At 40.2% G+C, this 57,671-nt stretch carries 54 protein-coding genes and 2 pseudogenes (2 of these 56 only partly in view); 27 read left to right on the top strand and 29 right to left on the bottom strand.

The features are described 5' to 3' along the window. Both EHS13_RS25080 and EHS13_RS25075 read right to left on the bottom strand, forming a co-directional pair. A protein-coding gene (locus EHS13_RS25080) for a discoidin domain-containing protein (RefSeq protein ID WP_155703012.1) crosses the window boundary here: on the bottom strand, positions 1–1,320 show its 5' portion. Its footprint begins 1,023 nt before the window's first position; only the first 1,320 of its 2,343 coding nucleotides appear in the window; it begins with the start codon at positions 1,318–1,320; its stop codon lies off the left edge, out of view. Between the two features lie 41 nt (positions 1,321–1,361). Next, positions 1,362–1,664 (bottom strand): helix-turn-helix domain-containing protein, encoded by a 303-nt coding sequence (locus EHS13_RS25075; RefSeq protein WP_155703011.1) that lies wholly within the window; start codon positions 1,662–1,664, stop codon positions 1,362–1,364. Positions 1,665–1,864: 200 nt separating this feature from the next. Here EHS13_RS25075 and EHS13_RS25070 point away from each other — a divergent pair, with 200 nt between their 5' ends. Together EHS13_RS25070 and EHS13_RS25065 are read left to right on the top strand one after the other, a co-directional pair. Further along, complete coding sequence (locus EHS13_RS25070; RefSeq protein WP_155703010.1) at positions 1,865–3,037, top strand: sensor histidine kinase; 1,173 nt, start codon at positions 1,865–1,867, stop codon at positions 3,035–3,037. Next, complete coding sequence (locus EHS13_RS25065; RefSeq protein WP_162463246.1) at positions 3,030–3,719, top strand: response regulator transcription factor; 690 nt, start codon at positions 3,030–3,032, stop codon at positions 3,717–3,719. Before EHS13_RS25070 ends, EHS13_RS25065 begins: the two co-directional genes overlap by 8 nt. Before the next feature lie 83 nt (positions 3,720–3,802). Here the strand turns inward: EHS13_RS25065 and EHS13_RS25060 are convergent, their stop codons facing one another. After that, positions 3,803–4,372, bottom strand: coding sequence for a chitobiase/beta-hexosaminidase C-terminal domain-containing protein (locus tag EHS13_RS25060; protein ID WP_155703008.1), 570 nt, complete (start codon positions 4,370–4,372; stop codon positions 3,803–3,805). Positions 4,373–4,431: 59 nt separating this feature from the next. Beyond that, positions 4,432–4,812, bottom strand: coding sequence for an Ig-like domain-containing protein (locus EHS13_RS25055; protein WP_155703007.1), 381 nt, complete (start codon positions 4,810–4,812; stop codon positions 4,432–4,434). Between the two features lie 27 nt (positions 4,813–4,839). Here EHS13_RS25055 and EHS13_RS25050 point away from each other — a divergent pair, with 27 nt between their 5' ends. Then, entirely contained in the window at positions 4,840–5,475 is a 636-nt protein-coding gene (locus EHS13_RS25050; RefSeq protein ID WP_162463245.1) for a prepilin peptidase, read from the top strand. Here the strand turns inward: EHS13_RS25050 and EHS13_RS25045 are convergent. Together EHS13_RS25045 and EHS13_RS25040 are read right to left on the bottom strand one after the other, a co-directional pair. Continuing rightward, on the bottom strand, positions 5,468–5,770 hold the full coding sequence (locus EHS13_RS25045; RefSeq protein WP_155703005.1) for a DUF5658 family protein: 303 nt from the start codon (positions 5,768–5,770) through the stop codon (positions 5,468–5,470). The genes EHS13_RS25050 and EHS13_RS25045 overlap by 8 nt on opposite strands. A gap of 143 nt (positions 5,771–5,913) precedes the next feature. Next, positions 5,914–6,318, bottom strand: a complete 405-nt coding sequence (locus EHS13_RS25040; protein ID WP_155703004.1) for a hypothetical protein — start codon at positions 6,316–6,318, stop codon at positions 5,914–5,916. Positions 6,319–6,584: 266 nt separating this feature from the next. Between EHS13_RS25040 and EHS13_RS25035 the strand changes: the two genes are divergently transcribed. From EHS13_RS25035 to EHS13_RS24990, 10 genes are all read left to right on the top strand, one after another. Beyond that, a complete protein-coding gene (locus EHS13_RS25035; protein WP_155703003.1) occupies positions 6,585–7,172 on the top strand; it encodes a hypothetical protein in 588 nt (195 codons plus the stop codon). Between the two features lie 78 nt (positions 7,173–7,250). Continuing rightward, positions 7,251–7,451, top strand: coding sequence for a YgiT-type zinc finger protein (locus EHS13_RS25030; protein WP_155703002.1), 201 nt, complete (start codon positions 7,251–7,253; stop codon positions 7,449–7,451). A 187-nt stretch (positions 7,452–7,638) separates the two neighbouring features. Continuing rightward, complete coding sequence (locus tag EHS13_RS25025) at positions 7,639–9,510, top strand: LTA synthase family protein (protein WP_155703001.1); 1,872 nt, start codon at positions 7,639–7,641, stop codon at positions 9,508–9,510. Between the two features lie 72 nt (positions 9,511–9,582). Next, positions 9,583–11,298 carry an EAL domain-containing protein gene (locus EHS13_RS25020; RefSeq protein WP_155703000.1) on the top strand — a complete coding sequence of 572 codons (1,716 nt, stop codon included), beginning with the start codon at positions 9,583–9,585 and terminating at the stop codon, positions 11,296–11,298. A gap of 146 nt (positions 11,299–11,444) precedes the next feature. Continuing rightward, a complete protein-coding gene (locus EHS13_RS25015) occupies positions 11,445–12,200 on the top strand; it encodes a class I SAM-dependent methyltransferase (RefSeq protein ID WP_155702999.1) in 756 nt (251 codons plus the stop codon). Next, a complete protein-coding gene (locus tag EHS13_RS25010) occupies positions 12,187–13,179 on the top strand; it encodes an MBL fold metallo-hydrolase (protein WP_227013517.1) in 993 nt (330 codons plus the stop codon). The genes EHS13_RS25015 and EHS13_RS25010 overlap by 14 nt, the downstream gene beginning before the upstream one ends. A 1-nt stretch (position 13,180) precedes the next feature. Beyond that, a complete protein-coding gene (locus EHS13_RS25005; protein WP_155702997.1) occupies positions 13,181–13,861 on the top strand; it encodes an AlkZ-related protein in 681 nt (226 codons plus the stop codon). 179 nt (positions 13,862–14,040) lie between these two features. Beyond that, on the top strand, positions 14,041–15,153 hold the full coding sequence (locus EHS13_RS25000) for a GerMN domain-containing protein (protein WP_193571442.1): 1,113 nt from the start codon (positions 14,041–14,043) through the stop codon (positions 15,151–15,153). Positions 15,154–15,273: 120 nt separating this feature from the next. Continuing rightward, a complete protein-coding gene (gene rph / locus EHS13_RS24995) occupies positions 15,274–16,032 on the top strand; it encodes a ribonuclease PH (protein WP_155702996.1) in 759 nt (252 codons plus the stop codon). After that, positions 16,019–16,669 carry an XTP/dITP diphosphatase gene (locus EHS13_RS24990; protein ID WP_155702995.1) on the top strand — a complete coding sequence of 217 codons (651 nt, stop codon included), beginning with the start codon at positions 16,019–16,021 and terminating at the stop codon, positions 16,667–16,669. Before rph ends, EHS13_RS24990 begins: the two co-directional genes overlap by 14 nt. Before the next feature lie 67 nt (positions 16,670–16,736). On the opposite strand, the gene EHS13_RS24985 is transcribed toward EHS13_RS24990, so the two are convergent. The 3 genes from EHS13_RS24985 to asnB form a co-directional block, all read right to left on the bottom strand. Further along, complete coding sequence (locus tag EHS13_RS24985; protein ID WP_162463244.1) at positions 16,737–18,227, bottom strand: L,D-transpeptidase family protein; 1,491 nt, start codon at positions 18,225–18,227, stop codon at positions 16,737–16,739. Positions 18,228–18,381: 154 nt separating this feature from the next. Beyond that, positions 18,382–20,130, bottom strand: a complete 1,749-nt coding sequence (locus tag EHS13_RS24980) for a copper amine oxidase N-terminal domain-containing protein (protein ID WP_155702993.1) — start codon at positions 20,128–20,130, stop codon at positions 18,382–18,384. A gap of 118 nt (positions 20,131–20,248) precedes the next feature. Next, on the bottom strand, positions 20,249–22,093 hold the full coding sequence (gene asnB, locus EHS13_RS24975) for an asparagine synthase (glutamine-hydrolyzing) (protein WP_155702992.1): 1,845 nt from the start codon (positions 22,091–22,093) through the stop codon (positions 20,249–20,251). A gap of 215 nt (positions 22,094–22,308) precedes the next feature. On the opposite strand from asnB, the gene EHS13_RS24970 reads away from it, so the two are divergent. Continuing rightward, positions 22,309–23,550 (top strand): S-layer homology domain-containing protein, encoded by a 1,242-nt coding sequence (locus EHS13_RS24970; protein WP_155702991.1) that lies wholly within the window; start codon positions 22,309–22,311, stop codon positions 23,548–23,550. Between the two features lie 71 nt (positions 23,551–23,621). Here EHS13_RS24970 and EHS13_RS24965 read toward each other — a convergent pair whose 3' ends face one another. The 11 genes from EHS13_RS24965 to EHS13_RS24915 form a co-directional block, all read right to left on the bottom strand. Next, complete coding sequence (locus EHS13_RS24965; protein WP_155702990.1) at positions 23,622–24,722, bottom strand: GerAB/ArcD/ProY family transporter; 1,101 nt, start codon at positions 24,720–24,722, stop codon at positions 23,622–23,624. 165 nt (positions 24,723–24,887) lie between these two features. Next, positions 24,888–26,045 (bottom strand): Ger(x)C family spore germination protein, encoded by a 1,158-nt coding sequence (locus EHS13_RS24960; protein ID WP_155702989.1) that lies wholly within the window; start codon positions 26,043–26,045, stop codon positions 24,888–24,890. Beyond that, positions 26,032–27,540 (bottom strand): spore germination protein, encoded by a 1,509-nt coding sequence (locus EHS13_RS24955; RefSeq protein WP_155702988.1) that lies wholly within the window; start codon positions 27,538–27,540, stop codon positions 26,032–26,034. The genes EHS13_RS24960 and EHS13_RS24955 overlap by 14 nt, the downstream gene beginning before the upstream one ends. After that, positions 27,540–28,649, bottom strand: a complete 1,110-nt coding sequence (locus EHS13_RS24950) for a GerAB/ArcD/ProY family transporter (protein ID WP_155702987.1) — start codon at positions 28,647–28,649, stop codon at positions 27,540–27,542. Before EHS13_RS24950 ends, EHS13_RS24955 begins: the two co-directional genes overlap by 1 nt. Then, positions 28,649–28,843, bottom strand: a complete 195-nt coding sequence (locus EHS13_RS24945) for a hypothetical protein (protein WP_155702986.1) — start codon at positions 28,841–28,843, stop codon at positions 28,649–28,651. The genes EHS13_RS24950 and EHS13_RS24945 overlap by 1 nt, the downstream gene beginning before the upstream one ends. A gap of 23 nt (positions 28,844–28,866) precedes the next feature. Beyond that, positions 28,867–30,075 carry a Ger(x)C family spore germination protein gene (locus EHS13_RS24940; protein ID WP_155702985.1) on the bottom strand — a complete coding sequence of 403 codons (1,209 nt, stop codon included), beginning with the start codon at positions 30,073–30,075 and terminating at the stop codon, positions 28,867–28,869. After that, positions 30,075–31,625 carry a spore germination protein gene (locus EHS13_RS24935; RefSeq protein ID WP_155702984.1) on the bottom strand — a complete coding sequence of 517 codons (1,551 nt, stop codon included), beginning with the start codon at positions 31,623–31,625 and terminating at the stop codon, positions 30,075–30,077. The genes EHS13_RS24940 and EHS13_RS24935 overlap by 1 nt, the downstream gene beginning before the upstream one ends. 195 nt (positions 31,626–31,820) lie before the next feature. Further along, complete coding sequence (locus EHS13_RS24930; RefSeq protein WP_155702983.1) at positions 31,821–32,210, bottom strand: retropepsin-like aspartic protease; 390 nt, start codon at positions 32,208–32,210, stop codon at positions 31,821–31,823. Beyond that, a complete protein-coding gene (locus EHS13_RS24925; RefSeq protein ID WP_155702982.1) occupies positions 32,200–32,457 on the bottom strand; it encodes a hypothetical protein in 258 nt (85 codons plus the stop codon). Before EHS13_RS24925 ends, EHS13_RS24930 begins: the two co-directional genes overlap by 11 nt. 176 nt (positions 32,458–32,633) lie before the next feature. After that, positions 32,634–34,025 (bottom strand): SpoVR family protein, encoded by a 1,392-nt coding sequence (locus tag EHS13_RS24920; RefSeq protein WP_405083519.1) that lies wholly within the window; start codon positions 34,023–34,025, stop codon positions 32,634–32,636. 107 nt (positions 34,026–34,132) lie between these two features. Next, complete coding sequence (locus EHS13_RS24915) at positions 34,133–35,635, bottom strand: DUF3889 domain-containing protein (RefSeq protein WP_155702981.1); 1,503 nt, start codon at positions 35,633–35,635, stop codon at positions 34,133–34,135. Positions 35,636–35,802: 167 nt separating this feature from the next. On the opposite strand from EHS13_RS24915, the gene EHS13_RS24910 reads away from it, so the two are divergent. After that, positions 35,803–37,542, top strand: coding sequence for an ABC transporter ATP-binding protein (locus EHS13_RS24910; protein ID WP_155702980.1), 1,740 nt, complete (start codon positions 35,803–35,805; stop codon positions 37,540–37,542). Positions 37,543–37,545: 3 nt separating this feature from the next. On the opposite strand, the gene EHS13_RS24905 is transcribed toward EHS13_RS24910, so the two are convergent. From EHS13_RS24905 to EHS13_RS24895, 3 genes are all read right to left on the bottom strand, one after another. Then, positions 37,546–38,337, bottom strand: coding sequence for a TPM domain-containing protein (locus EHS13_RS24905; protein WP_155702979.1), 792 nt, complete (start codon positions 38,335–38,337; stop codon positions 37,546–37,548). A 1-nt stretch (position 38,338) separates the two neighbouring features. Continuing rightward, entirely contained in the window at positions 38,339–38,902 is a 564-nt protein-coding gene (locus tag EHS13_RS24900) for a LemA family protein (RefSeq protein WP_155702978.1), read from the bottom strand. Positions 38,903–38,995: 93 nt separating this feature from the next. Beyond that, positions 38,996–39,241, bottom strand: coding sequence for a GlsB/YeaQ/YmgE family stress response membrane protein (locus tag EHS13_RS24895; RefSeq protein ID WP_155702977.1), 246 nt, complete (start codon positions 39,239–39,241; stop codon positions 38,996–38,998). Between the two features lie 169 nt (positions 39,242–39,410). Between EHS13_RS24895 and EHS13_RS24890 the strand changes: the two genes are divergently transcribed. From EHS13_RS24890 to EHS13_RS24860, 7 genes are all read left to right on the top strand, one after another. Beyond that, positions 39,411–39,614: a hypothetical protein gene (locus EHS13_RS24890; protein ID WP_155702976.1), complete on the top strand. Its 204-nt coding sequence runs from the start codon at positions 39,411–39,413 to the stop codon at positions 39,612–39,614. Positions 39,615–39,647: 33 nt separating this feature from the next. Beyond that, positions 39,648–40,376 carry a hypothetical protein gene (locus EHS13_RS24885; protein WP_155702975.1) on the top strand — a complete coding sequence of 243 codons (729 nt, stop codon included), beginning with the start codon at positions 39,648–39,650 and terminating at the stop codon, positions 40,374–40,376. A gap of 3 nt (positions 40,377–40,379) precedes the next feature. Next, entirely contained in the window at positions 40,380–41,582 is a 1,203-nt protein-coding gene (locus tag EHS13_RS24880; protein ID WP_155702974.1) for a glutathionylspermidine synthase family protein, read from the top strand. Next, complete coding sequence (locus tag EHS13_RS24875) at positions 41,572–42,216, top strand: hypothetical protein (RefSeq protein WP_227013516.1); 645 nt, start codon at positions 41,572–41,574, stop codon at positions 42,214–42,216. Before EHS13_RS24880 ends, EHS13_RS24875 begins: the two co-directional genes overlap by 11 nt. Beyond that, positions 42,213–42,602, top strand: a complete 390-nt coding sequence (locus EHS13_RS24870) for a DUF350 domain-containing protein (protein ID WP_155702972.1) — start codon at positions 42,213–42,215, stop codon at positions 42,600–42,602. Before EHS13_RS24875 ends, EHS13_RS24870 begins: the two co-directional genes overlap by 4 nt. A 91-nt stretch (positions 42,603–42,693) precedes the next feature. Next, positions 42,694–44,127, top strand: coding sequence for an FAD-binding oxidoreductase (locus EHS13_RS24865; protein WP_155702971.1), 1,434 nt, complete (start codon positions 42,694–42,696; stop codon positions 44,125–44,127). Between the two features lie 4 nt (positions 44,128–44,131). Beyond that, positions 44,132–44,719, top strand: a complete 588-nt coding sequence (locus tag EHS13_RS24860) for an MFS transporter (protein WP_155702970.1) — start codon at positions 44,132–44,134, stop codon at positions 44,717–44,719. Positions 44,720–44,727: 8 nt separating this feature from the next. Here the strand turns inward: EHS13_RS24860 and EHS13_RS24855 are convergent, their stop codons facing one another. The 3 genes from EHS13_RS24855 to EHS13_RS24845 all read right to left on the bottom strand — a co-directional run bounded on the left by EHS13_RS24855 (position 44,728) and on the right by EHS13_RS24845 (position 47,886). Continuing rightward, positions 44,728–46,041, bottom strand: a complete 1,314-nt coding sequence (locus EHS13_RS24855; RefSeq protein ID WP_155702969.1) for an ABC transporter substrate-binding protein — start codon at positions 46,039–46,041, stop codon at positions 44,728–44,730. A 130-nt stretch (positions 46,042–46,171) separates the two neighbouring features. Further along, complete coding sequence (locus EHS13_RS24850; protein WP_155702968.1) at positions 46,172–47,008, bottom strand: carbohydrate ABC transporter permease; 837 nt, start codon at positions 47,006–47,008, stop codon at positions 46,172–46,174. After that, positions 47,008–47,886 (bottom strand): carbohydrate ABC transporter permease, encoded by an 879-nt coding sequence (locus EHS13_RS24845; RefSeq protein ID WP_155702967.1) that lies wholly within the window; start codon positions 47,884–47,886, stop codon positions 47,008–47,010. Before EHS13_RS24845 ends, EHS13_RS24850 begins: the two co-directional genes overlap by 1 nt. 147 nt (positions 47,887–48,033) lie before the next feature. Here EHS13_RS24845 and EHS13_RS24840 point away from each other — a divergent pair, with 147 nt between their 5' ends. Continuing rightward, positions 48,034–49,848: a sensor histidine kinase gene (locus EHS13_RS24840; RefSeq protein WP_155702966.1), complete on the top strand. Its 1,815-nt coding sequence runs from the start codon at positions 48,034–48,036 to the stop codon at positions 49,846–49,848. Beyond that, entirely contained in the window at positions 49,829–51,436 is a 1,608-nt protein-coding gene (locus tag EHS13_RS24835) for a response regulator (protein WP_155702965.1), read from the top strand. Before EHS13_RS24840 ends, EHS13_RS24835 begins: the two co-directional genes overlap by 20 nt. Positions 51,437–51,451: 15 nt before the next feature. On the opposite strand, the gene EHS13_RS24830 is transcribed toward EHS13_RS24835, so the two are convergent. Continuing rightward, positions 51,452–51,829: an MmcQ/YjbR family DNA-binding protein gene (locus EHS13_RS24830; protein WP_155702964.1), complete on the bottom strand. Its 378-nt coding sequence runs from the start codon at positions 51,827–51,829 to the stop codon at positions 51,452–51,454. A 181-nt stretch (positions 51,830–52,010) separates the two neighbouring features. On the opposite strand from EHS13_RS24830, the gene EHS13_RS24825 reads away from it, so the two are divergent. Beyond that, on the top strand, positions 52,011–53,582 hold the full coding sequence (locus tag EHS13_RS24825) for an FAD-dependent oxidoreductase (RefSeq protein WP_155702963.1): 1,572 nt from the start codon (positions 52,011–52,013) through the stop codon (positions 53,580–53,582). Positions 53,583–53,714: 132 nt separating this feature from the next. On the opposite strand, the gene yhbH is transcribed toward EHS13_RS24825, so the two are convergent. Beyond that, the gene (yhbH, locus tag EHS13_RS24820; protein ID WP_155702962.1) at positions 53,715–54,863 is read right to left on the bottom strand and encodes a sporulation protein YhbH; all 1,149 of its coding nucleotides are present in this window, start codon (positions 54,861–54,863) and stop codon (positions 53,715–53,717) included. 220 nt (positions 54,864–55,083) lie between these two features. On the opposite strand from yhbH, the gene EHS13_RS24815 reads away from it, so the two are divergent. Next, the gene (locus EHS13_RS24815; RefSeq protein WP_155702961.1) at positions 55,084–57,024 is read left to right on the top strand and encodes a stalk domain-containing protein; all 1,941 of its coding nucleotides are present in this window, start codon (positions 55,084–55,086) and stop codon (positions 57,022–57,024) included. Positions 57,025–57,068: 44 nt separating this feature from the next. After that, a pseudogene (locus EHS13_RS37725) lies at positions 57,069–57,316 on the top strand (Fic family protein); the annotation flags it as partial. A 139-nt stretch (positions 57,317–57,455) separates the two neighbouring features. On the opposite strand, the pseudogene EHS13_RS24810 reads toward EHS13_RS37725, so the two are convergent. After that, positions 57,456–57,671: pseudogene (locus tag EHS13_RS24810) on the bottom strand (DUF444 family protein); its annotated part runs 410 nt beyond the window's last position; the annotation flags it as partial.

The raw sequence follows: 57,671 nt of genomic DNA, 5'->3' as shown, positions 1-57,671 counted from the left end.
ATCGAAGTGATTTGTAAAATTTGTAAAATAATTTTGATTGTCCAGACCTGTCCAATGTTCATCATTCAAGCTCGGGATATTAAGTGTGAAATTTTCTACATGAAACTGTTTTAATGGCTCATGTGCTGCATTATATACTATGAAGTTGACCGTTACGTTCTTACTCCCACCTTCTTGTACAGTTCCTGTAATACTGGAGTATGTACTGGAGGGTATTTTATCGTACGAATCTATAAACGGCACTACAGCTCCATTTGGATTAAATCCTGAACTATTATTTGCATAAGCAATTAATTTAAGGGCACCCGGTGGAATCTCTAGATCCGAAATGGAAAACGTCACATTTGTAGGGGATGCTACAGCGTTAGTAGTAGCAATTGCTGATCTATTAGGCAATTTTGCACCCGTATTATCCGCCCAAAAAAGAGAATAGTTTGTAATATAAGTTCTATTTAGGGGCTGAACTAGGGTAACAGTTCCACTGATTGTACCTTGAGCTTGATTGAAATCGCTAAATGCAAGGCTAACAGGGGGATCAGAAGGCGGCTGCAACCAAGCAATGGCTGCTTCTAATTCTATAAATTTACTTATATTGGTTACCAAATTTTTCTGGGACATTGAGAGATTATTATAAGCAGAACGTACCACTTCCACGGCCGATTTAAAGCTTAGTGTAATCGACCCTGCTGCTGGAAGATCCTCAATTGCTAATATAATGCTGTTTGCAGCATTATGATCTGCCTGGTCATATAAAAAGACTTCAAGCTCTACAACTCCACTGCGAGAATTACTTCTACTTGTAAAGATTACTTTTATTTGAGGCGATGTGACCGTATCGAAATTAACTGTATTTAAAATACCGGCAGGATTTGAAGTCGAATATAAAGCAGCAGTAGGTACAACAGGTGTTTTCAATTGGTTTACTGCATCTCTCCATATACTGCCGTCCCAATATTGGATGGTATAGCTTGCTGGAGTCTGTACTCCTCCGCCATCATTATAAATATATAATTTTACTTGGTTAAAAGATTTAGCCGAACCAAAATCAACAGTGATAGAATCTATTCTATCTGAAGTAGTAGAATTATATGAGGTCCATCTGTTAGATAAGTAACTACCATCAACTGCATTCCAAACATTATCACATGAACATGTGAAAGATGCAGAAGCACTTGGATAACCTGATCTACTTGTATTTAAAGCTAGATTGGGTTCGTCCTGTGCATGAGCTCTGCTTGGAGTCGAAAACATGGATAGAATAATTGAAACCGTTAATAGGGTAGCTATCATAGATCTTTTAAATGTGGATTTGATTGACATATGAATTCCCTCCAATGAATAATGTTAAGTACGAGAAAATGCTAATTAGTCGCAGGTCTCGTTTCATTGAAGCTTACAATATGTTTGAATAGCAGTGAAAGCAGCATGCGAGTTGATCGAATGTCAAGCTTTCTCATGACATTAGCAACATGGTTTTTAACCGTTTTTTCAGCGATTACGCAATGTTCAGCAATTTCACGATTAGTAAGTCCAAATATAGCAATCAAAGTAAGAATTTCCGATTCTCGCTGAGTAAACTGATAACGGTATGAAAAACTTTGAATGACAGGGGACATTTTTTGAATCTCAACATCATTTAGGGGCATTAGGTCGATGACATACATTTAATGATTATCTCCGTTCTGTAAATGGTTTCACTATCTTTATTATAAATATATTCAGTGACCAAACCTAGATGAAGAAGTTCACTAGTAGTGGAGTACTTTGGTCATTTTTTCGACATTATTTTTTTGTTAATATGACTAAAGTCATGTTTGTGGTAAACTAAAACCAGCAAATCTTTCATTCCCTGTGGGGGCATAATATGGATATACACTTAAATAAAAGAATAACATTAATTTTAACCATAATAGTGATAGGAGCAACTGCTGTCCTTTTGCTCCACACAACTAAGTTTTCCATAGAATTATGCTTGCTTTCATGTGCATTTATTGCAGTCGTCCTGATTCGAGATTACATATTAAAGATTAATCTCTCCCAAATGACAGGCAATCTGTTTATATTCTTTCAACTGGGATTGGCTTTTGTTATATCAGTGCTGTCAGAGGACTTTTTTGCACAAATTTATATTTTAATTCTTATCGGGGAATTTAGCTTTTACCATCCCAAAAAAAATGCGATTATCTTTACTATTGTGAGTTATGCTTCCTGTGTACTGAGCCTGTGGATTTATCGCGGTTTTCCTCCTTTTAGTCAGATATACTATATCGTTCCTCGAGTTATAGAGTACTTTGCAATCTTTGGAATAAGTCATTTTGCAAAAATTGCTTTTCAACAGAAAAATCAATTGGCTAGAGACAATGAACAACTGCGAATCGCCTCAATTGAGCTGGAGCGAAAGGCGAAATTACAAGAACGGACTCGAATATCCCGTGAGATACATGACTCTGTTGGCCATACGCTAACATCGGCGATAACAGGTTTACAAACAGCGACACATGCAATTGGAAAAAGCCATTATTCTCTTGCTATAGAAATGATTGATAGAACTAAAGATAGTATTCTCCGTGGCTTGGATGATGTAAGAACATCTGTACATTTATTACGTGAAAACATTCCAGGTGACCACTTTATTCCTGAGCTTACAGCACTGTTGGATGAAACTAGAAAGCAAACTAATGTGCAAATTGATTATGAAATAGATACAACGATGCCTGAACTGACACCGATGATCGAACTTACCATTTATCGAGCTTTACAAGAGGGGCTAACAAATGGAATTCGGCACGGCTCCAGCACCTTTTTTCAATTCTCACTAACCTATCGTGCTGAACATATTCAATTTATCTTATCCGATAATGGGGAGACATCATCGCCAATTGCTCACGGCTTTGGGCTGAATGCTATGAAGGAAAGAGTGGAGGAAGTTGGAGGGAAGATGTCGATTTCAAACAAACATACCACTAATGGAGTAAAACTGGAGATCACTATACCTTTTCAGATGAAAACGATTGGATGGAGTGAGCAAATTGTCTAAAACAACTGTTATTATAGCAGACGACCAACCCTTAATTCGCGATGGTTTAGCTGCCATTCTAACTATGGAGGAAAAATATACCATAGTGGCTAAAACGGGAGATGGCTTGGCAACGATTATGCAAGTGCAATTGCATCAACCTCAGCTTGTTTTAATGGACATCCATATGCCTAAGCTGGATGGATTGGAAGCAACCAAGCAGATTAAAGCAGAATTCCCTGATACCAAGATAATAATTTTGACAACCTTTGAGGATGAGGAATATATATGGGAAGCCATTCGTTATGGAGCTAGCGGCTTTTTGATTAAGGGTATTGAGACTGAAAAATTACTTTCGACCATTCAGGATTGTTTAGATGGCAGAATAAATTATCCCAATAGTATTCAATTACGACTTGCTCAGACGCTTCATTCCTTAGAGAATGATGAAGAGCGGGTCTCTAAGGAAAACATCGAGCCCTCTAATCTGAATCAACAGCGTGATGGAAAGTTGGATGGTTTATCCATACAGGAACGAAACATCGTAAGGAATCTGAAACTAGGGAAATCAAATCAAGCTATCGCTACTGAATTATTCTTAACAACGGGCACTGTGAAAAATTATCTGAGTGTAATATACAAAAAGTTGAATGTTTCCAGCCGCTCTGAAACAGTGGCTTATTTACATGAGAATGAACTTTAACTTTTATTAAGAAAAAATTAGAAAACAACCTTAATTCGGATGAACCGAATTAAGGTTGTTTCATTTTGTTTGGGAAAAGCTGACTATTTGATTGTGTAGGTGATAGTGAAGACTGTGCTGTTGGCCATTCCGGATTTGACTGCGATGGCTTTGATAGTTAGGGTTGAGTTTTTAGGACCAGTCACCCAGTAGGGTAAATTATAGCGAGAACTGCTTGTAGTTGGCTCGGATCCATTTGTTGTGTAATAAATTGTTGCTCCTGGTGTTGAGGCGAGTAATTTAATTAAGCTGTATCTTGTTATTTTACCATCAGTAACTGTTGCTTGAGCTGATGGTGCTATTACTTGAGCTCTGATTGTGTAAGTAAATGTCGATACTGAGCTGTTGTTCATTCCAGCTTTGACTGTTATTGCTTTCACCGTCACTACTGTACCCGGAGATCCCGATGGAAGTGTCACATCAGTTCCACTAGTACTGCTAGCTGTTGGAGTTGATCCATTAGTAGTGTAATAAATCGTTGCTCCAGAAGTTGTTGTACTTAGTTTAATCTTACCGCCACTAGCCACGATTGTACCACTTACTGGGTTTGCTTTTGGCGCTACTGTTTGAGCTTTAATGGAGTAACTAAAGGTCACTTTTGCACTAGAGGTCAACCCAGACTTAACTGCGAAAGCTCGAACGTTAACTGTTGCACCCGCTGGTCCAATGATGTTTATAGTTGCTGAGCTTGATCCAATAGTGCCGCGTGAACTGTATGTCGTTGGTGTAGATCCGTTAGTTGTATATAGTAGATCGTTGCACCAGGTGTTAAGGAACTGAGTATAATCGTGCTGTTATTGGCAACGATCGATCCGCTAACTAGATTTGTTGTCGGTACTGCAACGGTTGCTGATACTGTAATGCTTACTTTAGCCGCAGCTGACGTTAAACTGCCATCACTTACTTTAAAGGTAAAGCTGTCAGTTCCACTGTAATTTGATGCTGGTGTGTAAGTGAAAGCACCAGTGGTTGTGTTGACTGTGACTGTACCGTGTGATGGGTTAGATGCTTTAGCGAAAGTTAATGTGTTGCCTTCTGGATAAGTGCCGCTCAAAGTACCGTTATGGAGTATTTGTGCTGGTTGAACCGGTTCCTGCGTTTTGCGGTTGGTGCATCATTTATAGTTGAAACTGTGATAGTGATTGTTGCTGCAGCTGCTGAATCTACAGTTCCATCATTTACTTTAGCGACTGGCATCAGCTTTGCTGCTGCAACATATTTCGTGGCGGATTCACGCGAGCTATGGCTGATTTATCCGCTAATCTCTATTTTGGTTATTTTATCGGTTAGTGATTTGAAGTACAGGCTGTTGCCTAACAAGATTATTCTTCCTGCGATGGGGTTATATTTGGCAGTCCGTTTATGGATCCATGAGCTGCCTATTTGGGAATATTTATTGGGATTTCTAGTAGGTGGAGGTGTGTTATTCCTCGTCTCTTATGCTAGTGTGCGATTAGGTAAATCTGCAATGGGAGGCGGTGATATCAAGCTAATGGCGTTGCTCGGGTTAGTTATGGGGGTAAAGCTAATTCTACTAACATTAGCATTTTCCTCGTTTATTGGCTGTCTAATTGGCTTGCTGATGATAGGAGTAGGCAGGCTTAAACGAGAGTCGTTTATCCCGTTCGGACCCTTTATTGCACTCGGTGCAATGATCGCATTGCTTTTTGGGAATCACTTGCTTGTGTGGTACTGGAATCTGTTCGCAATTATATAGTTGTAAACTGCTCAAGCAGCCAAACTCCATGAAGCGATAGAATGCATAAGTAGATTGCACTTGTGAGATATAGTAGATTCTGCAGAACTTTAGAAAGTAGCTTAGGTATAACCAGCAATAACAGTAGTGGCAGAGATAGCTTCAAGAGGAAAAACGCAATCGCATTCCATTGATAAAGCCAAAGCATTAGCGGATTTGCTTCACCGATACTTCCTAAGCGTAAGCCGAAATCGGTCAGAATGGCATCTGTAAAACTAGCTGCTGCAATAAAAAGAATCAATCCTAAACGCTGCAAATCTTTCATCCCCTTACCTAAACTCTTTCAGAAGTCAGTATAGACAGATTTGCATTATTATATGATTGTAATGTGAAAAGTATGCGTTTATTCCCAAAAATAAACAAAAAAAGGCACTCATGTAAATGAGTGCCAGTAATGTGTTATGTCATAAATGGTAATATCTTGTTCAAAAATTTAGTTTGTTGAGCTTTGTTATTGGCTTGTGAGATATTATTGGCAATATATTTAATTGAAGCGCTAACTGCGTTGATTTTAATTTCTTCATTGAAATATAAGGTGTTGTTGTTAGTATCATAAGCTCTAATTTGATTCATATTAGCCATGAGACCACTATTGACGAATCTGAAATATTCTAGCTTCTCCATTATTTCAAAAATATCAAAGGATGGAAAAACGCATTTTGTCGATGATTCAAATGTTCGAACTATGAAAAATTTGTTGCCTTCTTCAATATATAGAATTTCAGGAGCTTTGAACATGACTATTTGATTCTTATCATTAAAAGCAAATATCATTTCTTCGTTTCCGCTTTCTTTATTGTCCATATTTAATGCCTCCAAACTTTGGGTTAATTTCCATTTAACTATAGAAATTAATATATCAATTTAGTTAGGATTCGACACAATCCAACAAACCCCTTCTTTTGGTAATTAATTTCTAATTAAATAATTCCCATAACAGATAGACAGTTAAAACACAGCGTAGTAATATGGACTCATAAGGCAGTAAGGAGTGGGGAAATATATACCTTCATGATTTTTTTGGATATCTATTATTTTCCGGGTTTGAGTATTGTGGACTGCTTCTATTAATGCTTTCACTCTTTAATTGTAAAATTCTTCATTTCAAAAAAGAGTTTCTTTATTCGGTTATCATTATTACTGTAGTTACTTATTTTATTACGGTTTGGAATTCAACGTTTGTTATAGTGGTTATGCCGCCTTTATTAATCTTCTTTCTAGTATTCTTCTTTAAAGAGAGTATCATAAAATCTATTATTGTGGTATTAAGCGGTTTGGTTGTATATGCTTCCATGCAATTTGGAATTTCAACTTTAGCCATGCATTATGGATATTTAGAAATGTCAGACCTGGATAACTCATTTGGCATAAAAACATATGTGATGCAGACGTTATCAGGAACGATCGCTATTACAATAGCTATATATTTGCGAATATTTAATGGAGGCTTTGGTTTCTCGCTTAAATCTAAGAAAAAGCCCTACAAAATTTTTCTATCAGCAACTTTGGTCTCATTCGTGTTATGCTCAGTAAGTTTCATAGCATTTAATACTTCATCTAGAAACTCTTTATTTAATATTAGTGGTGTTTTGTTTGTGTTTGCTGCTGTTCTTGTTCTTTACTTGTCGTACAAGAGGGATACAGCGGAGTATTCATAAGCTTTCTCATTTCTATGAAGAGTGGAATTATGAAGAAGGTTTAGACATTATAGTCCAATAAAGAGGTGTGAAAAGACAATGACAATTAAATTATCACAGTGTGTAGTTTGTGGCCATAAAGCGTTGAGTAATAGTATGGAATCCATGGAAATTGAAGAGAATGGCAAGAAATTTACTATTGAAAAAATACCTGCTCAGAAATGTAGTTGTGGTGAAGTATATATTGATGCAGCAGCTTCTAAATATATTGATAAACAATTAGAGAATTTCAGAAAATAACTCCATTTATATTTGATAATGCGTCATAAGGCTGTCTTTTGCTGAATAGTTTGTAAGCATACAAACTAAGTCACAAGAGATGGTCTATTTTGTCATGGTGTTGGAATAGAGATGAAGTTGAATTAATAGAATGCATTTAATATAATAGACATGCTAGATTGGACTTTGATTGAAAGGATGGTGCGGCATGATTTTAGCCAAGCTGAAACAAATGTTAAGTACGAGGGCGTTGGTATTATTTCCACTACTTATGCTGTTAAAAAGCTATTTGGCGTGGTTCATTATATTTGAAGATGGTCCCTCATGGACAACGCTGCTGAAGGAAGTTCCATTTGTGCTTGTTGTATTCTGTTTAATAGAATGGTTCGCGTCGAAGCGTAAGCTGAAAATTTACGTATTTGTCAATTTGTTAATTACCGGTATTTATTTTGCAGTGATAATGTATTACAAATATTATGGTGTAGTAGTAACCTACCATGCACTTAAGCAAGTAAACCAAGTAACAGCTGTAAGTAATAGTGTGTTTTCATTGATGGACCCGTATTTTTTATTTATTTTTACGGATGTGGTTGTGCTTATTTATATTCTACTTCGGCGTAAACAGCTGTTGCAGTGGAAAAAGGCTTTTGAGCGCAAGGAAAAACGTCGGGTTATTGCGATTTTATTCGGTTTGTCGGCTCTTATATGTTTTTTTAATGTTCTACCAAATCGGGCTAGTATGAATGATGTAGTTAAGGCAGAGCAGATGGGAATAATGAATTATGAGATCTACACTTTATTAGATAGAGAAAAAACAGAATTGATCCCATTTGATCAAATAACCCAAGCTTCAATAGATGCACTTAAAGGTGTTACTAAGCCATCCACATCGATTATGACGGGTGCGGCTAAAGGCAAGAATGTGATCATTATTCAACTGGAATCCTTTCAAAACTTTCTAATTAATCTAAAGATAGATGGCCATGAAATAACGCCAGTAATGAATAGCTTGGTGAAAGAGAATTTTTACTTTCCGCATTTCTATCAGCAAGTAGGGCAAGGGAATACTTCAGACGCTGAGTTTGTGGTCAATACTTCATTCTATATTCCACCGCAAGGCGCAGCTACGCAAATGTATGCAGATAAGCAGCTGCCGAGCTTGCCTAAGTTAGTCAAGGAGCAAGGCTACGATACCGCAACCTTTCATACTAATGTAGTGGAATTCTGGAATCGCGGCGAGCTTTATAAAGGTTTGGGATTTGATCGTTACTACGATAAATCTTTCTTCGGCGAAGACGATAAGGTGTTTTTTGGTTCCTCGGATGAAGTTTTGTACGCGAAGACGGCTGCGGAGCTTGAGAAGATGGATCACAAGGATAATCCGTTCTATGCACAAGTCATTTCCATGACTGCCCATCATCCATTCACTATTCCTGAGGATAAATATAAGATGACTTTGCCGGAGCGTTATGAAGGCAATTTTGTAGGTGATTATGTTCGCGCACAAAATTATGCCGATTACGCATTAGGCTTATTCATTGCAGATTTGAAGCAACGTGGAGTCTGGGATAATAGCTTAATTTTCATCTATGGTGATCATGTCGGCTTGCCGGTTACATCTCTGAACCGCGATGAAAAAGCATTGATGCAAGAAATTTATGGACGTGAATATGACTATAATGAAATGGTCAATATTCCATTAATCATGGCATCACCGGGAATTACCTATCCGGCTCGATTCGAACAGCTGGGCGGACAGGTGGATATCGTGCCAACTATTGCGAATATGCTGGGTATATCCATGGAAAATCACTTGCATTTCGGTCAAGATATTCTAAATCAAGTAGACAGCAATTTGCTGCCCGAACAATATTATTTACCAAAAGGATCTTTTGTAAACAGCAGTGAGCTCTTTACTTCTGGAAGTGGATTTGGCGACGGTAAGCATTATCCGATTTATGGAGATGGATCCAAGCCAATAGAAGCTACGGAAAGTGAGTTCGAACGGGCATTAAAACTGCTTCATTATTCGGATAGCTATGTTAGCCAGCTTCCTGACAGGGATAGTCAATCCGATTGAGAAAAAAAACTATATGAGCGGAGATTTTTTGTTTATACTGATAACACAATACTTAATTTAGGTGGAATATAGATGAATACGATCAATAAGCTGCGTACCGCTAAGGATTTTGCGGAAAGTCATGAAGAATATCGCAGCTTGGTTGAGAATGCCCATGATGCTATATTTAGAGTGAATAGCAATGGAGAAGTCCAATTCGCAAATTCTACATTTTGCAGCCAGGCAGGAATTGCGAAAGACGCCGTAATTGGACGGTTGTTTTGCTCTTTCTTGGAATTGGAAACATCGATTCAACGTTGGAAGCATTCACTTCAACAGCTGCAGATAACCAAATCTACTGAGGTTTTTATTATCGCGATGCAGCTGTCTAATGGGACTTTGAGCAGATTTGAGTGCTGTTTAACACCCATTATAAACAAATCAGGAATCATAAAAAGCATTATTGGAATTCTACACGATGTCTCGGTTTTTATCGAAATGGAAAAGGCGATCGAAGAATTATCCTTTTATGATACCCTAACTAAATTGCCAAATCAGCGATTCTTTTTTCGTAAATTAGAGCAAATGTGTAAAGCTAATTCGAATGAGGCTGCTAGGACAGCGGTCTTGTTTTTTGATCTCGATAATTTTAAGAAAATCAATGATTCTTTAGGGCATACTTTAGGTGATGCTGTATTGAAAGAGTTCGTTGCTCGAATTCAAGGATTTATGCCAAAAGATGGCTTTGCAGCAAGGCTAAGTGGGAATCGGTTTGCGATGTATTTAGCACTTACAGATTCCGATTTAGGGCTAGAATCAAATATAAAGAATATCCAAAAGGCAGCCGCTCAGTTGATAATTAATCAAGAGATGAATGTATCGGTAACCGTCAGCATTGGCATAGCCATCTATCCAGATCATGGTGTGACAGCAGATACCATGGTTAAACATACCGACATTGCTTTGAATCAAGCTAAAGCAGCAGGGAGAAATACGTATTGCGTATATGAACCGCAAATGAGTGAAATGGCGGCATTGCGTGTTGAATTAGAGCAGTCCTTCAAAAGAGCACTCGCAGAAAATGAATTTGAATTGTATTATCAGCCCCAGCAGGATTTCGAAACTAATGGCATTCGTGGTGTCGAAGCATTGCTGCGTTGGAAGCATCCTTCTCATGGCTATATCAGCCCTGCAGATTTTATCCCGATTGCGGAGCAAACTGGTTTTATTGTCGAGCTGGGTGAATGGGTTTTACGTAAAGCCTGTCAATTTATCGTACGTATGAGCGAGAATGGGTTTATTCCATTTAAGGTATGTGTGAATATTTCGGCGATGCAGCTTACTAGATTTGATTTTGTGGATATGGTTTTTAGATGCCTTGCGGAAGAAGGGGCAAGACCGGATATGTTAGAGCTGGAAATTACTGAAACTATGCTGATTGGGTCATTGGATTCAAGCATAGAGCCGCTGCTGCTCCTGAAGGAAAGAGGTATACATATTGCTTTAGATGATTTTGGGACTGGGTATTCTTCTTTAAACTATTTGCGTAAGCTGCCTATTAATCATCTGAAAATCGATAAATCTTTCGTACAAGACATCGTTGGTAATCCGGGAGAGCAGGAAATTTTTAATTCAATCGTAGATCTTGTGCATAAGTTAAAGCTTACCGTAACTGCCGAAGGTGTTGAAACCGAAGAGCAATATGCTTTTGTGAAGCAAGGGGGCTGTAATTATTTGCAAGGTTATTACTTCTGCAAGCCTATTACAGAAGAAGCTGTTGTTTTATTCCTTAAATCTAAGAAAGTATAAATTTCATATTATACAGATCTTATATTTCTAGGCAAACGCACTGGCTTCATTCGGAAGCAGGCGTATTCGTTTACCCTCGGAGCAGAAAAGGTTACAATAGAGAGAAAATTAGATATATAGGGATGGGTATAGAAGGAGTAGAGTGTATGACTGCTTGGTATGAACAAAGCTTTGGGCAAGACTATTTAGTGGTCTATAAACACAGAGATATGCAAGGCGCTAAAAATGAGGTTCAGAAGATGGTGAATTGGCTGCACCTACAGTCGGGAGCGGAGATCTTCGATTTATGCTGCGGCATGGGAAGACATTCATTGACTTTAGCCGATTATGGATACAATGTAACGGGCATGGATCTCTCCGAGGTTTTGCTTAATGAAGCTATTCGTTTAGATACGGAAGGCAAAGTAAACTGGCTGCGTGGGGATATGCGTCAAATTCCACTGGAGAAGAGCTTTGATGCAGTTGTTAATTTATTTACTTCGTTTGGTTATTTCACAGATGAAATAGAGAATGAGAAAGTGATTCATGAAATTAGTCGGTTGCTTAAAGCGGATGGAAGGTTCATTATTGATTTTCTTAATCCTGCTTATGTTGGAGCGCATTTAGTGCCTCATTCGCAAAGAGTGGAGGCTGCACTTGATATTGAAGAGAATCGTTCTATCGAAGATGGTTATGTGCGTAAACGGATTACTATTCGCGAGGAGGGGCATGGAGATCGCCATTACTTAGAGCAGGTGAGGCTCTATCGCTTGGAGGATTTTAAACGGATGTTAGCTACCTGTGACTTAGTAATTGATGAGGTGTATGGTCATTATGATGGTACTCATTATGTTGAGCTAGAATCGCCAAGGCTGATCATTCTAGGAAGCAAAAAAGGAATAGATGACCATGGAAATCAATAATGGAATAGAAACACCAACGATTATTCAGGTCAAAATACCGCTGCCTTTCCCGTTACGGTGGGTAAATAGTTATATTATTCGAGGTCAAGCCGGATTGACAGTGATCGATCCTGGTTTACATACAGAGGAAGCAGAACGCGTTTGGCAAGCAACATTGGACGAATATGGGTTTCAATTCTCGGATTTTGAACAGATTGTCTTAACTCATCATCATCCAGATCATTATGGAATGGCGGGTTGGTTTCAGGAGCGTTGCGGTGGCATACCCGTTTGGATATCAGAGGTGGGCTATGAGCAGGTTCAGCGCTTATGGGGTGAAGATCAGCCATTGACCGCAGAAATTGCCACATTGTTTATTCGACATGGCATGGATAAAGCTTTGGTGGAAGATCAGCTCATACCTCATATGATGAAGTTTGTCGAATGGGTAACGCCAGCCCCGCAGGTATCATTTATTGCTTTGGATCAATTGTTTCGTATGGGAGATCGTATGTATAAACCCTTTGTTACACCAGGCCATGCTGCGGGACATATCTGTTTTTATGAGGAATCAAGCAAGGAAATATTCTGTGGAGATCATGTTTTACCGCAAATAACGCCTAATGTCAGCTATATTCCAGGAGTGGACGAGAATCCTTTGTTGTCCTTTCTTGTGAGCTTGGAACAGATTAATCAGTTTGAAGTGAATAGGGCTTACCCTGGACATCGAGAGCCGTTTAACAGCTTCAATCAAAGAGTGGAAGAGCTGATCATGCATCATGAGGATAGGCTGGACAAGCTGATGATTTTATTAGATCAGCCGAAGCATGTTTATCAGCTTTGTGTAGACTTTTTTGGACAAAACTTATCGATTCATCAAATGAGATTCGCCATGGCGGAAACGTTGGCACATGTGATATATTTACAAGAAAAGAGTCGAATTGTCGAAAGTATACACGAAGGTATCTGTTATTATTCTATTCTGGAGAGCAGGTTATGAGATGTCAGATGAAATCGTTCAAACATTTGAAGCTGCAGGCTTTGTAATTCAAGAGCAAGGTATTTTACCATTATCCAGCTTCATTCCGGAGCATCCATCTTTAGCATCCATTACGGACTACAGCAGCTGGCATACTGGCACGGTAACAGATCCGTGGCTTTGGAGAGACCGCTTTGCAGGAGAAGGTATTGCCGCGTACGGGCGATTTTTTGCTAAAAAACCAATGTTTATAGCCGATAGTTTATTCCCTTTGGTTAAATGCGCATTAGGAGCAGAAGATTCCATTGAACGGAGATATCGAGACGGTTTGATATCCCATAATACGGTGAAGCTATATAGAGCGATTGAAGAGCAGGATGGCATAGATGTAAGAGCGCTTCGTAAAATAACCGGCTTGCAGCACAAAGATGACAAAAATGAGTTCGATAGAGCGCTAATTGAACTGCAAAGCTCATTTCATGTTGTTATTCTCGGAGTTTCAGAAAGATTAAACGCTGCGGGACTCAAAAGCGGCTGGAATAGCACATGTTACATACTTGCTGAGAGATGGATGGAGTTATTTGAATTACCTATATTTGATGGCACTAAGGATGAGGCGAAGCAGGTGCTGAATACTTTTCTCCATAGCCAATGGAATGCTGCTGCCTATCAATATATGCTTAAAATTATAGCTAAATATTAATTACATATGTTCTTCTAAGCATGGTCCAGCAGCTTTTGTGGACTTAATGCTTATTTTTTTTGTGTCTGGTGAAGTGAAAATCACTTATTTTTAGCGAAGTATTGAAAAATAGTGGTTATAAATTGAGGGAAGGCTCGTATACATGATAATAAATTCAAACGTTAGAAGGAGGAATTGGGATGGATCAAGAATACAGACAAGTTCGCTGGTTTGGTAGGGTAATGGTAATAGGATTGATAGTTGTACTGGCATCGGGTTGCTCACTTTTGAAATCAAGGGGTGAAAGCCAATCGATTGACCCTCCCCCTGTTAATGCCAATTTGGCTGCTGAGGATGGGACAGGGACAACTACGGTTGAGGACTCTAATGCAACAATTACGGACACAACGATTGATTCAACTGCTACCGGAACAGCAGGAACAGCTCAAATTACCTTATATTTTAAAGATGCAAATGGTTATGTGGCTCCGATTTCGATGAATCTGCCGAGTAAAGAACAAATCGCCAAACAATCCTTAGAGTACCTGGTCGATGGTGGGCCGGCTCAAGCGAGTTTACCTGCTGGATTTACTGCATTGCTGCCCAAAGGAACAGAGGTAAAGGGCATCAACATTGTTCCTGATCAGAAGCTGGCGATTGTGGATTTCTCAGAAGCATTTGCAAGCTATAATGCAAAGGATGAACGTAAAATTTTGGAGGCTGTGGTGTGGACATTAACTGGCTTCCCTACTATTGATCAGGTCCAATTCCGTTTAGAAGGTAAAACGATGAGTGAAATGCCAGTGGACAGCACACCACTTGCTGAGCCGCTTAGCAGAGCGATGGGGATTAATTTGGAGGTTGCACCGGGTGTTAATGTAGGCCAAGCCACGCCAGTGACCTTATATTTCCATAATGAAACAACAGAGCAATTTGAATATTTTGTTCCGGTAACGCGAATGATCAATCGCACGGATCAACGCAATGCAGCCGTAATGGAGCAGCTTGTTGAAGGTCCACTGGATACGAATGGACTCACAGCAACATTAACGGCCGTTACCAAGGTCTCGACGATACAGCAATCAGCGGATAATCAATTGGTTACTGTTGATTTAGCGAATAATTCAACAGATTCGGATGAAGCTATTTCTCCAGAAGCATTAGAGGCAATTGTACTTTCGCTTACCGAAAGCTCTGGTGCATCCATGGTCCAATTTACCGTAAACGGAGAAAAGAAAGCATTATCCCAAGAGAGTCAAAATTATAGCCAACCCGTAGGTCGCCCTGCACATGTGAATCCTTTGAAGCTATAATCAATGTTAATTTAGGGGCAACTTTGTTGTCCCTTTTGCTATAGGGATGCTTTTCAGCTTAAGCTTTGGTACAATGGGGTATACGATTGTGAAGGCAGCATACTTAGGAGGCTTACAGGCATGAGGGTAGATGGAAGACAGAACGACCAATTGCGACCGATTAGAATAACAACAAATTACATTAAACATGCAGAAGGCTCTGTATATATTGAAGTGGGTGAAACTAAAGTCATTTGCACAGCCTCGATTGAAGAGCGGGTACCGCCATTTATGAAGGGTCAGGGCAAAGGCTGGGTTACCGCAGAATATGCAATGCTGCCACGCGCTACCCAGGTTCGCAATCAACGAGAAGCGGCCAAAGGTAAGCTAGGCGGGCGTACCATGGAAATTCAACGATTGATCGGACGTGCGTTGCGTTCTGTAATTAAACCGGAATGGCTCGGCGAACGAACAATTACTTTGGATTGTGATGTGATTCAAGCTGACGGGGGCACGCGGACGACTTCCATTACAGGAGCTTTTGTTGCTATGACTATGGCAATTAATAAGCTTCATGAGAATAAAATGATAACTAAATTCCCGATTACGGATTTTCTTGCATCCGTTAGTGTAGGTGTTGTACAGGAACAAACCATGCTTGATCTTTGCTATATTGAAGATTCCAAAGCTAAGGTAGACATGAATGTGGTCATGACTGGCCAAGGTAAGTTCGTTGAGGTTCAAGGAACGGGAGAGGAATCACCTTTCTCCAGAGAAGAATTGAATGGGCTGCTAATGTCAGCTGAATTAGGTATTCGTGAAATGATTGCCATCCAGAAAGAAGCTTTAGGTGCAATAAGTGAGAAAATTGGGATGAGTGTTCAAGTTGCCAAATCTTAATGTTATTGTGATCGCTACCCGAAATGCGGGGAAGGTCAGGGAGTTTGCAGCTCTGTTTGCAGGTAAGCAGCTTGTGATCCGTAGCTTGCTGGATTATGCCGAAATTCCTTCTGTAGAAGAAGACGGGTTGACATTTGGAGCGAATGCGCTAAAGAAAGCTAAAGCTCTTGCATTGGAATTAGGCGTACCTGTATTGGCCGATGACTCCGGATTATGTGTCGATGCACTCAATGGTGCGCCTGGCGTATGGTCGGCGAGATTTGCTGGAGAGCATGCTACTGATGCCGATAATAATGCTAAACTGTTACTGGCGTTGCAGAATGATGAACAAAGCGCTAGCGAAAAGCTGTCTGCAGATTCTTCGCCTTTACTGCTAAGTAAAGCTCAATATGTCTGTGCATTAGCTATGTACAATCCGTTGACTGATGAGGTTATACAGGTTGAACAAACCTGCGAAGGCTTTATCATTCAGGAGACAAGAGGCTCTCGTGGCTTCGGTTATGATCCTTTGTTTTATTTGCCTGAGTTTGGACTTACCATGGCCGAGCTCCCCCATGATCAGAAGAACCAAATCAGTCACCGTGCCAAGGCTCTGCAATTATTACTGCAGCGGATGGACGGACTTGAGCTAAAGTAGGCGCTTATAAGTTAAGCTACTCCTCACAGTAAAATGTGGTAAGGAGTAGCTTTTTTATATGAGCCACTCACCCCAACCAATTAAAAACGATATCGGGAGGACTTTCATTAATTATTGGTTTCTTTGAGGGAACTAGTTTTTTGGTGTCAATTGGGAGGCTTGTAAGGAGTGCAGCAGGGAAATTCTCAGAGATTAACACTTCTGCCCCTTTAGGGACAAACGGAAAGAGCGCAAGGATATCTGAATTGGCGATGCGAATACAGCCTAAGGACTTATTGGCTAGAATGGATGTTTGATCGAAGGTCCCATGAATGGCATATTGCCCCATGGAAAGACCAGCCTTACCATAAACATTGGGATGCTTGCCAAGTGGATTCAAAACTCGATCTTGAATGGTGAATGAGCCTTCTGGCGTTTTGTTATCTTTACCTACTCCAATTGGATCGTTAGCAAGCACTACAGACCCAGCTACAACTAACAAGGTATGTTCTTTTCTGGAAATGAGGAGTTTTACGGGGGAGAATGGGGGTTGTAAAGCGGTTGACTCATCCACGATATTGGGATAAAACATGCTTGCAAGCCCACTAGCGTGAGGATGGTAAACCCATCCTCCGCTACCATCGAATTGATCGACAACTTGATTGCTTCCGGAGCTTATTTCATTAGGGATAAAGCTTAGATAATTGCTAGGGTAATCTCTAATCAAGCTTTCTATCTGGGCTGGAGGCGTTTTGTTATCGTGTAAATAGGCTTGCAAAGCGGATCGGACAAGGTTTGAAGCTACGGTAGTTAGTTCAGGTATTTTAGTTTCTGCAAATTTGATTATAACGGCTCGATCAAGAGATGCATTATACTGTGCAATTACAAATGAAGTAAGCTTAGCTTGTTCACTGGTTAATGGAGCTATAATTCCTTGGAGTGCTGCATCTGCTGTTTTAATGCCATAAAGCTGAATATTATGGTCGGGGTTCCTTTTACCCATCTCAAATGCTTTAGTGTACAATAAGGTCTCGATCCTATCCTTGGGTTCATTACTGGCAATATAATAGATGTAAGGGGTATCAACTATCTCGGACACAACCTCCAACCCGGCTTTGCCGTGCATGGCCGTAGAAACGATTGCGCGGAGCGGCTCTAAATTTAACAGTAAGAAAAAGAGGACAAGGTTACAGACCATTAGAATAAATAACGGAGATTTTCTAAAAGAGTATCTGGGAATTTCGGGAGCTGCTGGTTTGAGTGGAAAGCTTGCTGGGATAGGCCGTTGAAATCGTCTCAAGCGATCCTTAGCTTTAGCATAAAAGCTAGATTTATTGTCCTTCATAGCTTCTTGATAATGTAACAAGGCTTTTGCAGATTTGCCTTCATTTTCATATTTCAGTGCTAGCATGTAATGGGCTTCAGGAGATTTAGGATCCGCGTAACGCAAAACCTTCTCGAAAAATAGTGGATCTGTCCGATTTAAATATAAATTTTTATGGAGATGAATGAGATTTGTCTTCAAGTGATTGTCGAATCTGGCTTCAGGCAGGGATCCTTCTTCATTCTCATTTTGCAAAGTAGTCACCTCCATATAGTTACATAATGTATCATAAATCTAGTTTACGATACGTAAAGTATCATGTCAAGCGAGAATGAGTATAAAAAGATCGTATCCTGCTGTCTGTAAGTAAGACAAGCTGGAATACGATCTTGAGGAAAATAATCTGAAACTAATCTAATGGATAAAAAATTAAATCGATTGGAAAAGCTGAGCCTGCTGGCGGTGTGAATACAAGATCAAAGCTTTCCTCGGTACCGGTTGTACGAGCGAGAATCTGTATGCTTTGAAATGCACTGATAACTCCAGAGGCAGGTGCCATCATGAATTGGCCATTAATTACAAATGGTCCCTTGAAAGGTCCGCCTTTGGCTATTAGCATGACTGCCATTTTGCGAGGTTTGTCAGAATGTATGGTATAGATTGTCCCATAATTGCCCATATCATCGACTTCCATTTGGCGTTGAACATCATAGCCTCTAACATAAGCATCTTCCTTACCATCACCAATGGATAGGCGAGAAGGCTCTCTAAATGTGCTTAAATCAACATCCCAACGTTTATCTGCACTTGGAAAGGTTCCACGTAGATGCCCATCAAACTCTAGGTATTTGGTGGTATCGAATGGACTGACAGGCAATGAGCTAGCTAAGCTAGCTACAAAAGCAACCTGCAGCTGTCCATCTGTTTCCACATCATAGAATAGATTGATACCTTGACCGGGATACAAGTCTGGCATTTGTGAGTAGACAGCTGTTTGACCCGGTGCGATAACTAAAGGCGCAACCGTAGGCGTATTATGCATCAAGAAATCCACAGAAGCGACATGACCGATCAAATTAGCGTATACGGATGGAGTTACTTCACCTTTATTAGTTGTTCTTAGTGTAACTGGCTGATCCGTTAAATTTCTCACTTGGATGTTGAAGCGAATTTTATCCTTAGTGCCATTCATATGATCTGCGTATAGTCTCGCTTTTCCGTTAATGTTATCTTGATAGAGAATCCCGGTCTCTTTAAATGTTTCGGGGCTGTCGCTAAGCAGTAGAGTGCGAGAAGGATCTATGGTTACCTCTTTGCTAAGGTAAGGAAGATTCGTAAAATGGTTCCAAACCCAATCCCAATTAGTTTTAAATGCCGTTCCGACTGGCTGATTATATACGGGATATTGTTCTTCTGTTAGCAAAAGAGTGTCCTCAATAATCAAGTTTTTAGTGAAAAGGGCGCTCACATTTCCTTTCTGATCATAGACTCTAAGTGAGATTGGATAGGTGCCTGGTTTGAAAAAAACTTCCTGCTTGCCAATCCATTCGTAGCGTAATCCCTCTGCATCTGGATCGTAGCTTAAATCTACATATTGAATGGTTTCACCAAGACGAAAGCTCGTTTTCCCAAAAGTAAATTTAGCAATAGGTGGAACATTTTTCAATGTATCTACAACAATTACCGGTGTCTTAATCAGATCAAGCGTGAATAGCTTATTCACTGGATTATAAGTCTGGGTGGTTCCCGTTTGCTCGGCAAACCATGCGAGCTCGACCATAAGTCTATCTTTAGAGAGGAAAGCTTTATCTTTAAAAGGGACCATTACGCCATTAATCCCGATTGTTTTTTTATCCAAATAAAATTGCAGCTGTGAATGGGCTGTCTTTAAATCGACACTTTTCAGCTTCGCATTCCAGAATAAAGTTGTTCCCAGATAGCTGGCGATATTCTTGGCAGGAATGAATACTTTGCCGTTTATTAATACAGCGGGTGTGTCTAAGATCTGTGTGTGCTTATTGACCATAACATAGGGACTATCGATCTTGGCTGCGATCTGTGTGGATACATTGGAATCAGCCTTGGTACTGGTTGAAAGCGGTAAGGATAGTAATAATGTGAGGATAAGCAGAATGCAAAATCTTTGTTTCGTGTTCATTTCTTAGATGCTCCTTATTCATGCGTTTTTTTCTATCTGTCTCTTAGACTCCCAATCTATTAAAAAGGTTTCTCAAGAATCGAAAAAAGAAAAAACTGCCGAAGCAGCTTTTCATTTTTTAGAATTTTACGGAAACCTTATAATGCTTTAACCAAGTATGAATTTGGATTAAATAGGCTAAAGCCTGTGGACCAGCCATCAGCTGTCCGAACCAAGGGATAGATTGTTCTTCTGTAGATTCTGCTAGCTGGCGAATATATTTTTGATCAATAAGCGGCAGAAGTGGTGAGGTGGAGTCATCTAAAATTTGCAGCATGCCTTTTTTGACGGAGGCCAAATAATTGGGATTGAAGGTTTTGGGATATGGACTTTTCTTACGGGTGATAATTTCTTCGGGTAGAATGCCCTTTAGTGCTTTTCTTAGAATACCTTTTTCACGATTGCCCGCGTTTTTTATTTCCCAAGGAATATTCCACACATATTCGACCAAACGGTGGTCACAGAATGGAACGCGTACTTCTAAACCAGCAGCCATACTCATTCGGTCCTTGCGGTCAAGCAGTGTAGGCATGAAACGACTGATGTTTAAATAGGACATTTCACGCATTTTGCGCTGCTGCTGATTTTCACCTGCCAAATGAGGCACTTCGGTTAAGGCTTGCCGATATCGTTCCTCTACATATGTCTCTGGTTTAACAAGATCGCGCAGCTCGGGAGAAAGCCATTTCGCACGCTCAGAGGTTGCCTTAGCCCAAGGGAAGGTATCTGCATTCAGTAGATCTTCACGATGGAACCACGGGTAGCCCCCGAAGATTTCATCTGCAGCCTCACCAGAAACAGCGACAGTAGCTGCTTTTTTGATCTCACGGCAGAATAAAAAAAGCGAGCCGTCTACATCGGCCATTCCAGGTAAATCTCTTGCAAAAACTGCGGCTTCAAGTGCTTCGAATAGCTCAGGTGTATCAAATTGGATATCATGATGATCGGTTCCAAGGAATTGCGACATCTTCTGAATCCAAGGGGCGTCAGCATTGGGTTGAAAAGCATTGGATTTAAAATATTTATCATTATCGACATAGTCTACAGAATACGTAGTGAGTTTTCCTTGTCCTTGTTGTTGATAATATGCCGTGGCGAAAGCAGATAGGGCACTTGAATCTAGCCCTCCAGACAATAAGGTACAGACAGGTACATCGGAAACGAGCTGTCGCTCGACAGTATCCTTAAGTAAATCATGTACTTGGGTTGCAGTCGCTTCTTCATCCTCGAGATGGGGCTGACTGACTAAGCTCCAATAGGAATGGGTCCGAACTCCATTGGGGTCTACGATCATCCAATGTCCAGGCTTAAGCTCCGACATATTGCGATAAACACCTACTCCAGGAGTACGAGCGGGACCAACTGCGAAAATTTCGGCTAGGCCAACGGCATCAATTTCTGCTTGAAAGGTGGGATGAGTCAGAATAGCCTTTGGTTCGGAGCCGAATAAAAAGCAGCTATTCTGATTGGAATAGAACAATGGCTTTACTCCGAGGCGATCTCTTGCAAGAAATAAAGACTGCTCGCGGCTATTCCAAGCAGCAAACGCAAAAATGCCGTTGAATCGCTCCACGCAGGAAGGTCCCCACTCGATAAAAGCATTCAAAAGGACTTCCGTATCACAATGGGAAAGAAAGTTATACCCTCTTTGTTGCAGCTCGTTTCGCAGCTCGGGAGCATTATACAATTCCCCGTTATATACAAGCACATAGGAATCATCTCCTTGCTTGCGAATCATGGGCTGAGCGCCATTATCCGGATCAATCACACTTAGGCGGCGGTGTCCTAGTGCACAATGGCTGGAAATCCAATTTCCTGACGCATCGGGTCCACGAGCGGCCATGGTTTCTGTCATATTTTCAAGAATGGAAGGGTGAAGTGTTAAATCTCGTTCCCAATCAATCCATCCCGTAATTCCACACATAGAAAAACATCCTTTCTATAAGAAGTCTTTAATTTTACAAGGTATGCGTTAGCCCGTTATATAATGTCTGTCCGAGGTCAAGTGGTTGTTTGTGGGCATTACTTTTTTGCCTACCCCCCAAAAAGAAAGCCATAGCCCGAAACTTGTGTTATTACGAAAACCTTCGCGAGGTATTCAAGAAACTCAAACTAAAGTGTTGAAGGAGAGATTTGAAAATGAATAAGACAAATATGATGAAGAAATTTATGATAACAGGATTAACTTTTGCAATGGTACTTGGAGGTTCAACAGCAGCATTCGCACATGGTAACGATAAGGATAAGGACAAGGGGAATGAAAAAGCTTCCAAAGAAAAATCCTCACATGAAGATTCAGCTAAAAAAGTTACTGTTAAGGGTAAAGGTAATTTCAAGTTCAGCTTTGATGATATCAAAGGAGCAGATGTGGCTTGGTCAGCTAAGAATATTGCCAGCCTTGCTTCCAAGGAAGTATTCGAGGGTGATGGGTACGGAAATTTCCGCCCAAGGGATAATGTCAAGCGTATTGAAGCCATTACAGCTGCAGTGAGATTACTTGGCCTTAAGGATAAAGCAGAATCTGCTGCAGAGATGGCTACAGTCCTAAACTTTAAAGATGCAGACAAAATTGTTAAAGAATATGCATGGGCCGTTGGTTATGTAGCGGTTGCGGCTGAGAATGATCTTTTTGCAGAAACAGATGCGTCGGTACAGCCTGAAAAAGCTGCTTCACGTTTGTGGGCAACTACGCTTTTAGTTAAAGCACTTAAATTAGATGCAGAAGCAAAAGCGAAAATCAATACAAAGTTAACCTTTAAGGATGCCAAGGAAATCCCAGCAGGATCTGTTGGTTATGTAGCAGTTGCTTTAGAAAAAGGCTTGATCACAGGCTTTGAGGACAATACATTCCGTCCAGATACTTCTGTAACACGTGCTCAATTAGCAGCATTATTGGATCGCACGAATGATCAAATCGTAGGGAACGACGCAGTAAAAGGTGCAGTAACTGCAGTGGTTACCAACAATACGCTTACAATTAAGAATGGTAATGTTGCACAAACTATAGCTTTAGATCCTAATGTGTTTGTTTTCAAAGGCGGGGTTAAAGTAGCAGCTTCAGCTATCGTGGTTGGCGATGAAGTGAAAATTCATTTGTATAACGGAGTAGCTGTTTTTGTAGAAGTTGTAAAAGTTGCACCCGTTGCACCAGTAGACCAAAGCTTCACAGTAAACGGTCTTTACTCGACACATACTTGGAATGCAGATGGAAAGATTAACACGATTACTGTGACCCAGAATATTAATGGTGTTACACAAACTTCAATCTATGCTGTTGCTGCCAATGCAATTATAGAGGGAGATCAAACTAAGCTTGTCTTGAGCCATGAGCTCGAGCTAAAAGGAAACATTGCAACCGTCAATAAAATTAAGATTAAGTAGTTGAGAATTTACAATGCTAACGAGCATTAAAGATAAACTACAATAGGAAGCCTTGCATGCTGTGATGACAGCTAGCGGGGCTTTCTTTCTGTTCGCGGCTTCTTAATAAAAGTAATTAATGCTAGCATGGCAGGCAAGATCAAGGAAACGAATATCGTTAATAACGGTAAAACATTATCATTATACATCGCTAAATCCGTCATATCGGGTTGGCTTTTAAGTCCCATTAACAAGAATAACAGACCAATAGGTAGAATAAACAATTTCATTTGTTTGATCCCAAAAACATTCCCCATGACCAAAGTAAAGACGTGCTGCAATACAATAGTTTCGAATAATGTGAAAACTGTCCATAGTCCAATCATAATAATTTCAATTCTTTCGAGATACTCGCCGAATTTGACTAATTGAATAACTGTGAAAAAAGGAAATGTTGCGGATTGTGTTAAATTTATGCCTAACGATCCAAAAGTTAAATAAATGGAGAGTAATAAATAAAGTAATGTGAAAGACAAGGCAGTAACAGCTGTAATGAATATTTTTTGGGGATTGTCAACTCGATGAAAGATAAAGCCAAAAGCAACACACTTCCCGAAAGGCAAGCCAAAGGCGATCATTCCTCCATAGAGAATGGATGAGAAGGAGCTCTGGAATTGGGGAAGAAAGGGATTGTGCTCGATTTGAGGAAGGATAAAAAAACTTAGCACGGTTATGGCAAAGACAAATAAGGGAAGGACGACTTGAACACTTCGCGCAATAGCAGCCAGTCCAACATACACGGCATAGCTAGTAGTTAGGATAATCAGTAGAATTAAGAGCGAGGTAGGGGTGTTGGGCAAGATGGCTATCGAATAAAAGGAGGATAATGCTCGAAGCGTTAAGCCACCTAATACAAGGAAATAATATAAAAAGATCAGAAGAACTAGTTTGGCCAACCATTTGCCTAGCAACTTTTCACAGGCTTTCATCATGGTTAACCCCGGATACCAGCGCTGAATGTAACATAAAAGCCAGAACATCACAATTGACGCCGTAACAGCAAGTACCTCTGACATCCAAACATCCTGTTTGACTACTTTGGCCTCGAGAAGAAACAAGGTGGCAAATCCAAACAAATAAGTGAAAATTAAATAGCCAAGCTGTCCAGTCGTTATATTCTCTAATTTAGCCATCGAAGCTCCTCACAATCAAACGAAATTTAAAGGTAATTTAATGCGCCTACTATTGACCAACATAGCAGCAGCATAATAATAGCTTCATACTTAAATTGTTTTTTCCATAAATAATAAGAACAGAAAGCCCCATAAAAGAAGGCAGTGATTGAAATGAACAACATGTTACTTAGCTCCTAGGGTTTGGATCATACCCAATTTATCGATTTTTACATTAACATGAAGCTGAATAGGAATTGTAGCGAAAATATTATCCCAATTATCCTTCATCTTATTCCAACCAGATGGATGATACTGAATGAAATAATCGGATATTCCCAAAACATCTATTTTTAAATCCTTTTGAAAATAAGTGATACTTTTTGAAAGAACCATCTCAATGTGCCTAGCAGCCGAATTCTCTAATTGTTGGATGGCTTTCGGGTCGTTGATTTGGAGAGTATGTTCCATTTCAACTAAGTTTACTTTTAAATTTAAATTTATTGTGACTTTAGGGCTTCCCTCTGAATAACTGCTGTATGTTTTTTGTTTGGAAACGTGATACAACAAAGATACCTTTGAGGAGTCAAAATTCATTGTATTGCTAAACTCCAGTTTTTCCCATTGATGATCCTCTGACAGAAGCCGAACGCTTAGAATATCCGCTTTATTTAACCAACCTATAAAACGGCCTTTATTGAAAATCGCTCCTCCGTCCAGACTAAGTGTTTTTCGAGTATGATTGGATGGATCTGTGTTGCTTATTTTACCTGAAACTAGGCCTCGATAAGGATTAGGGTACCAATTCGTAAAGTCCTTAAGCAATAAGTTGATGCTTTTGCCGCGAAACTGTTCATTCCGAATAACTCCCATCAGTTCATTCGTCAGCGAATCGTCTGTTTCCGGCTTCAGCTTTAGTTTATCTGCTGCTTTTCCCTCACTGATCATCATGTAGCTGGTAAGTCGAATTTGACGGATTCTGTCCAAATAATCTAATATTTCATAAAGCGAGTGGCGTGCCGCATCCTCCCCAATGATTAAGAATTTATTATGCTGCCATATCAAGGTTTTACCAGCACGACCGCGCAAATTCTGTGCAGCTTCCATAATAGAATCGCCTGTGGAACTTTCGACCCATTTAGTTAGCTTTCCTGAAGCTTCCAGGCTTGTCGATGAGGGCAGCACACAAAATCCAGTGAAAATATAGGTGTGCTTTTTTATATCATAATCAATCGCTGTAGCCATAACTAACGCAATATCACTAATTTCCGTAATATCAGGAGAACAGCCAGATATCAAAGAAGAAAGTGAGCAAATAATTAACAGCTTTTTAATGTTTATCATACTCCTCCACGTCAATATCCAGATGATAGTTTCCTTGGTTTAATGATTTAATTGTTTTTTTATGATTCGACATGCTTCTTAGCTGAACCGGCAGGAGAATGAACTTTTTGACAGTATTTCTAAAGCTAGTCGAATTAATCGGTTCAAAGAAAGGTACTCCGCAGAACTGTAAGGAGCTTAGATGTAATAGAATGAGGATAAAGCCCAGTGAAATACCGAAGACGCCTGTTGAAGCTGCAAGAAACATCAGAGGGAATCTAAGAATACGGAAAGCAATACCTGTGCTAAAAGAAGGAATGCTGAATGAGGCAATCCCCGTCATAGCCACTACAATAACCATGGGTCGAGAGACAATTCCAGATTGTACAGCAGCTTCTCCAATTATTAATGCCCCAACAATGCTAACAGATTGACCGACGGTGCGTGGAAGTCGAAGACTGGCTTCTCGTAATACTTCAAATGATACCTCCATGAGTAGAGCCTCAACAAAAGTAGGAAAAGGAATTCCAGCTTTGGTGGAAAGAAATGCCAGCATTAACGGGGTAGGAATCATCTCCAGATGAAAAGTAGTCAAGGCGATATATAAGGATGGACCGAACAAAGATACAAACATTGTGATCAAGCGCATTACACGCAAAAAATTGGCAAAATAAAATCGTTCATATAGATCTTCACTTGGATGCATCATTTCGAAAAAGGTAGATGGAGCGACTAAAGCAATCGGTGTTCCATCGATCAGAATGGTTATTTTACCTCTATTCAGTGCTGTAATAATTCGATCCGGTCTTTCGGTATTTAGGATTTGGGGAAAAGGCGAGAAGGTGTTATCTTGAATCCATTCCTCTACCTGAGCACTATCCACTAAAACATCTAAGTCTATTTTCTCAATTCTTTCTTTAACCTCAGTTAATACATCTGGATTAACCTTATTATCCAGATAAAGCAGGATAACTTTAGTTTGACTTTGCCGACCGATTACGTAGGATTTAGCTTTTAAATTCGCTGACTTCATTCTCCGATAAACCATGCCTAAATTTTTCTGTAAATCTTCTGTAAATCCTTCTCGCGGACCCCGTACGTTAAGTTCAAGCATAGGCTCGTCTACTGGACGTGTAACGAACCCTGGCAATGGGATGCCGTATGCTTTCGAATGACCTTCCACAAAAATTAGGATGCCGGCATCAGAAATCAAATTAATTGCAGGCTCCATTAATGGAATAACATGCACAGCTCCCATAGAATAAATCGAATCGATAACAGTAACATCCAACGGGCCTGTATTCTTATCGAGATCTTCGCTTATTTTGCGAATGATTTGCTGATTTAGTCTTTTTTCATCGATGAGGACATTTATGTAAACGAACGCAGCTATAGGGATTTCTTCATTATTACCGAGGTAACGGATCACTAAAAGCTCGTTATCCGAAAAACGGAGCTTAAGTTTCTCAAGATTTGTGACTATTGAGGGGCTAATCGGCACAAACTGATCTTCCATTAAGCAACCTCCTTAGGCTTAATTTTTAACTTGCGAATTTTGGCCACTACCAATAAAACCCCAGGGATGAAAAATCCATGAAACATAGCATAGAGTGGATAAGCACCCGTGATAAACCAAAAGGCCTCGGCTGGATTGTGAAAAACTATCGTGGATAAGGCAATAACGATTAACCCGTAAGGCAGAATAGTGATCCGATAGCTTTTTAAATTAAAAACATAAGCAGTAGCCAGATTAGCTGCATAAAAGCAAAGGCATAGCTTTACAAAAATAGTTATAATCCAGATTCCGCCGACCAGAACCTCTACACGATTAAAAAAGCTGCCAACCTTGATTTCTTTAGCTAAATCAAATACCGAAAACGTGCTTCTTTCTGTGAGGTCTACACCAAGAACTGTTATTGAAACAAGGACAAGCAGAGCAGCAAAAACGGCGGAGCCAATAAAAAAAAGCAAAAAATATTTTTTGATTTTTCCAGGCTGCTTCACAAATGGAGTAAGCATTAAAAATAAAATCATTTCACATTTAGGAAATCCAATAAGAGGATACAAGCCTTTTATAGGCATTTGTATTCCATTTGGGAGGATAGGTAATAATTTTGAGAAATCGATATCTTTTAACAGCAGAATTGTCATTACTAAGAAAAAAAGAACAACCCATGGAAGTAAAATCTCGCTTGCCCGCCCAATCACCTCAAGACCTAAATAAGCTCCATACATAATCGGAATCATAAATATAATATGTACAAATTGTTGAGGGGTCTGAACTAATAAACTGGTTGAGATAAAGTCGCCAAGATTCCTTAACACTAATGCACTGAGGTAAAGGAAATAGGAGATGTAAATGAGACCAATCATTTTCCCGAACCATTTCCCTAGAATTCGCTCACTGTACTGGATGATGGTTTCATTAGGGAATCGCTTCGCTAGAGCAGTCCAAAAAGTAACAATTCCAAAATCCAAACCGATGGCTATGACAAAAGTAATCCAAGCATCTTGTTTGGCAACTGCAACTATAATGGAAGGTATCAGAATAACGGCACTTCCGATTGCAAACATAAACATCATAATACCAAATTGCAAAATTGAAATCTTCCCATTTTCAACCATTAAGAGTCTCCTTTTAACCAAAGAGCAATTGGTTTAACGATGGGTTCCAATAGATTTCCGATGTAAAGGGTTGGAGAGGGAATGGGAATGTTAAGAGCCATACAGAGGAAAAGGATGACGGCTAACAGCATAGTTGAACTAAAAATCATGGTTTCTTTTTTATTAGATTTCATCTTTTTCCATATTGTACGCATGCTTCCACACTCCTCTTACCTGCTCATGAATTTTTTTGATAATAAGATTTGCCCCTGATTCCTTCTCTTCTAATATTTGTTTCCACTTCAACTGTAACCGGGACTTTAGCAAAGATGCCATCCCATTGGTGCTGATTTTTTTTCCAATAAGCTGGATTTTTTTTATTAACAAGATCTGCAAAACCGAAAATGTCCGTCTCCATTTCCTGCACCTTGGTTACAGTGTTCATAATCTGTTTTTTAATTTTCTCATTGAATTGTTTTTGGAGGATCTCAAATGTTTTTTTATCCGAAATATCGAGATCGCTGCATATTATTTCACCTATATTGGCTTCTTGGCGCACATGAATGGAGAAGGAAGGCTGATTATCTTGAAGCTTCACTTTCAATTTAGTGGATGAGTGCATGATTTCGATAGCTATGGTACCTTCTTTCTCGCAGGGTATATGTATAACTGTATTTTTAATTCTATTGTTGATCCATGACAGACCTTTGGATTCACCTGGGGTCATAAATCCCTCCAATTTTTCATGTTTGAAGACGGCCATTCCATTTAGCTTTAAGAGAGTGGTAGGGTTGATTTCTTCAATGTTCTGTTTACTGCCTCCTTGCTTCTTATCACCGACAATTTCGACGCTTCCGGCTACAATTTCTTGCTTGCCAGAATTGATTTGCTGGATTATATCTTTCATAGAAACTTTGTAGGAGGTACCTATCTTTTTTTCAACATTATCTATAGAATCATGTATCTTGGTACCAGGAATCATTTCTACCGGAGTCGTAATTTTTAGAACATCAGCGGCTTTTGCACCTTTGGCTATAACAATATAGAAATCAGTTCGAATAGCGGGATCCCTTTCTATAAAATCAAATAATTGCCGTACTCCTTCCTTCGCTAAGTCCTCTCCGATGACAAGGACTTGGTTGTGTGAGAAATAGAGCGCTCTGGATGTTTTACTGGTCATTTTACGAATAGCCTCTAAAAACGTCGGTCCTGTTTCACTATATGTGGTCACAGCACTGTTACCGCCACCACCGCTTTTACTTGAGCCCAATGAAACCGTTGTTGGATTCACGACTTGAACGGTAACTTTAAGGTTAGCCGAGTCACTTGTATCTAAACCAATTGCAAATACAATCGCAAGCTCATCCAAATAGCGGATATCCCAGCAACCACCCGAAGTGATAGAGAGCATGATAATAATAACGCCTACTGCTATTCTTTTGCCCATTAGGATTCACCACCATTTCTTGGCTTATCACCGGGTGGTTTTTTTGGCTTCTGCTTCTTACCTAATCGGGTCGAATCTTGACTAACAAATTGCGGGCGTTTATTCATAGCCCAGATAGGTGAGCGCAATATGGCATCCTTTTGTTCATTGGCCATAAATGGTGCGAAGGGCTTTAAATAAGGTATGCCAAACGATCTTAAGCTGCATAAATGCAGGACTAGACATATTAAGGCAACTGCAATCCCATACATGCCTAAAGTTCCAGCAAGAATCAAGAAACCAAAACGCAACAAACGTACGGCAATTGCAAGACTAAAAGCAGGGATAACAAAGTTCGTAATAGCAGTAAAAGAAACAATGATGACCATGGCGGGAGAAACAATCCCTGCTTCCACTGCGGATTGACCGATAACTAAGGCACCTACAATGGAAATGGTTTTCCCCACAGCACTTGGCATCCGTATTCCTGCTTCACGAAGAACCTCGAAGACAATTTCCATTAAAAAAGCTTCGACGATTGGGGGAAAAGGAACACCTTCGCGTTGAGCGGCTAAATGCAGTAGTAAGGAGGTTGGAATGATTTCTTGGTGGAATGTAGCGATGGCAACATAAAGTGAAGGCAAGAGTAAAGCAATGAAAAAAGACCCAAAGCGCAGGAGCCGTAGAAAAGTCCCGATATCATAACGTTGATAATAGTCCTCTGCGGATTGCAGGAAGCTGACAAATTCTACAGGGACAAGCAGTACAAAAGGGGTTCCATCCGTAAGTATGGCTATTCTGCCTTCAAGCAATCCTGCAGCTATAGTATCAGGTCTTTCGCTATTGAAAACAGTCGGAAATGGAGTCCATACTTCATCCTGAATCAAGTCCTCAATATATCCAGACTCGAGAATGCCATCAATTTTAATCCGATCCAACCGATCTCTGACTTCTTGAACGATTTTCTCATTGGCAATCCCTTTAATAAACATAATGTCGACCTCGGTTTGGGTAACATCACCGATCACTCTTTGTTCAAGCCAGAGCTTTGGGCTTTTTATTTTCCTGCGGATTAAGGCAGTGTTGGTACGGATAGATTCTGAGAATGCCTCTTTGGGGCCACGAACAACTGATTGTGTGCTGGTTTCAGTGACCCCGCGAGTTTCCCCTCCTTTGGTTGCGGCGGAAATTGCACGATCACAATTGTTAAATAACAGAATGGAACAACCAGATAAAAGATAGATAAATAGTTGATCCCAATCCGAGACTTCCTTGATCTCACCAAAGGTTAATAATTGTTCTGTAACCATTTGGATAATTTGATTGGAGCCGTTATCCATGGCGGTTTGGATTAAAGCTTCATCCTGAAGATTCAATAAGCTTCTCATTAAAGAATTGGAGATAATGTTTTGATCAGACAATCCATCTGTGAAAATAATAGCAGCATCTAGTTTACCACCTAGCTGAAATTCTCGAATGATGACATCCTGGCTATTTCCCAGCTCAGATTTGATCTTGTCTAAATTCATTACTAATTCAGGAGAAAAAGATTTATCCTGACTGGGGGTCATGGTGTATCCTCCAATTTTTTCAGCGTTTTGATTATTTTCCCAACATCAGTGCTTTTTTATTCTGCACATGGAAAAAAGCCTCGAGGATAGGAGGAAAGAGTTTTTGGATTCGAATTATAAGGGAAACTAGCTGATGTATTAGGAGGATCGTGCATTAGGGGAAGTTTGGTATGTATCGAGTCATTTAATTGATTATTAATTGATTATTGCTGGGTAAATGGCTAATTTATTAAGATCAATTATCATATTTGCTGCTATTAATAGATCTAATCCAATAAGTCCATGAATGTCTAAATGTTCATGAAGAGCGCCGATATCTAATTTAAAATTTAGGATCTCAAAATCTCCAAGTTGAACTCTTTGAAACATTTTTCTGTAACTGCTTTCTTCTCCACCGATACCGTACGAATTAACAATTTCATCTGAATTTTCAAAAAATACATCGATTAGAGAAACAATATCTGCTGACAGTAGACTATGTGAAGCCCCAGTATCAATTACTAGCTTATCTATTACGATTGATTTACCTTTATATGTTATCGTAATAGATGTTTGTAATAAACCGTTAATATAATCAATTTTCATGCTGAATGACTCCTCGCAGTCCACGAAGGGATCTTAAATGGATTTTCAAATCCTCATTCGCAGTATGTGAGACAATCAACCCATTTTTGGATTGTAAAAGCTCTTGGGTTGCTTCTTTTGGGTCTTGAATTGCACGTATGAGTGCAACATCGTCAACAAACTTAATATTGTCTTCTGTGTGGAACGATAAAATTTGCATTTGTACATATTGATCTGGATAAATTTTGCGGACTTCTTCCCATTGCATGATTATCACCTCTTCAGAATTACTATTAATTTAATTATATCATAAAGTCATAGACACTCTAAAAATTTAACTCAACAATGTAAATTCTAAATATTTACGAAATCATAAGTCGATATTGAATAAAGAGCAGCAAAAAGAGGTTCAAGCTTGATTGCTTGAGCCTCAAATTTTTCTTGTCACAAAAACCGCCGATTAGCTTTCTTACCATCATGACTAAACAATACAGCTTTATCCTCGATAGTTGTCTGCAAATGCACAGGTTTACCCCAAAGCTGCACCACATAAGGTAAGGTTCTTTCAATGTATTTTAAATCTAATTCATTGCCTTCAAAAGCATGCCTCAGATACAACTCACCGTTGTCTAAATAACTTCCATCCTCAACATAGAGGTAGGGGAAGCCGCCATTGACTCGAGAATAAACGAGCTGATCACGAGTGGTTTCCCAGGTTTTATCGGTAATTTTCCACTCTGCGCCCTTTTTCTCGAAAATGTATAAATCCAAGTCTTCGACTAATTCCTTAGTGAGATAGCTGCGTATGAAGGAGGTATCGGAATCGAACTCGCGGACCTCAAACATTTTCTCACGCCCCAAGCCAGCTTTATAACCAAATCGCCGTTTATCTTCATCTGTTGGCTTATCCCATCTACGCTCGATATCCTCAAAAATCTTCAAGCCTAAATAATAAGGGTTCAAGCTGGTTTGAGATGGCTGCACAACAGCCGAATTGAGCTTAGCGAATTCTAATGTTTCTTCGGAGGTTAGGTCCAATTCGCGAAGAATGCGGATATGCCAGTACGAAGCCCAGCCTTCGTTCATGATTTTAGTTTCCATTTGTGGCCAGAAGTATAACATTTCGTCGCGCAGCATGGTGAGAATATCCCGCTGCCAGCCTTCTAGATGAAGAGAGTGGGTTTCAATAAAGCTAAGGATATCTTTTTCAGGCTGAACTGGAAAGCGTTTATTTGAATTTTCATCAACGATATCTGATCGCTCCAAGCTCCAAAGATCGTTATATTCAGACTGAAAGCTATTGTCTTCATCCGCTTTTTCGTTATCGTCGTTTTCACTGCGCTTCTTCTTATAAAAGCTTGGATCGACATGCTCCTGAATGGCAAGCACAGCATCCAGAAAAGTTTCTACAGCTTCGGTACCATATTTCATTTCATACTGGCTGATTCGTTGGGATGCTGCAGACATGCTTTCAACCATGTTTCGATTTGTGTGGGAAAAACGCGCATTGTTTTTGAAAAAATCGCAATGAGCCAGCACGTGGGCAACAATTAGTTTGTTCTGAATGAGCGAATTGCCATCTAAAAGAAAGGCATAACAAGGATTGGAATTAATCACAAGCTCATAGATTTTGCTTAAGCCCAAATCATATTGGGTCTTCATCCTATGGAAGCTTTTTCCAAAGCTCCAGTGACTGAATCGACTTGGCATTCCATAGGCGCCAAAGGTATAGATAATCTCGGCTGGACATATCTCATATCGCATCGGGTAATAATCCAACCCAAAGCCATTGGCTATTTCCATGATTTCTTTAATCGAGTACTCCAATAATTTCATTTCATCAGCGTGCAAATAGGTCACCTCTCTCCTAGTAAAGGGTTCGTATCTACACTATATTCAGAAAATTTGATTTTATGTGCTAGCTTATGAACTAAATGTAATACCTAACCTTCTTGAATAGAAATAGATTGTACTTTTTCAGTTGAGGACTCAAACCGAATTTGTACGAATACACCAAACTCACGGGATCCGCTTCGTAACCAGAATTTAAAATCCTCCTCAGCGATTTTTGGCGAGATTTCTTTGCGGCCTAAATGCTTATAATCCACAATGTCAGCCTGATATTTGTTCTTAACCTGGCTCATTGCAAGCTTTCCCCACTTGGCATAAGAGGGCTCACCTGTTAATACAGCTATCGTTTTCTTATCGTCCGGCTCATACCAATCAATCACAGAGTTCGCAAATATTTTCCCGTAGTAGCTCATTCCCAGGTCAACGTTATGAATCAGCTCTCTTGCTTTTGATACATCGAGGTTTGCTGTCCATAAATTGCTAAGTTTTTCATCCGAGTGAAACCAAGTAAGCTTTTGACTATTAATCAGCGAAAAGGGGCTGAAATCCCCCGAATTTTTAGGTGGGTAAGTAAGCTGTTTCTGTTGGTTATTAGCAAGCTGAACTTTAAATAGAGCAGGTAAATTTTTAGGCACTGCATTATATGCTCCTAGATTTTCTTTGGCACGCGATAAAGTAATTGCCTGATCATTGATCCATGTAAAGCCTTGATCTACATAGCCCTTAGCCCCTAATGAACTTTCCTTAAAGGAAGGGAGATCAATCACCTTAAGCCGCTTATTGCGGTCGATTTGTCTATCCTCACCTTGAATATATGCAATTGAGCTGCGAGTTGGTGCCCATTGAAACCAATCCTCATAATGTAGCATTTTTGCTACTGTTTTGAATGTTTTGGCATCCGCAGACAGTAAACATAATGTACTCTGGTCGCTTGCTAACGAGGCGGTGGGCTCTGCAACAAAAGCGATCCATTTACCATCTGCAGACCATTTAAAAGAGCTTGTTGAAACTGCAAAAAAATCCTTGGATTCGGGGGGCAGCGTATATAATGGCTTTGCTTTAGCAGGGTCCGCATGAGCATCGAGTGGAACTAGAAACAAACCAATTTGCGTCCAGCCTGTTGGAAGTAAGCTAGCGGATGATGAAACCAGAAAGCCTTTCCCATCTGGGAGCCAGGAGTAATTGCCAACCCCGAATGATACATTCTCAAAATGGCTGGTTGGCTCATCGTGAACATTTGTGGTATTCAATAAGCTTTGAATTTGGAAAGCTAAAATATTACTAGTGGGAGCCCATTCATAGTGAGAGCCGCCTTTTGCGACTGAATAGCTTTTATTTGTTTTAAATGAGTAAACTGAGATGGAGTCGGCATCTTTACCACTTGAATAGGCAATAAATGCTCCGTTATAGGACCATTTTGGATCAAACACAGGATTCTCATGCGTGAGCTGTAACTCTTTATCAGCTTGCTTCACCCAGAGCTCACCACCACGTATAAAAGCAACCTTTAGTGCTTCATCCTTATGTGCATAAACATGCGTTGAAAGTAGAAGTGTTGGCAAGAAGCAGCAAATCAGAACGATTAATTTAAACATTTAAACACCTCATTTTATAGTTGTAGCTCTATTTTCCTCTATTGAACCGAAATTTATGTATTCTTTATTAAGAGCTCATTAAGCTAGGTTAAATTAATAACCATGTAGTATAATTCATTCAGTCCCGAATTAATTAGGATTGAAACAGGAAAACAGAGGTGGCAGCTATGTCTAGCTTTAAAAAATATCTAGTGTTCGTCAGACCGTATAAAGGCCTTGTTATCCTCACAATCATTATTGGCATGATTAAATTTACAATCCCCTTAACCTTTCCGTTGATCATGAAATATATCGTAGACGACCTAATAAATGGCACTCTATCCCCGGCAGAAAAAACGGAAAAGTTACTCTATGTAATGGGAGCAGCTTTTGTATTGTTCGTGATTCTGAGGGCACCGATCGAATATTTACGCCAATATTTTGCCCAATTAACGACTAGCCGGATTCTATTTGACTTGCGTAATCACCTCTATGATCACATTCAGAAGCTCAGCCTGCGATTCTACCAGAATAATAAAACCGGTGAGATTATCTCAAGGATGATGAATGACGCAGAACAAACCAAGAATATCGTTGAAACAGGTATGATGAATGTTTGGTTGGATTTGTTTTCCTTAACCATTGCGATTGCACTGATGTTTCATATGGATTTTTGGCTTACGATTGTATCCATTGCCATATTTCCTTTTTATGCTCTTGCTGTGAAGAAGCTCTATAAACGAATGCGGGATTTAACTAAATCGAGATCGCAAGCACTAGCTGAAATTCAAGGCTACCTCCATGAACGAGTGAATGGAATTCCAGTCATTAAAAGCTTTACTCTGGAGGAGCATCAACAAGAAAGATTCGCTGATAAAAACCGAAATTTTCTCGAGCGAGCGATAGCTTTAACCAAATGGAATGCTGTTACTAATGCTATCATTAATACTTTAACTGATATTGCACCTTTGCTGGTTCTTACATATGGAGCCTATGTAGTGATACAGGGGAATTTAACATTAGGCGAGTTTGTTGCTTTTTTCGCTTATTTGGATCGTTTATATAATCCGCTGCGTCGCTTGGTCAATTCTTCAACGGAATTAACACAGGCCAGTGCTTCTTTAGATCGAGTTATGGAGCTCTTGGACGAGCCTTATGATGTAGTAGATTCCCCTCAAGCCAAACCGATTCAAACCATTAAAGGTCGTATTCAATTTGAGAATATCTCCTTTCGCTATGATTCTTCCACGGACTGGGTGTTGAAGAATATTGATTTAACAATTGAGCCAGGTCAAACCATAGCATTTGTTGGAATGAGTGGGGGAGGGAAATCCTCGTTAATCAGCCTGCTTCCACGTTTCTATGATATACAAGAAGGCAGAATCCGAATTGACCAAATGGACATCATGAATATCACAACAAAAAGCCTGCGCAGCCAAATTGGGATGGTTTTGCAGGATAATATTCTGTTCAGTGGAAGTGTACGGGAAAATATTCTATTCGGCAATCCTAAAGCGACAAATGAAGTCATAATGGATGCAGCAAAAGCAGCAAATGCTCATGATTTTATAATGAATCTAGTAAATGGCTATGATACTGAAATTGGTGAAAGAGGAGTCAAGCTGTCAGGTGGACAAAAGCAGAGGATTGCGATAGCTCGAGTATTCCTCAAAAACCCACGCATTCTCGTATTGGATGAAGCAACATCAGCACTTGATTTAGAATCGGAGCACCTTATCCAAGAATCGTTGGAGAAGCTGGCTAAGGACAGAACGACATTAGTAGTCGCACATCGCTTGTCTACAATTACTCATGCAGACCAAATTGTTCTTATTGAAAATGGCGAAATTAAAGAGAAGGGAACTCATGATCAGCTAATTCAGCAATCAGGTGCCTATGCTCGATTGTACAATGTACAGAATTTATAAACATTATCTGCTTGCGCCGCCTCCACCAGAAGAGCCGCCACCACCGCGACCTCCCCAACCACCTCCGCTATTGCCGCCACCGGAGGATCTTCCGCCTCGAAACATGGAGAGTAAAGTAAAGGTAACCATGCCGCCAGTGAATTTAAAATCAAGTATAATCAGAATAACCAAAGCAATTCCAATGATAAGCTTGAGGTAACCAGGGATACTGTCAAAAAAACCAGATGATTCCGGAGCATCGAGAGAAGGTAGTGTTCCGTCTGAAATCTGGGAAATGTCTACATTATATTCTGCTGCTACTTCACGGATTAATGCCAATTGAGTTTCAGCAAATGCTGCTGCTACCTCGCCAGCTTTTAAATGTGGAATGAAGTACTGATCGAGAATTGCCCCTGCCTTGCCATCCGTAATTCGCCCCTCCAAGCCGTATCCCACTTCGATCCGCACATGATCTTCCTGAGCGGTATATAACAGCAGCACTCCGTTGTTTCCTGCTTTGCTGCCTAATCCCATTTCACGAAAGCGTGCTACAGCAAGTGTTTCGAGTGTTTGATTGCCTAAAGTAGGCACGGTTAGAATACCAATTTGCGCTCCTTTAGCATTTTTCTGCAGCCATACAGCTTTTTGATAAAGAAGTAACTGATCTTGCTGAGTCAGCAGATCGGCTTCATCTTGGACATAAACACCGAAGTGATTATCTATTTGAGCGGCTGCTTTTTGTGTAACTGAACTTGGAGAAAGGATTACAAGCAGCAGTAGCAATGATGCAAGTGGTTTCCAGCTTAAATTCCACATATCAAAACTTCACTTCTGGCACTTGATCCGTTCCAGGTGCATTGTTGAAAAATGGCTTTTTCTCAAAGCCAAACAAAGAAGCTGAGATAGAAGCAGGGAAGGAGCGAATTTTAATATTGTAGGTGGAAACGGCATCGTTATAATCTTTACGTGAAACGGCAATCCGGTTTTCAGTTCCTTCTAATTGATCCATCAATTGTTTGAATTGAACATCTGCTTTTAGGTTGGGATAATTTTCAACGATGACAAGCAATCTGGATAAGGCACCAGTTAATTGAGTATCTGCTTGTGCTTTCTCATCTGGAGTTTGAGCTCCGATCAAGCTGGTACGTGCTTTAGCAATATTATCTAATACTTCTTTTTCATGTGCAGCATAGCCCTTCACCGTACTTACTAAATTAGGAATTAAATTAGCACGTCTTTCTAAATCTACATCAATTTGTGAGAATTTATTTTCAACTGCAGTTTCAGAAGTTACAAGCCCGTTATAAGAGCCTATTGCAGAGAAAATAATTATAAGTAGAACAGCACCAAGTGCAATCCAAATAATCATTGAACGTTTCATCTATATACCTACCCTCATTTTGTTGTTAATTAGAATACCCTTTTTTCCATAAAAGAACCCATCCCTACAATTTAATGTAGAGATGGGCTTTTGTTATCTTCTGCCGCGACTAATGAGTCCAAATAAGAAAATCACGATAATCGCACCGATGATAGCTGGGATAATAGCAAATCCTGCAATCACTGGGCCAAAAGTGCCAAATATAAAACTGCCTAACCAAGCTCCTACGAATCCGGCAACCATGGAGCCAATGATACCTCCTGGCATACTGTTTTTAACAAAGATGTCAGCAATATAACCAATAATAATCGCCATTACGATACTAATTACTAAACCCATTTAATACACTCCCTGTTTCATTAATTTTAATTGTTGTCGATTATTGTATATAAACTCCTTCCAAATGATTGAAACATTGTGCTGCAAATGATAAGGTAAGAATATTGAAACGATGTTGAGATTTAAACGTTATACTAATATGAATTATATTCGGAGGAGGATACTATATATGAATGGAAATGTAATAATAATTGAAAAAATGGAAAATGGCGATTTGGTACAGATTGATGAGCGTGATTGGAATACTTGGATGATAGCTATGTTAGAACACTCTAACTATCTGTTGGTTGCGGATAAGGAATATGAAATGGTTGAAGGCCGTTTAAATGTAAGTACGGGAAAAATGGAAATAATGGTTACTTCCATCCAATAAATAATAGATTAGCTATGAAAGGAGTCATGCAAAATGAAAGAAGATAAAGCAAAGGTGATTCCAGATCAATCTCTGGCGGTAGAGAAATGGACCTATAAAGGCAAGCCTTTACGTATATTGTCCACTTCGTTAGGAATTGCACTTGTCGCCAATATGTTGCTTTTGTCTAGCGCCTATGGCGCCGAATCACCATCGCCTTCGCCTGCTTCGGCGGGATCACCTACACTTGTGGAGTATTCATCCGAAGCAGTGAAGAAATATTATGATCCAAATGTAGATTGGAATATTCCAGTACCTTTTGATGATAAAGGTAAGCCTGTGGAACAGGCTCAAGCGGGTTCAGAAGAAACTGGAACGGGAACAACAGGCAGTACGGGTAACACAACGATTATTAATAACGGTGGCGGGTATGGCGGTGGAGGTATAGGCTGGACTGATTTGCTTTTATTTCATATGCTTTTTAATGCGGGCAACTCCTTTTCTGCTAATCAATGGAATAATAACAGACCTATCTATAATTCAGGAACGAATAGCACTTATAAGCCCAAATCTTATACTTCGGATACGTTTACGAATAAACCAACAGCAGGATCAAAAGTGACACCGAAAACATCTAAGAGCAGCGGCGTTTTTTCAACGAAAAATAATACCAAAACAACTTCAAGCACTAAAGCTACTACTTCAACAAAAGGCGGAATTGGTGGGAAATCAAGTGGGTTTAGTTCATCTTCTAAATCTAGCAGCTCATCATTCGGTAGCTAACATATGGTATTTCAAGTTAGAGGTCAACCACATTTAGATCGTGCTGTCCGCGTCAAAGCATTAAATGATTTAGGATTTACGTGGGCTGATCTCGATGACGAGCCTTATTGGTTAGATCAAATTATTTCAATGGAATCTGCTGCATATAAAGAGTTGATTGCTGCTTCAGAGAAATTATGGTTAGTTTTTGATATAGCGGCTCGCTTTGTAATGGGCAAACACGATTTATATGAAGAGTTATCTATTCCAGAGGTTTTGTGGGAGGCGCTAGATCAGCTTGAAGTAAATTCTAGTCCCTATATTAGCCGCTACGCAAGATTTGATTTTTCCATTTCGCTAGAAGGGCAAATTAAGCTGTTGGAATTAAATGCTGACACGCCGACAGGTTATGTCGAAGCATCTGTAGCCACACCTTGGCTTTGTGAGCAATATGGTTTGTTTACACCGAATACCGAGATGGCTTCCCTAGTGAAGGCAGCTTGGACGGTTGAACGGCCTGCATATGCAGCTTGCGTCGCATACGGCAGTCATATCGAGGATACTGGAACGATAGATATGTTAGTTCGCCATAGTGAGCTAGCAATACCTTGCATGGATTGTTTGGAGCTCTGGGTAGATGATGGCATTCTTAAAAACGGTCAAGATCAACCCATTTCCAGCTTATTCGCACTGTATCCGAAGGAATGGATGTCAGTTGACGAAGGCGGTGAGGCGTTAGCCTATTCGATTGAGAATGGCTATGTGGAGCTGTTTAATCCAATACATGCCATCTTACTGCAATCCAAGGGTTTGCAATCTATCATTTGGGGACTGCATGAACTGGAATCTGAATTATTCACGGCAGAACAACACGCAGCAATCGATAAATACATGTTACCAACATACAATTCACCTGTATTCGATGGCAGCTACATTTCCAAATCTATGTTTGGACGTGAAGGTGGCTCGGTACGGATGTATGATGATCATGGTGTACTGGATTTAGAGGATCAAGATGGCTATGACACAAGTGAATTATTCGGGATTGTTTATCAAGCACGCGCGGAGCTTCCACTCATGTCCTTTCATAATGGAGATAATCATCTTTTGACAGGTGTCTTTGTTATTAATGGAGTTCCATGCGGCTTGCTTGGACGTGCAGGTGGATTAATAACGGGTAATAGTAGTCAATTCATAGCGATAGGGGTGAGTGGGATTGAGAATTAATCGAGCATTAAAGTTTTTCTTGATTGCTATTGGGATTATGGTTGTGATCGGGCTAATCGGAGGCTGTGCAGAATCCTCCAAGGCGCTTAGTACAAAAAACAACACCAAAACAAATTCCGCAAGTACCCCTGGGAATTTTGTTCCTTGGGATTATCGAGTTGAGGAAAAGACTGTTGGTGATTTAATAGGTGTAGATATGACTTTGTTGCCTGATAATCAATTGCTAGCAAATGATGAGAACTATGCTACAGGCGATAAGGTTTGGACGATGAGTTATATGAATGCCGAAATGAAAACAGACAGCGCAGGACGTGCAGATGTGGTATTATCAACATGGACGCCTATTAAATCTTACAAGACCAAAGCAGCTGCGGATGCCGATTTAGAGAACTTGAAGGTATTGGTCGATACCAGTGTGGATCTTGTTGGGGTTTATAAAACGGAGTCCAGTGGTAAATTTCGTGAATTTGCTGTGATTACACTACCATCGGGTAATGAGATGAAGCAGCCGATTAGTGAGGAACGTTACATCAAGTTTAAGGATAAAAAGACTGTCAAAGTAACGTTAGAAACAGTTCACGATTATGAGAATTATGATGAGACGATGGCCAAATTCAGGGGGTGGAAAGAATGATTGTTGTAGATGTAGGAGTAAGTTTTATAGTAATCGTTGTTTTGCAATTGTTGGGTATGTATATTTTTAGTGCAATGACTCCGTTTAACGATATGGAGCAATTGAAAAAAGGCAATTCAGCTGTAGCCCTTGCTTTTGGCGGGAAATTTTTAGCAACTGCTATTATTCTAGGTACTTCCGCTTATTCCAATTCTTCGATTTGGCACGTGGCACTTTGGTTTGCTGTAGGGTATGTTATGTTAATCTTAACCTATTGGATTTTTGAATTGGTTTTCCCTAAACTAAAGGTTTCCGAGCAATTGCTCCAAGGAAATGTTGCGATTGGTGCATTACTTGCTTTTGTTTATGTAGGAATGGGTTTCTCAATCAGCAGCTTGATCGTTTAATAGTAAGGTTAATAGAAAGAAGGTTCTGGATGATATCCGGAGCCTTTTTTTGAATTTGTTAACGAATTCATAACGGCTAAGGGATGTGACTATGAAAAAAACGTTGGTATTACTCCTACTAATTGTATTTTGTTTATTTACATACATAAGAACGAATTCCGCAGATCAAGATCCTTATTTAATTGCAGATTTTAGTAGATTGTTTCCTGTAAAAGTAGAAAGAGTGGTTAAGGGGAAAGAAGAAGCACAATTAGTTCGATTACTTAAGGAAGCTAGAGAAAAGCATTTAACTGTTTCGATTGCGGGACAACGTCATAGTCAAGGAGGACACACCTATTATAAGGACGGCGTTGTGATTGATATGACACCTTATAATAAAATATTAGCATTTGATTCTAAAAGTAAAACAATTACCGTACAAGCAGGTGCGACATGGAAGGATATTCAGGATTATATCAATCCATTTGGGCTTTCAATTAAAACGATGCAATCACAGAATGTTTTCACTGTAGGTGGCTCTGTAAGTATTAACGCTCATGGGCGGGACATTCGAAATGGATCTCTCATAAAAAGTGTCGAGTCTTTTCGATTGTTATTAGCAGATGGTCAAGTTAAACAAGTTAGTCGGACTGAAAATAGTGAGTTATTTCCACTTGCACTGGGTGGGTATGGATTATTTGGAGTCATATTGGATGTAACGCTTTCTCTAACCGTGGATGAGGTTTATAGAACAACTACAGAATCTATGAAAGTTACTGACTATTCTCGCTATTACCTTGATAAAGTGCGAACTAATTCAACGATTCATCTGCACTTGGCACGTATTTCTGTTGCTCCTGAAAGCTTCTTGACAGAGATGTATGCAACGAATTATACCGTTGACGAATCCATTCCGTTAAAAGAAATCAATAAATTAAGAACGCAAGAGAAGGGTGTAATTCCCGCTAAATTGCTTTTTAATTTAAATCGCTCCTTTGACTGGGGCAAGAATGCTTTTTGGGATTTGCAAGAGGTCTATTTTGTTAAACAAAATGATGCTGTTATTAGTCGTAATAATGCGATGCGATCCGAATCTGGATTTATGGATTATGATCAGCCAGGGAAAAATGATCTTTTGCAGGAATACTTTATTCCGGTTGAGGATTTCGCAGGTTTTGTTGATGATATGAAGTCTGTTCTTCGAGCAGAAGAGTTGAACCTTCTCAATATCACCGTTCGTTATGTGAATAAAGATAAGGAAGCCGAGCTTAGCTATGCGCAAGCGGATATGTTTGCCTTGGTTTGTTTATTTAACACATCCCTAACTACAGAAGGACAGCTGAAGATGAAAAAAGGGATTCAGTTAATAATAGACAAGGTTATTAAACACCGTGGAACCTATTATCTACCTTATGCGGCTTATCCAACCTTGGCACAATTCCAAAAGGTCTATCCTAACTATTCTGAGTTTTTTGCCAAGAAAGATTTTTATGATCCGAATCATATGTTTATGAATTATTTTTATGAAGCCTATAAAGGAGATTGAAACAATGAATTTGAAGTGGCTGATTCGTTCTCAAAGTATTTTTACGTTAGCAGCAGGAATGGTATATCCTTATTATTTGTTGTTTCTAAAAAACATGGGGAATAGCTATTCGAAGTATGGACTGGCTTTTGCTGTGTTTACTATCAGTTCAGCAGCAATATCACAGTGGATTGCCCCGCGCTTGGATCGGTATGGTCTACATATTCTTGCATTCAGCTCAGTAGGTATGATGGCGGCAATGATAGCCTTTCCTTGGGCAGCTTCTTATGGATTCGTGTTAGTTCTGCAATTTATTATGGGCTGCTGTAACGCTATGCAGAAGATGAGTGAACGTCTGATGCTAGCTGATCATACAGAGCAGGGAGTACGAGGTAAAGGTATTGGGGCGTATCATTTTTGGACTTCGGTTGCGTCAGGTTTTGCCGTTATCCTAGGTGGTTATTTAATTGATTGGTTGACGATTGATGTGTTGTTTTATTTAAGTGCAATCCTGTATGGAGTTAGTGCTTGGGTTATCTGGCGAAAAGCTGCCTACAATAAAAATCCCTCCTATCAAGCTAATAAAACACTTGATAAAAGGGAAACCATTTAGCTATTTAGCTACTTTTTCAAGCTGTCCCAAGTGGATTGGAAGGTTTCAAGCATTTGATCCTTGGATTGCTGTTTACCTACATAGGCTTGCATGGCATCTCCGAACTTCTTGCTGGATGCTTCGCCGCCTGGGAATTTGAACCAGTTCCAAGTAAGCACTTTGCCTTCAGCACTGTATTTAATAATGTCGCTAGCTAAAGCTCCAAGATCTTCTTCACTAGCTTTAATTGTTGTTAATGCGGGAATGAATTTAAATTGTTTAGTGATATAGCTTTTACCGATATCAGAGGTAACCATCCAATTAAGGAATGCTTTAGCTTCTGTTTTTACTTCTGAATTCTTGTTGATAACCCAGTTATTCGGTACGCCTACAGGCAGCTTATCGTTGGATGGATCATCGCTGATTGGCATTGGCAGGAAGCCGATTTTAACATTTGGATTGGTTTTAGTGATTTGAACTTGTGTCCAGTTCCCTTGTTGCATCATGCCTGCTTTACCATTTGCGAAGTCAGTTACTTCTGTATTGTAGTCGGTTTGAAGCGGGTTTTTGTTGCCGTATTTTACAGTTAAGTCGAATAATTTTACCCAGTTTTCAAAAATAGCGTTGCCTGTGATTTTTTCAGTGCCAGCATTTAAGCCTTCAATGAACTTGTTAGGATCTGCTTGTAGTGCAAATGGAAGATTTACGAAGTGATTTCCAAGAACCCACCATTCTGCATATCCATTCTCAAAAGGTGTAATTCCAGCAGCTTGCAATTTCTGTGCAGCAGCATCAAGCTGAGTGATCGTTTTTGGCAATTCAGTAATGCCTGCTTTTGCAAACAAATCTTTATTGTAGATATAACCATAGCCTTCAACACCGATCGGCATACCGTATAGCTTGCCGCCAGAGGTCATGGGCTCATCTGTACCTTTGACAAGATCCTTCACCCAAGGCTGATCGGACAAGTCTTCTAGATTCTCTTGCCAAAGAGCTAAATCAGAGAACCCGCCATTGTTGAAAATATCCGGCTTGTCACCTGAGTTGAACTTCGCTTTTAGTGCTGCCCCGTAATCGGCGCCTCCACCAACTGTTTCAATTTGAATTTTTACTCCTGTTTCTTTTTCATATTCATTGACCATCAGCTGTAGTTGTTCTGCAATTTCAACCTTAAATTGGAACATTTTAATCGTAACATCACTCTTAGGTGCTGCAGTTGCTGCAGCTCCTGCTGCTGGTGTTTTCTCTGCCATAGTTGCTTCTTTTTCTTTCTTTGCACAGCCTGTAAGGATTAGAGTTGTGATAAGTACGGCCGATAGTGTGAGCTTGGATATTTTTTTCATTGGTATTGCCTCCCTTATAATGTTTAATCTGTTATATTTCATATCTTAAGGAAATAATAGCTATTCGAACACTGAGAAAATTGAACGATTAGGGGTAACATGTTGTCATTGAATTTCTTAGGTTAATAATTTACCCCTTGATGGATCCGGCAGTAATTCCCTCAATAATATGCTTCTGCATGGCAAGGAAGAAAATAATAATCGGCAGTACACCAAGCGTGAGTGCTGCTAGAGCAAGATCCCATTGTTTCATATACTGACCGAAGAAGGAATAGGTAGCAAGTGGAATGGTTCGCGTCTCAGGCCCGCCAATAATTAGTAAAGGCAGCAGGAAATCATTCCAAATCCAGAGACTGTTCAGCAAGATAACCGTAACGGTCATTGGCTTAAGCAAAGGAAAAACAATTCGCCAGAAAACTCCATAGGTAGAGCAGCCATCAACAATAGCAGCTTCCTCGACTTCAAGTGGGATCGATTTAATAAAGCCGTGATAGAGAAATATATTCAGCGATACACCAAAGCCAAAGTAACAGAGGACAGCTCCCCAAATGTGATTCAAATAGCCAATTTGACCGGCAAGCTTAACTAAAGGAATCATGATCGATTCGAATGGAATAATCATGGCAGAGACGAAGAGCAAGAATAAGATCTGATTCAAACGACTGTTAACACGTACCATGCGATAGGCAGCCATCGAGCTGATAACAATCAAACCAACGTTGCTCGCAACCGTAATAATCAAGGAGTGCATGAACACCGTGGGAAAATGCATGATTTTCCAAACCTCTGTATAGTTATGAAAGCTTGCTGCTTTTGGAAGACTTGTTGTATTAGCAAGCAGCTCGGCGAACGGCTTAAATGAATTGGTTAAGACAAAATAGAAGGGCACTAGAAAGAGTAAAGCTAATATTACTCCAATTACTTCTAGGGAGAACAAGCGGAACGTATATCTTTTTGAGGTTTCCATTACGACTCCACCTCCCGTTTTTTCGTAATCGTTACTTGAATGACCGTAATAAGTGCCACAATCAGGAAGAAGATAACAGCCTTTGCACTTCCTAGACCCAATGCGTTATTACGGAAAGCCTCTTGGTAAATGTTCAAGGAAACGGATTCAGTGGAGTTGAATGGACCGCCTTTGGTCAACGAAACGACGAGATCAAACACTTTAAAGCCCCATGATATAGTAAGAAACAGACAAACAGTAATTGCCGGCATAATAAGTGGCAGTGTAATTTTCCAGAGCATTTGCAGCTTGGTTGCTCCATCAATTCTAGCAGCCTCGATTAAATCCTTAGGCACGTTCGTTAAGCCAGCAATGTAGATTACCATGACATAACCAGCCCCTTTCCAAACAGTAACGATAACAATACCCCAGAATGCAGTAGGAGCATCGCCGAGCCATGGAAGATTGAAGAAGGCTAACCCAGTAAGCTCACCTATGCTAGCAAACCCTTTAACAAAAATAAAGCTCCAGATAAAGCCAAGCAGCAATCCGCCAATGACATTCGGCATGAAGAAGATGGTTCGCAGTACATTTCTCAGCTTTAATGTCTGAGTAAGCATCAAAGCTAGGAGAAATCCGACGAGATTGGTTAAGATAACACCAAATATTGCGTATCGGAAGGTGAACCAGAAGGATTTATAATAATCTGGATCATGAAAAAAAATACGCTTGTAATTAGCGATTCCAATCCAACTGACCTTCGTACTGACTCCGTTCCATGCCGTGAATGAATAATAAATGCTCATGAGAAACGGGATAACTAGAATTAACGCAAAAAAGAATACAGCTGGACCAATGAAGACTAATTGATGAATAAATTTTTTTCTTGTGGTTTCCATGGTGGTTTCCCCCCTTTTAACTAATAAGCTAAGTATAGGGCTTTGATTCAACTGCTCCCACTGACGCTAATGATCAAAGAGGTGGAAAATATTGATTTCGTGTTACAATGGGAATATTGCAATAAAATTATAACGAGGTGAAAGTCGATGCTTTTTAACAGTATCCGTAATAAAATGATCATTTTCTTGCTTGCGGCTACGTTAATTCCCATTCTGGCTTCCATTTTTATTACCTATAGCTTAACGACTAGCAAGGTTACGGAAGAAACTCTAAAAAGCAACGCGGATCTTTTGTTCCAAGGGAAGACAAATTTACTTAATTATTTGAATGGGATCCATCAAGCGACATTCATTCTTTACAATGATAGTGAATTGTTCGACGTTCTGGAGCATGGGATCAAGCTCTATACAGATAATCAAGAGATTTATCGTGGTTTGTCTTTACTAAGCTACACAGCCAAAGATGTCGAGCAGCTTCATCTCTATATACGCAAAAATGATCTTCATTTTTTAATCGTCAATGATCGGTCATCTAAGAATTTTATGGGAGACAATGGAAAATATATCCCGCCTAATCTATCCAAAGGCAACTCTTATATCGAGCCTCCTCACCGACCGGATAACTATGGCTTAGGAAATTTGCCAAAACCAACTACAGACCAGGTTATTTCATTCCATAGCTCGCTGTATTATTTGGCAGCTAAAGAGGAGCTTGGTACCCTATCTGTTGATGTTCGGATGGATGGGATAAGGACGATTGTGGATCAGCTTTATTCAGCAGGAAAAGAGGAGCTTTACATCTTAGATGAGAATAAGCATGTCATTTATAGCTCTGAAGGGAAGGCTGGCGTTGAACCTTTAGAAGCAACATGGGTCACTAAAGTCTTGCAAGCGATTCCTGTTAAAGATAATTTTGCTTTCAACCAAGATCATTTTTCAGGGGAAATTATTTATGAGAAAATGACAACGCCTTATTTAAAATGGACGATCATTAAACGAATTCCTAATGAGACCTTGCATCAAACAGCACGAGAGGTAGCGTTGATCAATAGTGGGATAGTAGTTTTATTCCTAATACTTACGATCCTAGCTACGGTGATAATAGCTTTTCAGCTGACTGCACCGATCAAAAAACTGATTCGTTCGATGAACCAAATTCAAAGCGGCAATCTGCAGGCGACAATTGATGTGGCACGCAAGGATGAATTTGGCATCCTGGCTCGCCGCTTTCAGCTAGCAATGAATACAATTAATGAGCTGATTATTCGGGAGTATGAGCTGGAGCTCGCACGCAAAACCAATGAACTGAATGTACTTCAGGTGCAGACCAACCCTCATTTTATGAACAATGCCTTACAATCTATAGGGACACTCGCCTTACAGAAACAAGAGCCTGAGATATACAATCTGATTGCTTCTTTAGGTAAAATGATGCGCTACAGCATGAATGCAGGGGAACCAATCGTAACTCTTGCACGTGAGCTTGATTATGTAAAAGCATATTTTGCCTTACAGCGTCAACGATTTGGTGAGCAGCTCGAATATACAGTTCATATGGATGAAGCTTTATTGAAGCTGCAAATCCCAAAAATGATCCTGCAGCCATTGGTCGAAAATTATTTCAAGCATGGTTTCGATGTACAACTGGAGACAGGAACTATAGCTATTTATGTTGAATTATCGGCTGATAAAGCTTGGTTGTGGCTTGAAGTGAGTGATAATGGAAAAGGTATCAGTGAGGATGAGCTAAAGGCTTTACAAGAAAAGCTGCTCCATACGAAAGCTGCATGGGAGAACGGAGAGTCTGGAATCGGTTTAGCGAATATTCTATCGAGGCTAAAGCTTTATTATAATGAAACAGCTAGATTGGAAGTCGTGAATAATAAGCAAAATGGCTTTAGTATTGTATTGTGGATTCCATTAGAGAAAGAGGGCGAATCAGTTGAAGGTATTGATCGTTGATGATGAACGCCATGTACGTGAAGCTATCCGCTTACTGGTAGATTGGAAATCTTATGGGATTGAAACGATATTGGAAGCGCAGGATGGCAATATCGCTATGGATATATTAGCACGGGAGCAGCCTCAAATTGTTTTTACCGATATGATCATGCCTGGGATTAAGGGTACGGAGCTTTTAGCTTGGATTCAACAGCATGCACCACGCACCAAAACGATAGTAATTAGCGGCCATGATGATTTTGATTTTGTTCGTAAAACAGTGATGTATGGCGGTATTGATTATATTCTCAAGCCTATTGACCCTTTGCAGTTAAATGAAGCAGTTGGAAAAGCAGTTAGCAATCGTAAGCAAGAGGATGAAGGCTCTGAGCAGGAACAGCGAAAAGCAATAGAAATCAATCAGCTAAGACCGGTTTACTGGGATAAAATGCTAACACATCTTCTGGATGATTCAACTTATTATTCCTCCATTTCGAGTACCATGCATACAGAATTTGGCTTGCCTATAGGAGCTTTGCAATGCCGAATAGCCGTTTTGGCAACGGACACGATTAATCCGATAATTCGCAGCAAGTTCGCAGGCAGCGAGGATTTGCTCTATTTTTCCTTGCTCAATATATGTAATGAATTTGTTCGAAAGAATAGTCAAGGAGTAGCATTTCGCCACGATCACGGTGATATTGTGATTATTTTATGGAAGCAGACGGAGAATGCGGCAGCTTTCTTGGATACCATCAACACAGGAATTCAGCAAGCGTTAGGCAGTCGGCTTGAATTTGGTGTGGGTAGTGAGCGGTTGCTGCCAGCTGGCTTAAAGCAGTCTTATAGCGAAGCCATTTTGGTGCTGCGCCAGCGAAATATGAGAGTGGTTCGTCCACGAATTCGCTGCTTTGATCCGAACGAGAATCCCCGTCAATCCACCGTGCATTTATCTGAATATGAAGATAGATTACGATTTGCGATTCGTAGTGGACAAGAAAAACCGATTAAAGAAGCGGTTCAGGTATGGATCGATCAAGTGGAGCAAATGAAGTATATCAACATGGAGCAATTAGAATTATGGCGTCATGAATATAGCGTAATTAAAGCACGTTGGTTTAAAGAATTGTTTGGTGATTTACCAATTGTGCTGTCGCTCCCATCAGAATCGGCTTATTTTATTGTGCCTCTGGATCAAGAAGGATGTTTATCGCCACAGCAATGGGGTGTAGAGCTCGAGCAAGGTTTGCTGCGCCTATCCCAGCTTTGGATGGAGCATAAGAGGCAGGATGAGCATATTATTTTTGAAATTGTGAAATATGTGGATGCCCATTTCGCGGATGATTTAACTTTGCAGAGTATTGCAGAGCGCTTCTTTCTAAGCCGGGAGTACATTTCACGCAAATTTAAGCAGCAATTTCAAGAGAACCTTTCCGACTATATCGAGAGGATCCGCATGGCTAAAGCTAAGCTTTTGCTGATGAATCCTCAATATAGGATCGTGCAAATTGCAGAGTTAGTTGGCTATAAGGACGAGAAATATTTCAGCAAAGTATTCAAAAAGCTAGAGGGCTTCTCGCCGAACGAGTACCGAAAGCAGGTAAAGTAATTGATTGATCGACGATTAGTCTAGCAATTTGGCTAGTCTTTTTGGAGCAGCTAAGCGGTAGCCTTCGACAATCAATGCTTCAATCTCCACTAGATTGAGCGGATCATTTACACGGATTGAGACCCAGCCATGTTTGCCAACATAAGGTGTTTTGAAGTAATAGGGCTGCTGCAAAAGACTTTCTTGGGTAAATGGGGTTGCTTTGATAGCGAGAACGGCTCCATCTTCTTCACCTTCACCCATGCGAACAAACGATTTTTCATTAACCTGAAACATAGTATGTCCGAATCCATCTATCTTTTCATAAGATTCAGGCAATCTCTCGCATACTTTGCGAATTTGTTTTAATAATGCTAATCCTGCTGATGACTTGATTTGAATTTCATGATTCATTTGATTTTCCTCCGTTTATAAGTTTTTTGTAATATTCGATATTTAAATGGGAAAACCTGCTATGTGGAAGATGGATTATTACTCCAATTCCCACAATAAACAGGTATAGAAGTCTTCTTCAGACAATAAACTGGATAACGGAGTGCCGTGTTATTCCAATTTGGATATGGAGGTAGCTATCATGCATCGTGAAATCCAAGTAGATATTGCAATAATTGGCGGAGGCGTTGGTGGCTGCGCTGCAGCACTTGCTGCATGCAAGCTGGGTAAACAGGTAGTTCTGACAGAAGAAACGGACTGGATAGGCGGGCAGCTGACAAGCCAAGCTGTACCACCGGATGAGCACCCTTGGATTGAGCAATTTGGCTGTACCCGGAGCTATCGCCAGTTTCGCAATGAGGTGCGGGAATATTACTATAAATGGTTTCCTTTGACTTTCGCTGCACGCGCTGTTTACTACTTAAATCCGGGTAATGGCGGTACAAGCCGAATATCAGCTGAACCGCGAGCTTATTGGGCTGTTTTGCAAGGCATGTTAGCCCCTTATGTGCATAGCGCTAAATTGGTTATTCTAACTCATCATTGGGTTGTCTCGGCAGAAACATCCGGAGACCGTGTATGTAATATTACCGTCAGGTCAGTAAATGGCAACCTAAAAACCATTCATGCAGATTATTTCATTGATGCTACGGATTGCGGAGATGTGCTTCCACTGGCAAATGTAGAATATGTGACTGGGGCAGAGTCCAAATGGCAAACTGGGGAACCACATGCTTTAGACGGTCCTCCCAATCCTTATGACATTCAAGCATTTACACATGTAGTAGCGGCCGATTATCTGGAGGGTGAGAGCCATATTATTGAAAAGCCTAGGTACTATGAGTTTTGGCGCAGTTATCAAGCAGCATTTTGGCCTGACAAGCAATTAAGCTGGTATTATCCCAATCCAATTACGCTCGAACCCACGGAAGCTACCTTATTTCCTGGAACGAGTAAATATCCTTTGTTTAATTACCGCCGTGCTATTGATAAAACTAACTTTATTCCAGGTGCATTTCCCAGTGACAGTACGCTCATTAACTGGCCGCAAAATGATTATTGGCTTGGTAATATATACGATGTACCATTGGCTGAAAAACAAAAAAATCTATATCAAGCCAAACAGTTAAGTCTATCTTTGCTATATTGGCTACAAACCGAAGCATTGCATCCCGATGGAAAAGTCGGTTATCCTGGATTAAGGCTTCGGCCAGATGTTCTAGGAACAGAAGATGGTTTGGCTAAGTTTCCTTACATTCGGGAATCCAGGCGTATCGTGGCTGAATTTACTGTTTTGGAGCAGCACGTAAGTGCAGCCGTTCGCGGAGAACTAGGAGCTGAAGTGTTTACGGATACAATTGGCATCGGCTGCTACCGCATTGACCTACATCCAACTATGGCAGGCCGTAATTATATAGATATTTCATCATGGCCTTTTCAAATTCCGTTAGGGAGCCTAATACCAATAAGAGTGACCAACCTATTGCCCGCTTGTAAAAATATTGGAACAACTCATATAACTAATGGATGTTTCCGACTTCAGCCCATTGAATGGAACATCGGTGAATCAGCTGGGTATTTAGCCGCATTTTGTATGCTTAATAAATACATTCCTCACGAAGTAAGGGCAAATCCAGTTAAACTGGATGCTTTTCAAAAATTATTAGTAAACCAAGGCATCGAGCTTGCTTGGCCTAAAATCCACGCAGTTTAAGCGAGCTCATAAAGGTACAAGATTCACGCGATATAGAATGTGACAGTATCTTCTCAGATAAATGAACGGAATAACAAAGTCTGCTTGTGTAGAAAACCCAAGCAGACTTATAAGCATGAATATTTGTATTAATTACCCAACGACCTGCTTACTAAAAAAAGTCTTCAAAGCTTTATAAACCTCGCCTTTTTCACGAATCACGGAATATTGAAACTTCTTATTGTGAATTTGTCGATAAGCGGACATCAGCGTGCTGCTGCGATTATACTGATTAACTTCCCCATACCCAAACATGTTCGAGCGCTCCATGAGCTGTTCAATCAGCCTAACACACCTCTCATTATCTGAGCTTAGGTTATCCCCATCTGAGAAATGAAATGGATATAGATTATACTGGTCGGTCGGATAACGTTGATCTATTATCTCAATAGCCTTTATATAAGCAGATGAACAAATCGTACCGCCACTTTCACCTCGCGTGAAAAAATCCTCCTCCGTTACCTCCTTAGCCTCCGTATGATGCGCGATAAAGACAATTTCCACATTCTCATATTTTGTGCGCAAGAAGCGGGTCATCCAGAAAAAGAAGCTGCGAGCGATATATTTTTCAAAATTGCCCATAGAGCCGGAGGTATCCATCATAGCAATCACCACCGCATTAGAATGCGGTTTATAAATTTCCTCCCAGGTCTTGAATCGAAGGTCATCGGGCGCAATATGATGGATGCCAGGATTTCCTGTGTTCGCATTACGACGCAGATTTTCAAGAATCGTACGTTTTTTATCGAGATTTGAAGCGATTCCTTTTTTACGAACATCCTGAAAAATAACGTCAGAAACCTGCATTTGCTGCTTTTCTTTCTCCAGTAAATTAGGTAGTTCAAGCTCTTCAAACAGCATGGTCTGTAATTCTTCCATAGAAATTTCTGCCTCGTAATAATCTTCTCCCGGCTGATCGCCTGCGGTTCCTTCGCCTTTACCGGCATCCTTAGATGAGGGGTCTACTCCAAGCACATCACCTACTTGGCTATCTCCATCACCTTGCCCGACATGCTTCGATTTATTAAAGTTATACCGAAAACGGTATTCATCTAGGCTGCGAATGGGTACTTTAATTATTTGTTTGCCATTGGAAAGAATGATGCTTTCATCGGTAACAAGATCGGGTAAATTCTGTTTAATCGCGTCTCGGACTTTTTGTTGATGGCGGGATTGATCCTGATAACCCTTACGGTGTAAGGACCAGTCCTCACGCGAGATAATAAATAAAGGATGGGACATAATCAAACACCCTTTCGGAATTTTATTGGCGGTAAAAAACGTGATACAACCAATATATTCAAAAGGGTGTGGGATATGTGAGGGAACTTAGTTACAATCATGAGAATAAAGATATGAGCTTGAAAGATACAATTTAAGGGAAATATTTGGAGGATATTGTCATCAAATTGTCGAATAAGGAGAAGGGCAAAAGAACCTTATTACAGAAAGAGGTTGGAATATGAGAAAAATGTTTTTATGGATTGTTGCTGCCGGGTTGATACTCGGTTTGACTGGTTGGATATCCGTTGCGGACGCTGAGGAAAAACCCCAGATTGTGGATATTATCGGCAAAAAGACGTTATTACTGGATGACGGCTCCATGTGGTCGGAGTACAATAATCAAATGATTCATACTAGAGACGATATTGCATTTATTTCGGGAAACGATCGCTCTGGATTAGCAGTGACCCGCGATGGTAAATTAGTCAACTGGGGTTTCGGAAGCCCGCCTTTTAACGATGAGGATTATGATCAATCTCAAGTTCTGCAAGTATCTGGTCAAGTATGGCTTGGCTTGGATGGTAAAGTGAGAGGACGAAGCCTTGACAACATCCTTTTAATCAATGAGACTAATCAGTTTTTCGGGGCGTTGTCTCAGAAAGGTGAGTTACTGCTCGAAGATCGCTATAAAATAGGATCTTTTAACAAGCTGGGTATTATTCCCGACCCAACAACAGTCAAGGAGATTTCTGTGCTTGATGGCCGGATGGCTTTGCTATATAACAGCGGAAAAGTCGTCGTGTTCGAAGCATCCAATTTCGACGATGACGGCAATATCATTCCTTACTCCGTTACCGAAGATGCTGTTCATATCGAGTATGTCCAAGATAGTCCTACAGACAGGATTATAGTTACCTGTAAGGACGGGACAGTTTGGACGACAGGTGAGTATCAGGATCGCAAGAAACTGGCTGAGCAGATGAGCGGCTTAAGTCAAATTGTCAAGACGGTTGTGCTCGATGGCCCACAGCATTTTTATGCGAAGCGCAGCAATGGAAGCTGGGTACTGTACGACGAAGGAAAACTTACTCCTATTGAGCCGCCGGTCATTAAAACTTTGTCTGTCTCCGTTTCGAACTTAAAGCCGCAGGTAGGCGATGATGTGAAAGTCGATATTTTGGAAAACTATTCGAACAATGCGAAAATCCGTATCACGGCGAGTATGGAAAATGTCACGATCCAAAAGCCGCAGCTGCTTAAACTGCAGCCAAAAGGCACATTCAAGGTTATGGGTGTCGGTGAAACCGAGGTTACCGTCATCCAAGGCGGCCTGTCGAAAACGGTGAAGCTATCTGCAAGTTTGAATACGAACTTGAAATTCGCTAAACAGTCTAAAGGTGTCGTCTACGTACCGGTTAAATCGGTGTTTAAGGCTCTTGGCGGTACCGTTGCTGTCTCTGCGGGGGGAGCGTTCGATGTGAAGGTTGGTGAAAAGGCTCTAACTCTGAAGGCCGGAGATGTAAATGCTACGCTAAATGGGCAGGCACTCAAGCTTAAAGCGGCTCCGCTAGCGGAAAAAGGGGATATGTTGGTTCCGGCTTCCCTGCTTACTGATGTTCTGGGTGCAAGCATTCAATGGAATGCTAAGTTGGAGAACGTAGTAATTTCTTTCGGCCAAGCTAAGATGACGGTCGTAACCGCCAACACGGCAGCACTCGTCAAAAAAGCAGCGCAAGGAAGCCTTACCCAATATATCGGTAAAACGTATTGGATTAACTATTTTCAATTATGGGACCGCTTCACTAAGGTGACGGTAACGGATGTGCTGCCAGACGATACGGGTTCTTTCACAATCGTGTTCAAAACGGCGTCAGGTAAAAAGCTGACTAGCTATTCAATGAGTTATAGCGAAGTAACCGACGTGCTCGGAGATAGCGTTAACTTCCTAAGTTACGATCCTTACAAGAAGTATAAATGGTCCTCATCCATTTGGCAGCATGTTAAAGCGGGAGAAGTTGTACTCGGGATGACCAAAGATCAGGTGTTATTCTCTATAGGTTCGCCAACCGCGCAGAGCACCACAACTGCTAAAGGCGTAAAAATAGAAACATGGGTCTATTCCAACTTTGACACCGTTTCTTTCAGTAACGGTCAAGTGACTTTAATTATTACTTATTAAAAGTTAAGGAGTTATACAATGAAAAGGCTATCCTATCGTTCTTAAGTATTAGAGAGCATGTTATTGTAAATTGGACGTATCACTCCAATGCAATTGAAGGCAATACATTAACATTATCTGAAACAAAAGTTGCCCTCGAGGAATTCACTATTGGTGGTAAAACGCTTCATGAGCATTAGGAAGTAATTAACCATAGAGCTGCCATTTTCAGTAGAAGAAATCATTCAAACACATGAACCCTATATCAGAATGGCAGATTAAAAGTATTCATAGGCTGATCTTGAAAGGAATTCATAAGCTTATGAACCTGTACATGATGACATTACTGTAATTTCTGTACTGTTTCCCGATGAAAAATAATCTTTATCAATTTAAAAAAGTCTGTCTATGCACACAAGCCTAGCAGACTTTTTTTTAGTTAATTGTGACACTCCCCAGGAGCCGGAGGTATCCATCATTGCAATCACCACTGCATTAGAATGCGGTTTATAAATTTCCTCCCAGGTCTTGAATCGAAGATCATCGGGTGCAATATGATGGATGCCAGGATTTCCTGTATTTGCATTGCGACGCAGATTTTCAAGAATCGTACGTTTTTTATCGAGAATTGAAGCGATTCCTTTTTTACGAACATCCTGAAAATAACA

Source organism: Paenibacillus psychroresistens (assembly GCF_009728935.1).
In the GTDB taxonomy this organism is placed as follows: Bacteria; Bacillota; Bacilli; order Paenibacillales; family NBRC-103111; genus Paenibacillus_AC; species Paenibacillus_AC psychroresistens.
Note: the sequence above shows the minus strand (reverse complement) of the source record. Positions and strands in the feature narration are given on the sequence as shown.

Bases quoted from the DNA above. Each gene is read 5' to 3' on its own strand.
- EHS13_RS24815 (WP_155702961.1), top strand. From the start codon at position 55,084: ATGAGAAAAATGTTTTTATGGATTGTTGCTGCCGGGTTGATACTCGGT.
- EHS13_RS25035 (WP_155703003.1), top strand. From the start codon at position 6,585: ATGCTTTCACTCTTTAATTGTAAAATTCTTCATTTCAAAAAAGAGTTT.
- EHS13_RS25075 (WP_155703011.1), bottom strand. From the start codon at position 1,664: ATGTATGTCATCGACCTAATGCCCCTAAATGATGTTGAGATTCAAAAA.
- EHS13_RS24895 (WP_155702977.1), bottom strand. From the start codon at position 39,241: ATGGGTTTAGTAATTAGTATCGTAATGGCGATTATTATTGGTTATATT.
- EHS13_RS24940 (WP_155702985.1), bottom strand. From the start codon at position 30,075: ATGGGCAAAAGAATAGCAGTAGGCGTTATTATTATCATGCTCTCTATC.
- rph (WP_155702996.1), top strand. From the start codon at position 15,274: ATGAGGGTAGATGGAAGACAGAACGACCAATTGCGACCGATTAGAATA.
- EHS13_RS25040 (WP_155703004.1), bottom strand. From the start codon at position 6,318: ATGGACAATAAAGAAAGCGGAAACGAAGAAATGATATTTGCTTTTAAT.
- yhbH (WP_155702962.1), bottom strand. From the start codon at position 54,863: ATGTCCCATCCTTTATTTATTATCTCGCGTGAGGACTGGTCCTTACAC.
- EHS13_RS24955 (WP_155702988.1), bottom strand. From the start codon at position 27,540: ATGGAAGATCAGTTTGTGCCGATTAGCCCCTCAATAGTCACAAATCTT.
- EHS13_RS24915 (WP_155702981.1), bottom strand. From the start codon at position 35,635: ATGTTTAAATTAATCGTTCTGATTTGCTGCTTCTTGCCAACACTTCTA.
- EHS13_RS25030 (WP_155703002.1), top strand. From the start codon at position 7,251: ATGACAATTAAATTATCACAGTGTGTAGTTTGTGGCCATAAAGCGTTG.
- asnB (WP_155702992.1), bottom strand. From the start codon at position 22,093: ATGTGTGGAATTACGGGATGGATTGATTGGGAACGAGATTTAACACTT.
- EHS13_RS24870 (WP_155702972.1), top strand. From the start codon at position 42,213: ATGATTGTTGTAGATGTAGGAGTAAGTTTTATAGTAATCGTTGTTTTG.
- EHS13_RS24925 (WP_155702982.1), bottom strand. From the start codon at position 32,457: ATGCAATGGGAAGAAGTCCGCAAAATTTATCCAGATCAATATGTACAA.
- EHS13_RS24970 (WP_155702991.1), top strand. From the start codon at position 22,309: ATGAATAAGACAAATATGATGAAGAAATTTATGATAACAGGATTAACT.
- EHS13_RS25025 (WP_155703001.1), top strand. From the start codon at position 7,639: ATGATTTTAGCCAAGCTGAAACAAATGTTAAGTACGAGGGCGTTGGTA.
- EHS13_RS24900 (WP_155702978.1), bottom strand. From the start codon at position 38,902: ATGAAACGTTCAATGATTATTTGGATTGCACTTGGTGCTGTTCTACTT.
- EHS13_RS24910 (WP_155702980.1), top strand. From the start codon at position 35,803: ATGTCTAGCTTTAAAAAATATCTAGTGTTCGTCAGACCGTATAAAGGC.
- EHS13_RS25015 (WP_155702999.1), top strand. From the start codon at position 11,445: ATGACTGCTTGGTATGAACAAAGCTTTGGGCAAGACTATTTAGTGGTC.
- EHS13_RS24865 (WP_155702971.1), top strand. From the start codon at position 42,694: ATGAAAAAAACGTTGGTATTACTCCTACTAATTGTATTTTGTTTATTT.
- EHS13_RS24935 (WP_155702984.1), bottom strand. From the start codon at position 31,625: ATGACCCCCAGTCAGGATAAATCTTTTTCTCCTGAATTAGTAATGAAT.
- EHS13_RS24840 (WP_155702966.1), top strand. From the start codon at position 48,034: ATGCTTTTTAACAGTATCCGTAATAAAATGATCATTTTCTTGCTTGCG.
- EHS13_RS24965 (WP_155702990.1), bottom strand. From the start codon at position 24,722: ATGGCTAAATTAGAGAATATAACGACTGGACAGCTTGGCTATTTAATT.
- EHS13_RS24960 (WP_155702989.1), bottom strand. From the start codon at position 26,045: ATGATAAACATTAAAAAGCTGTTAATTATTTGCTCACTTTCTTCTTTG.
- EHS13_RS24890 (WP_155702976.1), top strand. From the start codon at position 39,411: ATGAATGGAAATGTAATAATAATTGAAAAAATGGAAAATGGCGATTTG.
- EHS13_RS24930 (WP_155702983.1), bottom strand. From the start codon at position 32,210: ATGAAAATTGATTATATTAACGGTTTATTACAAACATCTATTACGATA.
- EHS13_RS24920 (WP_405083519.1), bottom strand. From the start codon at position 34,025: ATGAAATTATTGGAGTACTCGATTAAAGAAATCATGGAAATAGCCAAT.
- EHS13_RS24885 (WP_155702975.1), top strand. From the start codon at position 39,648: ATGAAAGAAGATAAAGCAAAGGTGATTCCAGATCAATCTCTGGCGGTA.
- EHS13_RS24825 (WP_155702963.1), top strand. From the start codon at position 52,011: ATGCATCGTGAAATCCAAGTAGATATTGCAATAATTGGCGGAGGCGTT.
- EHS13_RS24850 (WP_155702968.1), bottom strand. From the start codon at position 47,008: ATGGAAACCTCAAAAAGATATACGTTCCGCTTGTTCTCCCTAGAAGTA.
- EHS13_RS25010 (WP_227013517.1), top strand. From the start codon at position 12,187: ATGGAAATCAATAATGGAATAGAAACACCAACGATTATTCAGGTCAAA.
- EHS13_RS25020 (WP_155703000.1), top strand. From the start codon at position 9,583: ATGAATACGATCAATAAGCTGCGTACCGCTAAGGATTTTGCGGAAAGT.
- EHS13_RS24845 (WP_155702967.1), bottom strand. From the start codon at position 47,886: ATGGAAACCACAAGAAAAAAATTTATTCATCAATTAGTCTTCATTGGT.
- EHS13_RS25005 (WP_155702997.1), top strand. From the start codon at position 13,181: ATGTCAGATGAAATCGTTCAAACATTTGAAGCTGCAGGCTTTGTAATT.
- EHS13_RS24945 (WP_155702986.1), bottom strand. From the start codon at position 28,843: ATGCGTACAATATGGAAAAAGATGAAATCTAATAAAAAAGAAACCATG.
- EHS13_RS25000 (WP_193571442.1), top strand. From the start codon at position 14,041: ATGGATCAAGAATACAGACAAGTTCGCTGGTTTGGTAGGGTAATGGTA.
- EHS13_RS24830 (WP_155702964.1), bottom strand. From the start codon at position 51,829: ATGAATCATGAAATTCAAATCAAGTCATCAGCAGGATTAGCATTATTA.
- EHS13_RS24950 (WP_155702987.1), bottom strand. From the start codon at position 28,649: ATGGTTGAAAATGGGAAGATTTCAATTTTGCAATTTGGTATTATGATG.
- EHS13_RS25070 (WP_155703010.1), top strand. From the start codon at position 1,865: ATGGATATACACTTAAATAAAAGAATAACATTAATTTTAACCATAATA.
- EHS13_RS24980 (WP_155702993.1), bottom strand. From the start codon at position 20,130: ATGAACACGAAACAAAGATTTTGCATTCTGCTTATCCTCACATTATTA.
- EHS13_RS24880 (WP_155702974.1), top strand. From the start codon at position 40,380: ATGGTATTTCAAGTTAGAGGTCAACCACATTTAGATCGTGCTGTCCGC.
- EHS13_RS24855 (WP_155702969.1), bottom strand. From the start codon at position 46,041: ATGAAAAAAATATCCAAGCTCACACTATCGGCCGTACTTATCACAACT.
- EHS13_RS24860 (WP_155702970.1), top strand. From the start codon at position 44,132: ATGAATTTGAAGTGGCTGATTCGTTCTCAAAGTATTTTTACGTTAGCA.
- EHS13_RS24905 (WP_155702979.1), bottom strand. From the start codon at position 38,337: ATGTGGAATTTAAGCTGGAAACCACTTGCATCATTGCTACTGCTGCTT.